We start from the raw sequence: 57,671 nt of genomic DNA on the forward strand, positions 1-57,671 counted from the left end.
CAATGGACACTCAAAAAAATGGCTCCGGTACAATACCGGAACCATCTTTTAAGTGCTTGATTTTTAAAGGTCTTTTTATTAAACTGTCCATTTTATAGGGTACAGTTCAATTTGAAAGAGCCTTTTTATTTATATATGATGACAAGCAACATGATGTCCTTCCTCAACCTCTCGAAATTCTGGTACAGCTTGCTTACAAATATTTGTTGCAAATGGGCAGCGCGTATGGAAGCGGCAGCCAGATGGTGGATTAGCTGGACTTGGAACATCACCTTGCAAAATGATCCGTTCACGCTTCACAGTTGGATCGGGAATTGGTACCGCAGATAATAGCGCTTTTGTATACGGGTGAAGTGGATTCGTAAACAATTGATCACGAGGAGCGGTTTCGACAATTGTCCCTAAATACATAATCCCTATTTTCGTACATAAATGCTCAACAACGCTTAAATCATGCGAAATGAATAAATAGGAAAGACCTTTTTTCTCACGCAACTCACTAAACAAATTAATAATTTGTGCTTGAATCGATACATCTAACGCTGCAACGGGTTCATCGGCAACAATAAATTCTGGATCTAATGCCATCGCCCTTGCAATTACAATACGCTGGCGTTGTCCTCCGGAAAATTCATGTGGATAACGATCAATATGATAGGGGGCTAATCCACACAATGCTAATACTTCCAACACTTTTTCCCGAACATTTTCTTTTGTTATTAAACCATGGGCTAACATTGGTTCACCAAGCGCTTCACCAATTCGCATCCTTGGATTTAATGAACTAAATGGATCTTGGAATACAAGTTGCATATTGGGGCGATATTTTCGCAGTTCTTCTTTCGATAACGAGTGAATATCTTCCCCTTTAAATTTCACTTCACCCTCTGTTTTTTGAACGAGACGAAGAATGGTTTTCCCAATCGTCGTTTTACCACTTCCAGATTCACCAACTAGACCGAATACTTCACCTTTATTGATTGCAAAGCTAACCCCATCTACCGCCTTTACATGTCCAATTGTCCTCCTAAATACACCGCCTTTAACCGGAAAATACGTTTTTAAATTCTTTACTTCTAATAATGGTTCACTCATTTCTCAGCACGCTCCTCATATAACCAGCATGCTACTTTATGATTATCTTCATGTTCCTTAAGGTCTGGCGCTGCATTTCTGCATATATCCATACAATGCTCACAGCGACCACTAAAGTAGCAAAACTCCCCTAAACCAACTAAGTTTGGAACTTGCCCAGGAATGGAATACAGTTTATTTGTTCGTTTCCCCATTACTGGTTTTGACTTTAGCAAACCTTTTGTATATGGATGCTTCGGATTTTGGAATAGCTCTAATACCTTCGCTTCTTCAATGACTTTTCCACCATACATCACAACAACATAATCCGCCATTTCTGCTACAACACCTAAATCATGTGTAATGAATAAAATAGATGTTTTGAATTCTTCTTTGACTTGTCTTAATAAATCTAATATTTGCGCTTGAATCGTAACATCAAGAGCTGTTGTTGGCTCATCAGCAATTAACAATTTAGGATTACAACTAAGGGCAACCGCAATCATAATTCGCTGTAACATTCCGCCGCTTAATTCATGTGGATAGGAATGAACAATCTCATCTGCACGTGCAATCCCAACCTTCCGAATGAGTTCAATTGCCTTTTTATATGCTTCGTTTTTACTAAGAAGTTCATGTTCTCGTAATGTCTCAACAATTTGTTCCCCAACAGTAAATACGGGGTTAAGAGATGTCATTGGCTCTTGAAAAATCATCGTGATGTCATTTCCTCTTAAACTACGAAGCTCCTTCTCTTTCATTCCTAACAGACTTTTCCCTTCGTAAAGAATATCACCACCAACAATACGACCGGATTCATCAATAAGCCCCATAATAGATAAAGCTGTTACACTTTTCCCGCATCCTGATTCACCGACCACACAAACAATTTCTCCCTCTCGAACAGAAAAGCTCACATGATTAACAGCTTTCACAATCCCCTCTTCCGTTTGAAAGTGTGTTTGTAAATCTTTTAATTCTACTATCGCTCTGCTCATTCATCTCACCTACCGCTTCATCTTTGGATCTAATGCATCACGAAGTGCATCACCAAGTAAGTTAATTGATACAACTGTTATAAAAATAGCAAACCCTGGTGGAATCCATAACCACGGACGCTTTTGGAAATCAATTAGCGAGTTTGCTGCATTAATCATATTTCCCCATGAAGGTGTAGGTGGAACAACTCCAAGACCTAGATAACTGAGTGCTGACTCTCCTAAAATAGACCCTGCAACACCTAAGGTAGATACAACGATCAATAACGGTAATACATTCGGAATTAAGTGATACACAATCTTACGATAATCTTTCAAACCTAACACATCAGCTGCTTGCATAAAGGCTTGTTCCCGAAGCGACAAAATTTGCCCTCTAACAAGACGAGCGAGTCCTGGCCAACCCACCAAACTTAAAATAATCATAATGACATAAAGACGGTAGTTTGATGGGATCTTCCACTCTGATAAAATAGCTCCCATTATAATGAGTAAAGGTAATCCTGGCATTGACATTAAAATATCGGCAAGGCGCATAATAACGTTGTCAACAATACCTCGATAAAAGCCAGAAATGGCACCTAATAAAGCACCTAAAATTACTGATAGAACCATTGATGCCAAACCAATTGTTAGTGATATACGACCTGCTTGCATAAGCCTTGTTAATACATCTCTTCCAAGTTGATCTGTACCAAGCCAATGTAACAAGCTAGGTGGTTTATTTATTAAAGTAACTTGTATTTTTCCAGATGCATATGGCGAAAAGAATGGCCCAACAAAACAAAATAAAAACATAAAAATTAATGCATAAAACCCTACTAACGCCATTTTATTTTTCTTAATTTTCCTATAAGCCTGTCGCCATGGCGACGATTCATTTCTTCTTTTCTTTTTTTTATTTATCTCTGTAGTTGTTGTAACAACTTCCATCTCTCTCCCCCCTTTACTGCAACCGAATACGCGGATCCACAACAGCATATACAATATCCGCTAAGAAATTTGAAACAATCGTTAAAACAGAAAGAAACATTGTAAAGCCCATTAATACTGTATAATCTCGAAAATTTAATGCCTCTAATTGAATGCTTCCGATTCCAGGCCAATTAAAAATTTGTTCAATAATAATTGCACCAGAGAATAACCCTGGTAGTTCAAATGCAAGCAATGTAATAGCTGGTAAAATTGCATTTTTTAGTGCATGTTTATAAATAACAGCCTTCCCCTTGAGCCCTTTTGCTCGTGCTGTGCGAATATAATCTTGTCTTACAACCTCAAGCATACTTGTTCTAAAATAACGAGTTAACGACCCTACACCAAGAAGTGTCAAAATAAATACTGGCAGGATCATATGCCTAGCAACTTCTACAACATGAGCAAAACCGGTTGAATTACTACCAACATCAATCATTCCACCTATCGGCAACAAATGAAAATCTACAGCAAAGACTTTAATCAGAAATAGACCAATAAAGAATGACGGAAATGACATTGCAGCAAAAACTCCGACTGTCACAAACTTATCGAATAAGGAGTGCTGTTTTGTTGCTGAAAATACTCCAACAATAAGCGCAATTAACCAAATAAAAAATAAAGCTACAATCGCTACCATAAACGAATTCCAAATAAATTTATTTAATAGCGATGTTACAGATTCTTGATATTGCAAAGAAAAGCCAAAGTTCCCTTGTAATGCATTACCTAACCAATGAACGTAACGCTCCATAATTGGTTTGTTTAACCCATATAGTTCCCTAAGCTCTGCAGCTCTTTCTGGCGTAATCTTCGGATTCGAATCAATATAATCCCCTGGTAAAAGTGCGAATAAGAAGAAGATAATAATAGATGTACCAAACAGTGTAGGGATCATTTGTAACAACCTACGAATGATATATGTTTTCACCCTTCGTCTCCCCAATCTTATGTACTTAAAATAGAAGAACATTTTTTCATTCAGCATTTCGAATAAAAAAATGTCTTCTATTTATACGGACTTATCTTTATTTTTCAATTGATAATACAGGTAAATTCGTACTAATGCCGTCATATTTTTCAGGATCAATTCCTTTTATATTTGCGTTGTAAGCTGTAATAATTTTACGGTAGTTTAATAGAATAACAGGTGGATCATCACTTAATTCTTTATATAGTTCTTTATAAATCGGTTTTCTTTTTTCGATATCAATTATTTCAAGCCCCTTTTTAATTAACTCATCAACTTTTTCATTTTTATATCCTAGCTTGTTTCCATCCCCTTCAGATGAATAACCACTAACCGGTTCGCTTGGATCTATTGTAATTGGAGTTGCAACAGCAGCTAAATCATAATCACCTTTGTTCACTTTTGAAAGCATCGTATTAAAATCCATAAACTCTGGATTAAACTCAATTCCTATTTCTTTATAATTCTCTTTCGCAATCGGGATGAATAGATCGCCCTCTTTTGCTGAACTTCCACCATAATATGTTACTTTTAATTTTTGACCGTCTTTTTCCCGGATTCCATCCGAACCGACTTTCCATCCCGCCTCATCTAATAATTTCTTCGCCTTTTCTTTGTCATATTCATATTTATCAATCCCATCTTCTGTATAAGCCCACGAAGTTGGATGAATTGGTACGTTTGCTACCGTACCGTAACCTTTCAAGGCTGTATCCACATACTTTTTACGATCTAATCCATAGATAAGTGCCTGTCGAACTTTTTTATCTTTTAAATATGGCTTTTTACTATTTATTTTTATATAAGAGAATGAAGATGCTGTCTCAATTTCAATATTGGCAAATCCTAAGCTTTTTACTTGTTCTAAAATTTCATCACCTGTTCCAACACCTGTATAGTCTATCTCACCTGTTTGGAATAGTTGAAATTTCGTATCTGCTGACGTAATTTTATAAATAAAGTTTTTAATTTTCGGTTCTCCTGCATAATAATGTTCATTCGCTACGAAACGAACTTCTTGCCCAGGAATATATTTTTCAAATTTATAAGGACCCGCAGCAAGCGGTTTACCATACAGCTCTTTTAAATAATCTAAACTTGTATTTTGTTTATAGTCCTTACCGTAATATGCCTTCGATAATACTGGTCCACCTAAAGCGAGTAAAGCTTGAGAATTTACTTTCTCTGTTGTAATTTTAACTGTTTGTGGGTCAATAATTTGAATGCCTTCAATAGCATTTGCCTTCCCTTCTCTGTAATCTTTTCCACCTTTAATCGCATATTGCAAAATAGAATCGCTACCTTCATATGCTTGATCATGTAAAAGTGTTAATGTGAATGCCACATCATCTGCTGTTAACGGTGAACCATCACTAAACTTTGCATCTTTACGCAAGTGGAATGTGTATGTTAATTGATCGGAAGAAACATCCCATTTTTCCGCTAAATCGGGAACTGGTTTCCCTTGCTTATCTGTTGTAACAAGGGAAGCAAAAATAACAGATGTTACGTTGCCATCCCAACCGTTATCTTGAAAATATGGTAAGAAAACACCCCCTGGTTTAGAAATACCAGCAATCAGCGTATCCTTTCTGTTTTTTGCTTTGTCTGGAACTTTCGTCTTATCTGTAGCTGCGATTTTTTCAACTTTGAGATTCTTCAAGTCCTGCTGCTTAGCAGGTTCTGTTGAAACCTCTTCTTCTCCTCCCCCACAAGCGGATAATACAAGTGAACTACTTAGTAAAATCGAAAATACACTAGCCCATCTTTTTGACTTTTTCTCCATTGTCCCCACCTTAACTTTCCTAAATATTTCTTAAATTGCCCTTAAATAAATCATAAAACCTATCGGAAAAATTGGTTTTATATTCAAAAAATAAATGTTCGTGAGGGGGTAAATAATTTTATTCATACATTTCCGATAGGATTTATTGTTATTAGATTACATCTCCAGTTATTTTTTGTCAATTCATTCTATTTAAATATTTTTAATTTTTTTACTAATTCATCTAAAAAAATGAATCATATATATAAAATCATAAAAATCATTCTATTCTTTCTTTCCTATGCATAAACTACTAACAAATGACCAAAAAGGGGGCGAAAATATGGACAAACTACTCCAATATGTCTTGCACTATGTGGCATTGACAATCATGATCGTGGGGGCATTGCTTTTATTCCCGTTCTTCCCAAAGTTCGTCCTCTTTTTAGCATTCTTCTTCATACTTGGAATGGCTATTATCATCTCCTTAGGAGAGGACGATACACAGAAAGAAAGCAGAGCTCAGCGCTTAAAGCTGTAAACTCTGCTTTTTTTCATTCATAACGTATTCTTGTTAAACCAATGATAAAAAATACACCTGCAAACAACAGTAATATACCAATATACCCCGTTATATCAAGGAAAGTTCCACCTCTTACAATTAATTCGGTAAATCCGCGCATTGCCCAAGTTTGAGGAACAAAATTGGCAATTTGCTGCATCCATTCTGGTTCAATTTCAATCGGCCAATATAGACCGCTTATCATACATGTTGAAATCACAACAATATTCCCTAGCGCTGACTGTTGCTCAGCTGTCTTTACAATACTCGCTACTAGCAGCGCCAACCCAATGACCGCTAACAGTAATCCCGATACAAGCATAATAATTCCTAGCATATCTCCCCATTGAACATCAAACAAACGATTCGTTAATACCATCAAGACCCCAAATTGAACCCATCCGATTAAGAAGAATGAAAGTATATATCCGCCTAATATTTGAGCTTTTGACGTAGGAGTTTCAAGCAGGCGAGACCATACTCCTATTTGCCTTGATTTCAAAATCGTCCCTGTTGCACTTAGCATAACAATCATAACAAATAAAATAGAAAACCCTGCTGCACGCCCTGCCATGTGATTCAAATTTTTCTCTCCTGCTATAGAATCTTTTTCAATTGAGACAGGTTCTACTTTTGAATGAATACTTTCATATACATCCTTCCAAGAAGCTCCCCCTGTTTGTTCGAGTTTTTTTGCTGCTGCTACCTCAATTTTCATTTTTTTAATCGTACTTTGCAGAACTTGCTCTACAGAAGAACTTCCTGTAAAATCAGCGCTTGATTGAAATTTAATTTTCCCCGTCTCTCCAGCTATCACATTCTCTTGAAATCCCTTTGGAATGATAACAATACCCGAAGACTTCTTATTTTCAACTCTCTGCTTTGCTTCTTTATCAGTTCCTTTTTCAATCGTAATGAAATGATTCCCTCTTAGTTCTTGATAATACGAATGAGATAACTTTGACTGATCATAATCTACTAAACTAATCTTTACTTTTTCATCGCCACTTCCACCTAACAAACCTCCGAATATAAGTGTAAAAATGATTGGCATTCCAAACATGAGTATATAGCTTTGCGGTTTCGTGAAAACTTGTTTTAACTCTAACGAACAAAGCGCCCAAATTTTTTTCATTTCTTCTCCTCCTATCTCATGCGTAGACGAACAGTTCCAATAATTACTGAAACAAATCCTGCACTAGCCAAACTTAAGATAACTGGAAGTAATGTACTCCAAGATGTACCCGACATAATGTTTAAAAAACTTGTCAGCGCCCATTTATTTGGAGCAATATGAGCAATGGTTTGAAGGCTATCTGGAAACGCATAAAGCGGTAGCATAGATCCGCCTAATAGAGCGAGTAATTGAACTCCAATCCCCCCCATTAAATCTGCCGTCTTCTCTTCATGAATCCATGCTGCAATAAGCATCGATAATCCAGAAACACAAATGGCATAGGCAATTCCTACTGTTATCACCTGAAATATATTCTCGCCCCAATTTACATGAAATACATAATGAGTAGCGAATACAAATACTCCAAATTGAATAAAAGAAAATAACAATGTTCCAAAGAATTTTCCTAATAAAATAGAAAATGAACTTGTTGGAGTACTGAATAACCTTGCCAACGTTTCTGTTCTTCGCTCCGTTATAATAGATTTCGCTCCAACTGTTATATTAAATAATAAAAACATGACTACCATAGCTGCTGCATAATATTGCATGGCAGTGACTGTCTTTTTACCGATGGTTCCTTTTTCAACTTCATCTCTATGGGAAGTAGCCACTGTTTGTAAATTCGCACTCACTTCTTTTGCAATTTGTTCTATATTTTTAGGTTGCGACTTTGCTAACTCTGTAATAACAACCTGAGTAGAAACTGCGATGGTTTGTGCCTGTTCTGTAAAAGAACGAATCATCGATTCAGCAATTTTCGCTTGTATATCTTTTGCTGGATTCGTCATTAGTTTTGCTTCTTTTAAAGTTCCTTCTTCTATCTTTTCACTCCAGCCACTTGGTATGATTACCCCAACATCAATTTTTTGTTTTTTTAATAAATCCTCTAGCTCACTTTGTGACGTTACCATTTCTACTTTTATATCCTTCTCTATCTCTTTTGATTGCAATATGTCTTTTCGAAGCATCTCACCAAAGTCATCCGGACCTTCTTGATAATAGCCGATTACTGTTTTAGGTAGTCCTCCGTTATCTAATATGTTGCTTAGTGCCGATCCTAAAATAGCTGTGAGCAGCAATGGCATTAGCAACATCATCATAAATCCACGCCGATCGATGAAACGAATCTTTAAATCTTTCCATGCTACAATGAAGCTTTTCATAACCTTCCCCCCCTAATCGCGAAGTGACCGTCCTGTTAATTGTAAGAAAAGGGCCTCTAAATTTGGTTCTTGCAATTCAAGTTTTAAAATTTGCGCTTGATTTTCTACCACTACCGAAACAACAGTACCAACAGCTGCTCCATTCTGCAGTCCAATATCAAAAGTATTTGTCTCCTCATGGATAACAACCCGTTCTACAGTAGGAATTGCCTTTAATTTTCCCAATAACTCCTGAGTGAAATGATTCAACTGCACTTTCACCATAAAGCCATCTGTCAAACGATTACATAACTCTGTTTTTGTTCCGACTGCAATCACTTTTCCATGATCAACAATGGCAACCCGTTCACATAAATGCTCTACTTCTTCCATGTAGTGACTTGTATAAATAACAGTCATACCTTTTTCATTTAATTTCTTTACTGTTTCTAAAATATGATTTCGCGATTGTGGATCGATTCCTACTGTCGGTTCATCCATAATTAACAACTCTGGCTCATGCATGAGTGCTGCTCCAATATTAATTCGGCGCTTCATTCCTCCTGAAAATGTTTCAACTTTATCTTTCGCTCGATCTTGTAATCCTACATATGCAAGCACTTCATCTGATCGTTTCTTAGCAACAGCTCCACTTAATCCATACATCTTCCCCCAGAAAATTAAATTTTCTTTCGCAGAAAGCGTAGGATATAAAGCAATATCTTGTGGAACAATTCCGATTTTCTTTTTTATATCTAATGAATACTCTTTTACAGACTTTCCTCCAACTTTAATATCACCACTATCATAAGGAATAAGCCCACAAATCATCGCTATCGTCGTTGACTTTCCAGCTCCATTTGGACCAAGTAACCCAAATATTTCTCCTTTGTGTACTTCAAAAGATACATTCTGTACAACCTCTCTCTTTCCGAAAGATTTCACAATATGTTCCACAGCTAACATGACGGTTCATCCTCCTTACATTCATCTACAGTTTCATTGTAAAAGAATGCTCCCTCTCTTCCATCCTCCCTCAGATAGAAATGTAAAATAAAAAAGCAGCATCATTGGCTGCTTTTTTCGATTTCTCTATGCTAAAAGTCATGGGTATGTAGTAATACCATATCTCACTGCATATATAGCTGCTTGCGTCCGATCTCTAAGCTCTAGCTTACTAATTAAGCTGGAAACATGATTTTTTACAGTTCCCTCTGTAATAAACAGCTTTTCAGCAATCTCTTTGTTATTTAGTCCAAGGCCGATTTCCCTTAATACATCTATTTCACGTTCTGTTAATTGTTCTATTTGCTTTGGAGCACTTTTTTCTGATGTGTCTACAATTTTTGTTCTTTTTAATTCCTTTACAATTTGTGCTGTTATATCTTGCGGAAGAACAGCACCTCCGCCATGGACTGTTAATATCGCTTGAACAATCGCATCTGTCTCCATATCCTTCAATAAATAACCGCTTGCGCCTTGCTCTAGCGCCTCAAAAATAAGTTCACTATCATTAAATGTCGTTAACATGAGCACTTTGATTTCCGGAAATTTCCCCCTTACTATTTTCGTTCCTTCAACCCCATTTACTCGAGGCATTCGAATATCCATCAAAATAATTTCAGGTTGCAGTTTTTCTATTTGCGCAACAACTTCATCCCCATCACTTGCTGTCCCTACCACCTCAAGCTCTGGACGCAAATTTAATAACATTGCTAAACCGTCACGAATCAGCGACTGATCGTCCACAATCATAATACGAATCATTTTGTTCCTCCTATTACCCATGTTTTTTCTTTTAACGGGAACTCAGCTTTTAACCGAAATCCCTTCTCTATCTCACTTTCAAACCGAATTACTCCTCCATGTTCCTCTACACGTTCTTTCATATTCATTAATCCAAAGCCAGGGCTTACTTCATTCACGCCAATGCCATTATCAGAAATCGATAACATTACTTTTTCATGATTACAAAGTAATTCAACTTCACATACACTAGCTTTTCCGTGACGTTTCGCATTTGTTAATGACTCTTGCATAATACGTAATAAAGTTGGCTGTAATGATAACGGAATAACAATCGGATCTCCTTTTAAGTGAAAGGTTACTTGCACCGTCGCCGCTTTTGAAAACTCACTTAACATCTCTCGCATATTCTCCACTATATTTCCTAAATTCTTTTCTTCCTTCAGTGCACGTACTGAAGCTCTTACCTCTTGAAGAGATTTCTTAGCTAATTCATAACATGTATGCAAAACATCTTCTGTCACATTTGATTTTTGTTTCCATAAAGCTTCGGCAAGTTGCAGTTGTACAAGTAAAGCTGTCATATTATGACCAACTGTATCATGAATTTCTCTAGCAATATCGTTTCGTTCCCGAACGGCAGTTAATTCTTCTACTTCCTTAGCATAAAGCTGTAGTTGTTCATGCGCTTCTTTTAAAGCTGTATGGGATGATATTAATTTTTCATACTGTTCATCAACCGTTTGATGTGCTACTGTCAGCTTTCTTATTAAACTCCCTGCTAAAGCACTAAAGAGCACAAACATAAAGTTAATGGCGTTTGTATCAAACTCTACCTTCCCTGTATATTGATATGTATATAACAAAATAGAAAACCAACATATAAAGAAAAAACTCACAAAAAAATATACAACTACTTTCCGCCATGTATGAATAAATATTCCTACCGCTTCAATCCCAAATATAATCAAGTATAAAGATGTTTCAGGAAATAAAAATCCAAGCAGTGCTGTAACGATTCCATTGATTAGAAATATATAAAAATTACGTTTTTCCCCTTCATGTGGCTGAAAGAGTAATACATGATTCAAAATATAAATAAAACATGCGATACCAATAAATGCTTGTAAACCCATCGTTTCACGTGAAACATTGTTGATATATACTACACAGATCATAATAATCGTAATGATGCGCGCATACTTTAACATAAAATTCTCCTCGCATTTTAAAATATGAAGTCCATCTATAACAAGAAAATTATACCATTTCATTACAGACGAATAGCTAAAAAATAAGTCACCTCTCTTATATTTATCATAAGGTATCTTATTCTCCTCAATTTAATGTTTGAATAATCATTTTTCTGAAAATAATGAAGATAGACTAAACATTTCAAAACAACACATCTAATCTTACAAAACTGTTATGTTCACGTAATGGAAAGCGATAGTGCGAAATGATTCCTCCCTATACAATAAAGATAGAAACGAAAGATAACAAAGGGGGGAAATAATCATGATGAAAGAAATCGTAAAAGCAATCCTTGAGGTGTTAGTAAACGGACAAGCAGTTGTAAAAAAATTGAATCAATTATAAAAGGAGGAGCAAAAATGATGAACATGGTCAAAATGATTCTTCATGCTTTAATTGATGCAAAAGCTGTTAGCCAAGAATTAAATCAGCAATAAAAGGAGAAAAGGAATATGCAGAAGGCCATCGTTATAAACATTTCCTTATGCGCAAAAGGCAATCCAAAGAAAAAACTATCAAGAAAATAAAAGACAAGATATCTATACGTACATTGGATATCTTGTCTTTTATTTTTTCTTTTCATAAAGCGTTTCTACTAAGGTAGAAGAGATAAAACAGCAATTGAAACACCACTTTAAACGAAAAGAATACGATTGGATGACCCGAAAAACAAATATAAATAAAGAGAGTAGCGGCCACATACCCTACTCTTTTACGATTCCTTTATTTCGGTAATATACCTCTTGCAACCCTTCATTATATTTCATATTTTGATCCGTCCACTCAGTCCCTAGGTTTCCTGGCCATCCAGATGTATTCGCGATATATTTTAATAAAGCAAAATCAGTTAGCCCTTTTTGTACTCCTCTTTTATAACCTTTCAGTAGATGAGGCATCGCAATTTGAGCATTTGTACGAGGATCCTTTAGTTGTTCATCTGTTACATGCTCTGGAGCCAGTCCACCACCGCGATGCAATTGAAACAACCCAAATGAAGTGCCATTATCTCCAACACTTCTTGGATTCAAACGACTTTCATGTTCAGCAATTGTAAGAGGAATCCATTCTGGGAGGTTTACCTTCTTTGCTTCTTCTATAATAATTTGTTTCATTTGCTTTGCTTCCTCTGAATCGACATAACTTGTCTGTTTTGTCCATCTTTCCATTCCTTCAGATTCACCTTGAAAATATAAATACATTCCAAGAACAACTAGAAATCCTACAAAGAATTTTTTCACTACTTTTACCTCTTTCTTTGCTGAAATTTTCTCTTTTTCATCCTTCTACCTATATGATTCTAGCAATCTGCTACAACTTTTATCATAGCAAACGAGCATATACCGCAGCAGCGTGCTTTAGACTGATTTAAAAAAGTTCATTCGCATTTGGCGTTTTTTATTCTATCTTACTTGAGTAAAACTGAACTGTATTCCAATATATTTGCTTCGCCACTTCGTCTATCGGGACATTTTTTATTACACTAATTTCCTTTAATACGTCTTTAATCATATTCGGATGTGTCATTTGTTCCGCTTGAAATTTCCAAGGTCCATCTGTCTCTACCATCATATATTTTAACGGATAAAACGAGACAATATTTCTAATTTTTTCCTTATATAAAACATCTGGTGTAATAGAAATATAGTAACCATTTCGAATCATTCTCTCCATCGTTTCTTTACTTCCCTTAAACCAATGAAAATGAGCGTGTGAAATCCCATGCTTTTCAAGTAGATCACAAACAATATCTGCATCTTCATAAACTGCATGTAATATAATTGGCAAATGATATTCCTTAGCCAAAATCATAAATCGCTCTAATACCTCTATATACGTTTCTAATGCAAGGTTCGGCTGCTCTTGTCTTAAATAATATGGCAAACCAACCTCACCGATAGCAACAATCTGTTCTCTCCGCTCTTCAATAAGTTTATAAATTTGTTCACATTCTTCTTTCTGAATCGGTTGTTCTGGATGGAAACCAATCGCTGGATATACAAAGGGGTACTGTTTTGCTAAAGATAATATTTCATAACAAGAATGATAGTTCATTGATACTCCAATTAATCCATCAATCTCAGCACTTTTTTTCACATCGCTTAATATATTCATTTGCTCTTTACTTTCATATTGATCCAAGTGTATATGACTATCTATCCATTTCACTCCTATCACCTCTTACACTCATTCTAATACGTGATGTTAGAGAAAGAAAAAAACAAGAAAGACATTCTTTCTTGTTTTACATATATTGATTTATACCTAAACATATTATCTTCATTTTCTCTTCTATCATTTTTATTTCATATCTATATTATTTAACAATTAAATTTGTTATTATATCAAACAATCCAATACATACTATAGCAACCATAAAGTAGCTACAGCACTCTTTCAGTGGAACCTTCACTACTTCTTCTTTACACATCCCAGTCGTCTCCCTTCTGAATCATCTCCCTAATCTATTTCTATTATGCAAAAAATATAAAAAACAAGCTATTGAATTAACTTACATATACCTTACAATATTGTAAGGTTCAAAAAAAATAGCTCCATCCCTATTAGGATAAGAGCTATTTAAAGGTTAGTTGGTTTTTCAATATTCTTCATTACTTCAGACAGAAAGTAATATTGCAATACTTTCTATTCTTATTGTAATAAGGTTTTTCACATACAACTATCGAATTACCTTACATACACCTTACAATATTGTCATCAATGATTATTGTTACTATTTTTCTTTGTAAAGGTAATCACGTTATATGTCCCGCTTATTTTCTCATAGAATAATCGCTTATCACGTTTAAACATGTGAAGGAAAACGTGTAAGAAAAGCAAACCATTAAATATGAAGAAAAGCATTGCTATAATGAGATAAATGATTGGCTTATTTTCATTCGATACCGCAACTGCAAATAACAGATAATTGATCCCGCCAATTCCGAAATATAAAAGACCATAGCGTTTCAATAACTCTAGCCATGTAATTCTCTCGCCCTTTCCCTTCACACGCATGTGCAATAACCATTTCCCAAATGTTTTCCCATTCGTGAAATATTGGATGATGATAAAATAACAAAATACAACAAAAAAGCCATTTAATAATTCATCTAATCCCGAAGTAGAATGGAAGATAGATGTAAATTGAACTTGTTCTCCAATTAATAGCCCTGATACCATTCCAAGAATAAGCCAATCTACCCAAAGAGCTAATACACGTCGCGTCATCCGAACAGGCTTATTTTGCAAGTCAATTTTTTCATCTAAGCGGTGCATATCTGGTAAGAAGTATACAAATAGTGGTGCAATCCAAAAACCAATCACTCCGCTCGTTGTATTTAAGATGAGATCATCTACATCAAATAAGCGATATGGACAATTATACATACCATAAAATCCTGTGATTTGCGTAATTTCAAAAAATAGAGAAGTTAAAAAAACAATACACAACGTTTGCATAAAATTCCGTCGGAAATAATAACGCAAATACACTCCTAATGGTAATAATAAAATGGCGTTAAATGCCGCTTGTAAGAAACTGCGCTCTTTTAATGCAGCGAGATACGTAGCTGGTTGATTCCAAATCACGTTTGTTTCCTTTAGAAAATCGCTCACAAATGTAAATGGTACTAAATTATAATGTTGCGTTCCTGGGCGCTGCATACTACATATATCAAATGTACTTGGAAACGGTAAAATGACTAAATAATATGCCGCCATACAATATAATAGTAAGGAATATAAAATAAACATGCGAAAGTAATGAATATAACCGTGTTTCCGATACTGCCAAATCAAAAAAGGAATTAATAATAGAAAACCTGCAATCGGAAATGTGATAAATGCTGTTTGAATAGGTAATAAATATGCTCCCAATCTTCCACCTCCTAAAAGTGCAACGTTGCTATTATAGTAAAGTTCCTATTTCATTGCTAGCATATTATTATTTTGATATATTATATTTTCTGGAAGCTAACTAGATTCTTTTCCGCTATTTTAGAACAGGAAATTAAAGTGTCCTGGTACATCATTATTCTAAACTAAAAACAACCTATCCAACTTCGGACAGGCTGTCTTTAGTTCACCGCCAACAACTTCGTTCTAGCTTGCACAGGGATATCTTGTGGTTCAATTTCTATAATTGACTCACCATAACTTCCTTTTGCAAAAATCTTCAACGGTTCATTTCGTTTTAACATACGGTTAACCTTTTTCGTAATCGTTTTCTTTCTTCCCTTTTCATCGTAAGCAACAAATTCATATTCATACCATCCATCACCGATATGTTGACCAATATCATTCACAACAGTATAGTATTCTTTCGTCTTATAAAATGGATTATATTTATCAATTACTGGTCCCAGTCTTGTTGGTGATAATAGTATTAACAAAGCCGCCATTGCAATGATAGTAATAATAATTTTTTTCTTTAACACTTCCCACCGCAAGGTAGACTCCTCCTCTACACAATATGCGCAGTTTTTCTATACATTTATTTTAAAAAGATAGACTAGATTCTGCCATTGAATCTCATTACATTTCTCTTACATTTTTGTAAGAATCCCATTCGGATTTTATATGATTTTTAACAATTTGTGAACCTGTAAAAACTGTATTAAATATCGCATCCTCTATTTTCCAGAAAATCTATACTATAGGTATAAAGATTTATTAAATATTTCACATTTAAGAAGGGAAATGAATATGAAAAAGCGTTTAATGGTGATCGACAAAAATGACTATATAATAAGCATTTCAACCTTTGGCAAAAGTCCATCACTTGCAAAGAAAATAAAACAAAAATTATTAGCTCACTTGCCTCAAATATTAAAATAATAAAAAGATGAACGAATCGACTCGTTCATCTTTTTAACTTGCTTTAAAGCCACCGCCAAGTACATCCCGTACATCATGAATCACGACAAATGCTTCTTCATCTACATCACGAATCACTTGTTTTAACTTAACAAGCTCTTGTTTATTAATTACAACATACAATACTTCTTTATTTTTCCCTGTATATCCGCCTCGTCCTTCTAGAACGGTCACACCACGTGTCATATGTTTTGTAATTGTCTCACGTATTAAATTTGGCTGATCCGATATAATCGTCACTGCCGTTTTCGTATTAATTCCTTCTACAATGAAGTCAATTACCTTCGCTCCGATGAAGACTGCGACAAGTGTATACATCGCCTTTTCTTGACCGATGATAAAGACAGACCCAGCAATCACAACAATATCAATAATAAGAACACCTTTTCCAACACTCCATCCTAAATATTGATTTGCCAATTGCGCTAAAATTGCTGATCCCCCTGATGTACCTCCTGCCCGGAACATACATCCTAATCCAACTCCAACAAACACCCCAGCAAATAAAGCGGCTAGTAATGTATCGCTATTTACTCGATGTCCAATATGTTCGGTAACATATAAAAATAAAGATGTCTCTACAATTCCAATAATTGTATAAATCATCGTTTTTTTATCAAAAAACTTATATCCAATCGCTAATAAAATTGCATTTAAAGCAAAGTTCACAACCCCTGGTGACCATCCAAATAAATAATACGTAACAACCGTTAACCCGATAATTCCACCCTCTGACAAACGGTTTGGAATTGCAAAATAGTTAATACCGATTGCAAATAATAATGAACCAATTGTAATGAGTGCAATTTCTTTTATTCGTTGAGTAACCATAGTTCGTACCTCCCCCCATTTGACATTGTATCACCATCTCCTAGAGGTATAGAAGTGGTTTTTATCACACATTTTGTTATACGCTATTTACAAAATTATGTTTAAACAAACACTTGGTTAATTATTCAAATTCTCTCTCACAATCCACATTAATCACTATACTTCCCCTTACTAAATATGCTTTCCCATAAAGGTTTCTTCTGTATCAGTACATATAAGCTGTATGTACATATATGTCTCTCATATACAAATAAAAATTTTTCCATTTCCTATAAAAATAACCGCCTCCATCAAAGGCATTGAAAAGGGGATTGCTCCCCTAAAAAACAACGTGCATTTTAGAAAATAAAAAGGAGTCCGTCACCTATATAGTAGATGATGGACTTCTTTTTATGATGAAGTGGACTTTTTAAGTGTCCTCTCTATATCCGATTGTTTTTTTCTATTTCTTTATTAAAGTGTCCTTTAATTCTTCAAATTTCGTATTTAATTGATCTGTCATCTTTTGCATAATTGCTTTCCGATCCATCGTTTCTTCCGCCTCTACTTGAATTGGATCTCCAAAGATAAGTTGTGCTCTCTTACCTTTTATCAATTCTTTTACACTTGTCGGGCCAATATATGCTGCCGGTACTAACGGCACACGAGAACGCATCGCAATTGTTACAGCACCAGCTTTTAAAGAGACATCTTCTGTAGATCTTGTTCCACTTGGAAAAATCCCAACGACTTTTCCTTCTTTTAATAAGCGCGATGGGATTTTCAGTGTACTTGGCCCTGGGTTTGCTCGATCCACAGGAAAAGCATTTACATTCTTAAAAAACCAGTTCAAAAACTTTTTTTCAAACAACTCCTTTTTGGCCATGTAATGGATTTCCGTCGGATACATTCCTGTTGCTAACATTAACACATCCATAAAACTTGTATGCGTACATGCTACCACATACGGTCCTTCTTTCGGTAATTTCTCTTTCCCTTGTACTTCTACTTTTCCAACAGTCTTAAATATATATTTCAACAAACATGTAATTGGTTTATACATTTCGTTCGTTCCTTTCTTACCTTCCAAATTGAACTTCACTTTTAAAACCATTATAACACTAACTTTTAATAGTTGGTAATAAAATTAGGTAATAATTTTAAAATAGCGGATCTATATGAAACAAGGAAGGAAAGAGACATGTATGTATCCCCCTGCAATATCTTTCCTAACATATATAGAAAAAAGCTGTGCACCCTATAGGCACGCAACTTTTTTAGTTTGTTTCATATATAATTTGACCTGTTTTCCTTACATCGTAACCACCGATTGCTAGCAATTCATTTTGAAATTCTATAGATTGCAAAATATCTTTTACCGCTTCAATCAATTGTTCATTCTCCTTGTTTTTCAAAATGACTAAGTCATATTGTTCTTTCATAAGTGGAATAAAGTCTACATTTACAATTTGCGCTACTTTTTCTGCCCCTACACCAACATTAGCTTTCCCGCTAGCAATTTGCGAAGCAACACCGAGATGGTTTGATTCTTCCCATTCATATCCTTGAACATGTTCCTTGCTTAAGTTTTGAATGCGAAGTTGCTCATCTACTAATACACGAATTCCTGATCCTTTTTCGCGGTTTACAAATTGTATAGACGGTTTAACTAAGTCACTCCAATTCTGTATTTCATTTGGATTTCCTTTTTGAACATAAAACCCAACATTTCTTGCTAATAAATTGATGACAACACAAGGCTGTCCAACTAAAATTCGTTTTACATATGGAATATTATATTCTTTTGTATCTCCATCAAATAAGTGTAGACTAACAACGCTTCGTTCCCCATGATACATTTTGATTAAACTTGCTAAACTACCTTGATACGCTCGAAGTATATTAGAATTTGGCATTCGATTTTCTATATGCTTTGCTAGCATATCTAACGTTAGTTCTTGTCCGCTAATTACACAGTGCTCTGCACTTTTGTTCTCTACTTTTACAAAGGATGTTTGTAACGTTCCTGTCTTCATCTGTCTAATATATTGTTCTAAATCCCCCGCATCAATACGCATTTGTCTGCCGACTCTATAAGAAGGAAGCTCTCCTTTTTTTATTAAGTCGTATACAGTTAACTTTGATACCTTTAATTGTTTCGCTACTTCTTCCGTTGTGTAGGAATGATGGTCCATAGGCGATTCCTCACTTTCTTACTCTATTGTAACAAAGAAGTGAAATTTTCTCCTATTTTTTCAAACAGTGACTTATTTCACATTATATTTAATTATAACTATTTATAATTAAATATAATTAGTTATAATTGATATGGTAAGAAGGAAAGGGGATTATACGTTATGGACAAATTTGTATTGCGGTATATTGGGGTACTTACACTTTCATTTTTCCTTATTTTCAGTAGCGCTTGTGCAAACGGAGACAAGAAAGAGAAAACAAATGCAAAAGAAGAACAAACAATTGAACTGACAATATCAGCAGCCGCTAGTCTACAAGATGCTTTTAAAGAAATTGAAAAACAATATAAGCAAAAAGAACCTAACATAAAGCTATCATTTAACTTTGGTGGTTCCGGTGCACTTCAGCAACAAATTGAACAAGGTGCTCCTGCTGATTTATTTTTTTCTGCGGCAGAAGATAAATTTCAAACGCTTGTAAAGAAAGGATTTATCAATAAAAAAGAAGGAAAAGAGCTTCTAGGAAATGAGCTTGTATTAGTCGTCCCAAAAGAAAGTTCTATTCAAACATTCCAAGAATTGAAAGAAGAGAAAGTGAAAAAACTAGCAATTGGCACACCTGAATCTGTACCGGCCGGAAAGTATGCAAAAGCTCTTCTTACACACGAAAACTTATGGAATGATCTTCAAAACAAAATTGTACCTACAAAAGACGTTCGTCAAGTATTAACATATGTAGAGACTGGAAATGTAGATGCTGGTATTGTATATAAAACAGATGCTCTCATTTCAGATAAAGTAAAAATAGCTGCTGCAGCACCAGCTAACTCTCATGAACCGATTCATTATCCTGTTGGAATAATAAAAGAATCTAAGCATAAAAAAGAGGCGACTTTATTCTATGAATATTTACAATCCAAAGATGCACAAACAATCTTTAAAAAGTATGGATTTACAACCCTATCTGAACTACTATGACATTTGATACACTTTGGCCACCTGTTTTTCTTTCTTTACGAGTGGCTGCACTCGCTACCATTATTTCTATGATTTCCGGGACAATTATTGGTCGGATATTAGCACGCTCCTCTTCGCGTTATAAAGTGTTATTAGAAACCATTTTTCTATTGCCGATGGTGCTTCCACCAACTGTAATTGGGTTCTTTCTCATTATTATTTTTGGAAATCATAGCCCGATTGGCAAATGGATTGAAACGTTATTTCAACAATCAATTATGTTTACATCATGGGCAGCAGTCATTGCCTCAACAGTTGTTTCATTTCCGCTTATGTACCAATCGGCAAAAACAGGTTTCTCTATTGCAAACAAACAAATTGAAGACGGTGCCCGTGACCTCGGGGCAAGTGAATATCAAGTCTTTTTACACGTCACACTACCACTTGCATTTCCTGCATTACTTAGCGGAATGATTTTAAGTTTCGTACGAGCATTAGGAGAATTTGGTGCAACACTCATGTTTGCAGGAAACATCCCTGGTAAAACACAAACGATTCCAACAGCCATTTATATGGCAATTGATGCAAGTAATATGTCCCTTGCTTGGACACTTGTTGTCATAACAGTTAGTATGTCACTCATTTTCTTATTGTGCATGCAATTCATTAATAAACGAATTACTTTTTAAAGCAGCTTTCGACAAAAAGCTGCCTTTTTATTTCCCGAAAAATAAATGATTTTGTAAAACGATGAAACGCGTATCTTACAAAAATGTAATCTTCCTGTAAGATAATTCGATAGTTACTCCCAACTACATCTCATATAATGAATACATAAGATACCCCCTCAAGAAGTGGCTTGTCCCCCACATCTTGTTTATAAAAAAGAGCTGACAATTTTATTTCCCTATTCCCCTCAAAAGATCCCAATTCGGGATCTTTTTTTACCGCGAAATAATAACAGAATTTTTCTATTTATAAAAATATACATTTTATTCGAATTCACTTTCTAAAATGAGGACTTTCCTGTTATTATATGGAGGTGTTTGAAGAAACGAAGAAATGAAAACGCATTTATAATGTAAATTCTTCATTATGTTTTAATGATCAGTAATCTTCTACTCTATTAATGGAGAATTACCAATTTTTAGAGTGGCTTTCAACTATATTGATTAAAAACGAAGGGAGTCTTGTGATGGACATTTTATTAGCTCTTCTTCCTGCAATTGCATGGGGGAATATCTTATTAGTAAGTGTAAAGGCTGGCGGCGGCGCCTATAGTCAAACGCTTGGTATGACAATGGGTGCTCTATTCTTTGCAATTGTTATGTATGTATTTACTCAGCCAGCTTTAACGATGACAATCTTAATCGTTGGTTTTATCTCTGGTGTATTCTGGGCTTTAGGACAAGCAAATCAATTAAAAACTGTTGAAAGACTAGGTGTTTCGACAACAGTAACCATTTCAACTGGGATGCAACTTGTTGCAACTTCTATCTTTGGAGTAATCGCTTTTCATGAGTGGACTACTACTACTACGATTATTATGGGAACGATTGCAATCCTTTTAATTGTAGTTGGCGTTGTCTTCACTTCATTAGATGATAAAGAAAATGCACAGCCGCCAGGACAATTAAAAAAAGGACTTTTCACTTTAATTATTTCTACTTTCGGCTATCTTGTATATGTAATTATTATTCGCTGGTATAACATTGATGGTTGGTCAGCTATTTTACCACAAGCGGTTGGTATGTTTGTTGGAGCAATTATACTGACATCTAAACATAAACCATTTAATAAATATGCAATTCGCAATACAATATCTGGTGTACTTTGGGGGACAGGAAACTTATTCTTACTTCTTTCATTACCAAAAGTTGGAGTCGCAACAAGTTTTCCATTATCACAAACAGGTATTGTAATCTCTACATTTGGTGCAATTGTCTTCTTAGGTGAGAAGAAAACAAAACGTCAAATGATATTTATCGCATTAGGCAGTGTTTTCATTATTGGTGGCGCTGTTTTACTCGGTATGACAAAAGCATAAACTCACAATTGATGATCGCACCCTAAAAGTATAGTAAACTTTTAGGGTGTTTTGTCATCTATTTTCCCACATAAACCATGGCTAAAAAATCTAAAAATGCTCTTTCCCTCTCAAAACTTTTCTATCATTTTTATATCCATCTAATAGACCTTTTCTTTTTACACGATCTCTTATCAATGTTATTGTTTTTATAACTTACTTTATAAGAAAGGATTAGAGGATATGCCAAAGAAACAGCGAATTTTATTTATTGGTGCTGGACGTATGGCAGAAGCAATTTTTTCTGGTTTACTTAAGACGAACAAGCAACACATCGAAGAAATTATTGTATCTAACCGAAGCAATACAAAAAAACTCCAGCAATTACAAGAACAATATCCTATTTCAACAACAACTGATTGGAAAGAATGCGTCAAGTCTGTGGACACGATTATTCTGGCAATGCCACCAGCTGCACATGAACAACTATTGACAGAACTAGCGCCTCTTCTTACACATCAACTTGTCGTGACAATCGCTGCTGGAATTGGACCATCTTACTTAGAAAAAAGATTACCTCAAGGCATACCAGTTGCTTGGATTATGCCAAATACGGCTGCTAGCATTGGACAGTCTATCAGCTTGTATACGACGGGACACTTCGTAAATGAAAATCATGAAAAAACATTACAACTTCTTTTAAATGGAATTGGTACATCACAGTTTTGCACAGAAGAAGAAATTCATCAGCTAACCGCTGTTACTGGTAGCGCACCAGCATTTCTTTACCACTTTGCAGAAAGTCTAATTGCAGCTACGAAAAGTTATGGTATTGATGAAACAACAGCACATCACCTTGTTATTCAAATGATTGCCGGCTCAGCTACGATGCTTGAGCAAGCACAAAATCCAGTACTTCTTCGGGAACAAGTAACCACACCTGGTGGTTCAACTGCGGAAGGCTTAAAAGTGCTCTATGAACATCATTTTTCCGAAATCATTCAGCAAGCAATTGAAGCTACAAATAAAAAAGCAAGGGGGAACTAATATGAAAATTACAAGTTTACAAGATTACACTACATTACATAACGGGGTAAAAATGCCTTGGTTTGGTTTAGGAGTATTTAAAGTGGAAGATGGCACAGAAGTAATTGATTCCGTGAAAGCTGCCATCAAAAACGGGTACCGTAGCATTGATACAGCTGCTATTTATAAAAACGAAGAAGGTGTGGGACAAGCAATTCGTGAGTCCGGCGTTCCGCGTGAAGAGCTATTTATTACATCAAAAGTATGGAATAGCGATCAAGGATATGAATCGACATTACAAGCGTTCGAAACTTCCTTACAAAAATTAGGTTTAGAGTATTTAGACTTATATTTAGTTCACTGGCCTGTACAAGGAAAATATACCGAAACGTGGAAAGCATTAGAAAAACTTTATAAAGATGGCCGCGTTCGTGCGATTGGTGTAAGTAATTTTCACATCCATCACTTACAAGATATATTCGAAGTTGCAGAAATGAAACCGATGGTGAACCAAGTTGAATATCACCCTCGCTTAACGCAAGAAGAATTACATGCTTTTTGTAAAGAAAACCACATCCAGCTAGAAGCATGGTCACCGTTAATGCAAGGACAACTTCTTGACCATCCAACATTGCAAGAGATTGCAAAAAAATACAATAAATCAACAGCACAAATTATTTTACGTTGGGATCTCCAAAATGAAGTGGTAACTATCCCAAAATCAATTAAAGAACACCGCATTATCGAAAACGCAAATATTTTTGATTTCGAATTAAGCTCTGAAGATATGAAAGCAATTCAATCTTTAAATGAAAATCATCGCGTTGGTCCAGATCCTGATCATTTTGATTTTTAACTTCCCTCCGAAAGAAGTCTCCCACTTCTAAACGTGAAGGATTACGCTTATTAGCGTTAGTATAGCAAAAAGAACTCTTGGAACGAGAGGGATAGCTCGGTCAGTTTTCGTTAGCTACTAAAAGAAACGATAAGTCGAGAAGCCCCCACTTCAAAAATCGTTAGGTTTTAAGTGGGGGGTAGTTCACTAGGAATTTATATCTACTGAAGAAACGAAAAATTGTCCATGAAGAATAGAAAGGTATCCGTTCGTCGGATACCTTTTTTTATTACGCTTCTTTTCCTACAGCCCTTCCTCTCTTCAATACAAATGATATCCCTACTACACTTAGTGCTACAATTTGTGTAATCACAATTATAAATAATAGAGCAATAATATTCTCTTTTAAATTCCCACCACCAAATATTATTGTAAAATAACCATTCGCAGCGTAAGTTGCGGGAAATAATTCTCCGATTGTTTGATATGTTTTGGATAACATAGCCTGCGGGACCATTACGCCTGAACTTACAAGTTGCAATGAAAGCGATATAATATTGAAAATCATACCTGCATTTCCGAATAGAGTAAGAAACATTTGCGTTAATGATAGGAAAGCAAAAAAGACAATAGTTTGGAATAGCCATACATTCCCGATTGTTTCTTGAATTCCAATGTGAAAGCCCTTCATTAAGCCAATCGTAATACACGCAAGTAGAACGGATACTACACCGTTAATCACTTGTCTTGAAAGAAAACTACTCCAATCTCTCCCTACTTGTTTTGTCACTTTCGATAATTCCATACTCATAATCATCGCTCCAACGAATGAAGCTAACACAATCATAAGCGGCACCATGTTTACGGAAAATCCTTTTGCATCATTTACTTTATGCACTGTAAGTCCAACTGATTCTTTTGTTAGCCCCTTTAACATTTCAATGCTTTCTGGCCCTACAGCTTGTAACTTTCCTGCAATGGCTTGTTGTTTATTATTTGCAATTTCTTTATTTACATTGCTATGAACTTGTTTTGCTATGCTTTCCATCATCTGTTTTGCCATCATCGAGCTTGCTTGGTTAATATGAACGTTTAAATCTGTTTTACCTCTTTCGCTTATATCCTTTGAAAAGGAAGCTGGAATTTCAATAATCATATCGTATGCATGTTGATCCATTTCTTCTTTTGCTTTTTCCATAGACTTCTCTTTTGTTACTTGAAAAGGTAAGCTTTTCTGTAAGCCGTCTCCTATTTTACTTCCCATACTCATATCTTGATTTACAATCGCAACTTTCAGTTTATCTGCCCTTTCATTGACTCCCTCATAAGCCGTTAGCCAAACACAAAAGAAAATAAGCTGAAATGCTAAGGCTACTACAATCCCTATATACGTACCTGGTATTCTTAAAAATTGTTTCATCGTATTCATTTTCCTAACTCCTTTCAGCAAGCAAGTACATACTTGCATTTTATTTGAAATAAATACTAGGGTCTTAATGCCCTAGCATATAAAGTTATATTATTTTCAATAAAATCTTCATCGTTCATCTCCATCAAGCGATTTTCAAAACGCATTTTAGAGAGAAAATACCCAAAGTTAATCCATATAAAATTCATGACTTGTGCTTCAATATTCGTATCAATGATTTTTCCCTTTTTCTGCATTTCTGTAAAATAAATCATTAATTCTTCCTTTAAACCCTTTGGTATTTTAGCGATTTCATCATCTAACTCCGGAAACGCACCTGTTTCACGAATACCGATCGCAATAATATCTTTCACTTCATGCAAAAATTGATGATAATGCCTTGCTAAATTTTTTAAGTCTGTCTCTAATTCCCATACAATTCTTGTTTGTAAAAAATGTTTTAAATGCGGCACATATGAAAATTCAGCAACGGCTGCTTCAATGACCCCTTTCTTACTTTTAAAATTACGAAAGATTGTTACTTCATTGACACCAGCACGCATTGCGATTTCTTTCGTTGTCGCTGCTTTATATCCTCTTTCTTTCACTAATTCAATTGCTGCTTGAATAATTTTTTCTGCTGTCTTTGAGCGCGCCATACAATCCTCTCTTCCTTATGCAAGTGATCACTTACATTCAGAATATACTTTTTTCTAATTATTGTCAATCCATTCCCTGTAAATTAATTAGTAAGAGCGATATTCGTATAGGCAGCCAATAAACTGATATACAGTTAATACGAAACTAAACAGAATCATAACGAACATACTCATATGTAACGTTGGTTGAAGTATAGCATTTGCTATCCATATGCTAATACTAAAAAAGAAAAATTGTACAATAATCCCTATCGGCCTCAACCATATTCTCGTTCTTTTCTTTGTCACCTTTACAATAAATCCGAATATTAAAACTAAAGTTAATATAATAAATGCTAGCCATCTTCCGTACCTCACATCATAAGGTGTCACTTGATTAGGGAAAATGAAGTGCACCATGCGGAATAATAAAAGACTTATACCGAGACAAACAATAAGTGACAGGAACGATTCTATCGTGGCTTTGAAGATGGCATATGAAAGTGCATATTTCTTCCTTGTTATATCCATCATTTCACATATAACCATAGCGATGAAAAGCACGAAAAACCATATAAAAAAATAAATAGGTGTTTCTCCTTTGAACAATTCCGCTATTGAATAGAATAACAGCTTCCACATATATTTATTGTCACCCTGCTATTCTTCTATCTCTTCAAATTGCAAATTCATTGGTTCGCTGGAGAGGATTTCATAGAAACTTTCTGTCAGATCTGTCGATGGTACCTTTTCATCTACTTCATCTAACCGAAAACTATCTGCCCATATACAGCCTTCCCCTGACAACAAAATACCAAATGCAATCCCAATCGCTTCTTCTTTTACATCTAGTACAACTGAATAGGGTTGCCAATTTGTAGTATATTTTATAGGACGATTTTGCATATTGTCCATAGCTAATGGTTCTGTATCCTTCCCATCTATACGCATCCATAGCCCTGCCCAATCTTTTACATTTTCACTTTTAATAAATGCTGTTAACCGCAAGCGCTTTCCTTTATATTTATCAGCTTTAAATATTTGCATTAACGTCGTAAACCCACCATGGGTCACACTTTCTTTTGCTTGAATATAAGCTGATACTTTTCCTTGGTGAACTGTTTTATAATCTAAGCCCATTTCATATTCTGTAGGGTGACTTCCGCTTAATACCCATCCTTTTGGTAAACCTTTTTGCATTGAAATTCCCTCTCTTTCTATATAAAATGATTGGAAATAGTTACGGTATTTTTTCGGTGGCAAATGATACATTCTTTTAAACGCTCTAGTAAATGCCTCTTGTGAAGAAAAACCATATTGCAGTGCAATATCAAGAATCGGTCTATTTGTCGTTACTAAAGCTTGCGCAGCATATGTAAGTCTTCTTTTTCGAATATAATCTGTTACACTCATTCCCAAATTACTTTGAAAAATACGATGAAAGTGGTACATAGATATCGCACTATAAGAAGATACTTTTTCAGTTGTCAATTCTTCTTCTAAATGGTTTTCTATATACGTAATTGCTTTTTTGATTAAACTACTATATTCATCATACATATCTGCACCTCCTTACACTTCCAATTTACCACATACATCCAAATCATTTTTTGATTTAATTTGCGAAGTCTTCTACCTATTACATAGAAAATATCTTTCTAATTGATACATAATTTAAAGGCGTTTAGGGAAAAATTGTATAGAAGGAAGCTATACTAAGGAGGATGATATCATGAGAATTTTACTTTCAGCTTTATTAGCTCTTATGTTAATACCTACATTAACAGGGTGTAACGCACCAGCAAAAGAAGATACAACTTCTAACAAGAAAACAACGGAAGAAGCAAAAAATGAAACATCTGCTGATTTAAAGCTTAACTTTAATGAATTCGATCTAGATGTTGACTACCAAGATACAAAAAAAGATTATGAAGCTGACTATAAACATAAATCTGCTGATCAAAAAATGGAAGCAAAAATTGAAGACCATAAAGCTAATGTAAACTTAACTAGCGATGAAGCAATTGCAAAGTTAAGCCCACTTCTTAAAAAGCTAACATTTGATAAAAACACACCAGATCAAGAAGTAATCGACCAAGTAGTCGACGTCTTCCAACTCGATAAAGATTATCAAAAATTCGAATTAGAAGTTGTCTTCTCTGATGGAACGAAGAAAGAATATAAGAAGGAAGCAAAATAAAGAAGTAGGCGTTTGCCTACTTCTTTATTTTTGCATAACGTAAATCTTTACCTTCAACATCATACTGAATCCCAGACACTGATTCTTTTTGTAAATAGGATGCTGATGGGAATAAGATTGGGATTAATGGTGTTTCAGCAAACATAATATCTTCTGCTTTATGCAATAAATCAAAGCGCTTTTCTTCATCTCTTTCAACTTCCGCTTCTTTTACTAAAGCATCAAATTCTTTATTATGCCATTTTGCATAGTTATTCGGTCCATCACCTGCGTATAATTCAAGTTTTTTCGCTGGATCTACAGCTCCGCCCCATCCCATATAAGCTAATTGAAAGTCACTTTGTTTATACGTATCAATGTAACTTTTCCACTCTTTATTTTCTATTTTCACATCTACACCAAGATTTTTCTTGAACATTTCTTGCATTGCTTCTGCTACTTTTTTATGCTGTGTATCTGTTGTATACTTCAATGTTACTTGAGGAAGTTCTGACCATCCTTGTTCTTTCATGCCTTCTTCTAATAATTTTTTTGCTTCTGCTGGGTCAAATTTTAAGTAATCCCCTTTTTCTTTACGGAAATCACGGCCGCTTTGTGTCTTCGCTCCTTCTGGAACAAAAGCATATGCTTCTTGTGCATTCCCTTTATACAATTTTTCAACAATAAATTTACGATCAAGCGCTAACGCAAATGCTTTTCGTACTTTTGCATTAGTAAACGGTTCTTTTTCAACATTAAATGAATAAATGTAAGATGAAAATCCTGCAATACGTTTATATTCTTTATTTTTCTTTTCTTTTTCAATCATCTCTTGTGGCAAGCCGCTTAATAAGTCTAGTTCTTTTGATTTATACAATTGATATGCCGTATTAGTATCTGGAATAATACGAAACTCCAATTCTTTTAATGTTACTTTTTTATCATAAAACTCTTTGTTCTTCTCTAAAATAATTGCTTGGTTATGCTTCCATTCTTTTAATTTGAATGGTCCGTTTGTAAGTAATTCTTTTGGACTTGTTTTTAACTTATTTTTATCATCGATAGATTTTTTTGAAAGTGGAATAAATAAGGAACTTGCTAATTTTTGTTTGATAGATGCAACTGGATGTTCAAGCGCTACTTTTAAAGTTTGCGAATCTACCGCTTGAATACCTACTTGTCCTTCTTCCCCTTTTCCAGTATTGTACGCTTCTGCACCCTTAATAAAATACATTTCTGTTGCATTCATAGATCCTGTTTTAGGATTTAATATACGTTTCCATGCGAATTCAAAATCATTAGCCGTAATAGGTGAACCATCTGACCATTTTATATTTTTCTTTAAATGAATTGTGTATTCTGTTCCATCTGCATTTACTTCTTCTTTCTCTGCCAAATCATTTTGATATTTTCCATTCTCATCCTTTGTATATAGGGCGCTAAATAAATGTTCAATTACATAACCTGACGTACTATCTGTCGCAATTGCTGAATCAAGTGTATATGGGTCACTACTAATATTTGTTACGAATCGATCCCCTTTATCTGCACTTGCCTTTGACGCTTCTTTCTTACCGCAGCCGACAGCAGCAATCGCTACAACTGTCATAATGGCAAAAAGTAAAAACTTCTTCATTTTACATTCTCCTTTAGCCTGAAATTTTTGGTGTCGATTTTAACAATGTTTTTGTATAAGAATGTTGTGGATTACGGAATACTTCATCCGTATTTCCAAATTCAACAAGTTCTCCCTTGTACAAAACAGCTACCTTTTCACATAAATAATGAACCATCGGTAAATCGTGTGCGATAAATAAATATGTATAGCCTTGTTCTCTTTGAATTTGCTGCAAGAGATGAACAATTTGAATTTGTAAGGAAACATCCAATGCTGAAATCGGTTCATCTAGTATTAACACTTCAGGCTCACATATAAGCGCCCTAGCAATGGCAATCCGTTGACGTTGCCCACCGCTAAATTCATGCGGATAGCGATCAATATATCCTCTATCTAAACCGACGCGTTCTAACGCATCACCAGCAACTTTATCTTTATCCTTCTCCTTCTTATCGCCTAACCCAAATGAGATGTACCCTTCTGTAACACTATCTCGCACCTTCCACCGCGGATTTAAAGCTGCAGTGGAATCTTGAAAAATAAATTGTACTTTTTGTAAAAAATCTCGCTTTTCTTTCCGATTCAGCGCATGGACAATTTGACCGTTATACGCAATCTCTCCTGATGAAGGTTTTTCAATACCAGCTATTAACTTCCCAAGCGTTGTTTTCCCTGAACCACTTTCTCCAATAATTCCAAGTGTAGTTCCCTTTGGGATAGATAGTGATATATCTTTAAGCGCAGTAAGTTCCTTCTCCTTACTCCCATATGTTTTCATCACCTGTTTTACTGTAATTAACTCTGTCGTCATGAAGCGCTCACCTTCTCTTTCGCTTTCTCTTTGCGCTGCTCAATAATATGTTTCCAGCAAGATGAACTATGTTCCGGCGAAAATACTGTTTTCTCTGGGAAGCGATGAATACATTCTTTCATCGCAACTGGGCATCGGTTCACAAACGGACATCCAAAGCTATTTAATATTTCAAGCGAAGGTGTTGTTCCATCAATCGCCCGCAATACCTTTTCTGAATCGTCCATATTCGGAATAGCTTGTAATAAACTTTTCGTATACGGATGCTTCGGTGACTTAATAACTTCTTGAATCGTCCCTTTTTCTACAACACGGCCGCCATACATCACAACAACTCGATCTGCTACTTCACGCACAAGCGCAAGATCATGTGTAATTAATAGAATACTTGTATGTTGTTTTTCTTTTCTCTCTTTTAATAACCCCATAATTTGTTTTTGAATTGTTACATCCAGCGCTGTTGTCGGCTCATCTGCAATTACGAGCTTTGGGTGACAAGCAAACGCAATTGCTAAACAAATGCGCTGCCTCATACCGCCACTTAGTTGATACGGATATTGCTCAAAACGCTTTTCTGCTTCATGTATGCCTAAATCATTTAATAACTGAATCGCTATTGCTTTTGCTTCTTGTTTTGATTTCTTTTCATGCTGCAAGATCACTTCTGTAATCTGTTTTCCTACTTTCATTGTTGGATTTAATGAAGAAAGTGGGTCTTGAAATATAAAAGAAATATCTTTTCCTCGTATGTGATTCCATTCAGCTTCTTGCAAGTTTGTTAATTCGCTATTTTGAAAAGAGATTTTCCCTTCCTCAGGGCGAATTGACTCTTGATTTAAGCCAATAATCGATTGTGCTGTTACACTTTTTCCCGAACCACTTTCTCCTACAAGTGCAACAATTTCACCTTCATGAATGGAAAAAGAAACATGTTTTACAATCGGTTGTTTACGATCCTCTTTTTCAACGGCTAACGTTACGTTTTCTAAAGATAAGAGCTGCCCCATGTTTTTTCCCCTTTCGATTTTGTTTCACAATTTTTGGATCAATCGCATCCTGCAAACCATCTCCAATCACATTAAAAGCGAACATAATTAACGCAATTAGTAACGCTGGGAAAAAGAGTTGCCACCATTCCCCACTTAACAATGTTCCTAGTGCATCGTTTGTCATCGTTCCCCAACTTGCTGCTGGCGATTGTACACCCAATCCGATAAAACTTAAAAATGATTCTGAGAAAATAGCAGATGGAATCGTAAAAGATAAATTCACAATAATAATTCCAGTTAAATTCGGGATTAGGTGTTTATAAATAATTTTCATATGAGATGTTCCTAATCTCTCAGCGGCAATGACAAATTCTCTCTGTTTTAATGAAAGCACTTGCGCTCGTACAAGACGTGCCATTCCAATCCAACCCGTTAATGCAAGAGCAAGAATAATTGTAAAAAGCCCTGGTTTCATAACAATCAATAGTAAAATAACAATTAATAAATACGGTATACCATACATCACTTCGATTCCTCTTACAATCCACTCATCAATTAACGTACCGAGACGATTACGTCCTCTCACATAACCACTAAAACCACCAATCAGTACACCTAAACCGATATCAAGTGCTGCTGCGATCAATCCGACTGCTAATGAAATTTTTCCACCAGCCCATGTTCGTGCCCAAATATCTCTTCCTAAATCATCTGTACCGAACCAATGTTCACTACTTGGTTGTAGATTTGTTGCTTCTTTTATTTGTTCATTTGCACTATATGGCGTTAAACTTTCTCCGATAAGAGAGAAAATAACGATTATAAGCAAAGTGACTATCCCTATCATTGCTATTGGGTTTGATATGAGTTTTTGAAATACTTCCTTTTTCCGACTAATCGTTTGCTGTTCTTTATTAGCAGTTAATGCTTTCTTATCTTCCGCCGTCAATAGCTGATCATCGATTTCGTAAGCCCCCATTTTAATTTCCCTCCTCACGTAATAGAACGAATGCGCGGATCAATCATACGATGAATGATATCCGTAACGAAAATACATGTAATGAGCAGTGCACTATAGAAAATAGTTGTTCCCATGATAACTGGATAATCTCGGTTAAAAATACTATCTACAAAATATTTTCCTAACCCTGGAATAGAAAATATTTTCTCAATCACGAATGTTCCTGTTAACAAGCCAGCCATAAGTGGTCCGACAAAAGTAAGAACTGGAACAATAGCATTTCGAAGCGCATGTCTTATAATAATTGTTCGAATCGGTATTCCTTTTGCACGTGCTAGTTTAATATACTCACTTTGTAAAACTTCAATCATATTCGAACGAACAAATCTTGTAATAACAGCAATCGGTCCAAGCGCTAACGCAAAGGAAGGTAATATAGTATGAGCAAATGTTCCCCAAGAGGCAACCGGAAGCAACTCAAATTGAATTGCAAACAACTGAATAAATAACGGCGCTAAGATGAAACTTGGGATTGAGATACCTAAAATCGCCAGTAGACTCACACTATAGTCAATTATTTTCCCATGATATAAGGCCGCAAAAGTTCCAGCTGCAATTCCAACTAACAACGAAATAACAAATGCTTGTAATCCAATAACAGCAGATGGACCAAAGCCAGTTGTTATGATTTCTGCTACTCCTTGACCCGTGGACTGAACAGATTCTCCAAAGTCAAAATGAATAACCCCTTCCAAGTAAGCTACATATTGATTCCATAAAGGTTCATCGAGGTGATATTTAGCCCTCATATTTTGGACAACTTCCTCAGGAAAAATCTTTGCATCTGATGAAAACGGATCACCAGGTATAATATGCATAATTAAAAAAGTAGCTGTAATAATAATCCATAGTGTAAACACCATAACTGATAGTTTTTTTACAACATACACCAATATAACCCCCTAAACACATAAATTTACTTTGTTTTATTCGCAAATTTTTGCCAATTCCTCTCCTTATCCCGCAATATAAAAAGCCTTGATCTTAAAAAATAAGATCAAGGCTTTTTAATCTATTCTATGCCTATCACTTATCTTTCAAGCTTTGGTTGCTTGCTGGAATTAGCACGGTATTCTTCTTTCAGAACCCGCTGCTGAGGTTTCATAGGGCCAGTCCCTCTACCTCTCTGGATAAGTAAATTACTATATTATTCTGTAGTTCGAATTGTATATTTTGAATTATAATTCTGAAAAAACAAAAAGTCAATCCAAATGGATATTTTTAGAAAAATCAGTTTTTGCATTTTTACTTAATAGGAATATCTATCTTTCCATTCTATCGACGTTTCGACAAGAAATAATCTGCCATATACAAAACTAACCTTGCAATATGCAAGGTTAGTTTTGTGCTTCTTTTTGAAAACGTTTATAGTATGTAGAAGCTGTTGAAAAATGAACTTCTATATCACGAATTAATGATGAGTCTTCTTCTTTTGCTAATTGATCTAGCTTTTTCATCGCTTGTTCTGTTTCGTTTAAGAACCCTACATATAACTTATGCTCTTGTTCTTTTGACTTTGGTACGCGAATTTCTGTACGAATATGCTCAATGTCTTCTAACATGCTCTTTGTTACTTTCTGAACATCTTCTTTAAATTGCTTGTTGGATATCGATTTCCCGCCTTTTTCCTTCGCTTGTCCCCATAATTGCAAAGATTGATTTAATTCCTTATTCATTTTCTCATCATACTTTTCATGTACACCTTGATATACCTTCATAGCTTCTTTTTCATCTGCTGATTGTTGCACATTTTCTTTTGTTTCCTTTGTATGTTGATTTCCACCGCACCCTGCTAAAAGCAGCATGCTCCCAAGCAAGGCTGCGCCCCATAATTTTTTCATCTTTTACTCTCCTTTTATCTACCTGACAATCTTTCTATAGAAACTTACGTCATATCTCCACTTGTTATTATAACGAGAACACTTCACACTTTGCACTTTTGACCGTCATTTTCTATGCACATACCATCATTTTTGTCACAGTATCGTCACTTTATGCAGCCAATCTCACCATAGTTATCATGCGAAAAGAGGTGATTCAATTTATGTTTGAATCACCTCTTTTTTATGCGTCTATATCTTGTTTTTCCTGCAACACAAGTTTTCTTTCACTAGGCTTTGCCATGAGTAAATAGCATAAAACGGCGCCTACTTCACATAACGCAATAACAACACCCATAGGAAACGCTGTATTACTTCCCCCGATACCTACTAAAGGTGCAACAAGTGCCCCGGAGATAAATTGTAGTAGACCCAGTAATGCAGAAGCTGTTCCAGCCGCTTGTTTTTGATTTCTCATCGCAAGCGAAAAACCTGTTGTTGATACAACACCGACACTCGACACAACAAGAAATAAAGAACATAATACACCGATTAATCCGATTCCAAATATAATCGTAAGTAGTAAGGAAATGCCTCCAACAGCCGCAATTCCAATACCTACTACAAATAGTGTTTTTTCACTTAACTTTCCTGCCAAGCGGCCCGTAATTTGACTAGCAATAATAATACCGATTCCGTTAATCGCAAAAAATAAGCTAAATGCTTGTGGCGATGCTCCATATATATTTTGCAGCACAAACGGCGATCCAGAAATATAGGCAAACATCGCCGCTGAAACAAATCCCTGTGATACGGCATACCCCATAAATAAGCGGTCTTTCAATAACTTCCCATATATCGATAGCGTCCCTGCTAATCCGCCTGTTACTCTTTCTTCTAATGGCAGTGTCTCATGTAGTACAAAAACAGCTGATATTAACATACAAATACTGATTGCACCAAGAACAATAAACACACCATGCCACGAAGTAAATTGCAACAATTGTCCACCAATAATAGGTGCCAAAATCGGTGCTACTCCATTTACTAACATAAGCAATGAAAAGAACTTTGTCATCTCAGGACCTGCATACATATCACGTACCATCGCACGCGATATGACAATACCCGCTGAACCTGACGCTCCTTGTAGAAATCGTAACAAAACTAGAGTCCAAATAGATGGAGCAACCGCACAAAGTAAAGAAGATACAACATAAATAATAAGGGCAATAATTAAAGGTTTACGCCGTCCATAAATATCACTAATGGAGCCAACAAATAATTGTCCTACTGAAAGCCCCAGTAAACATGCTGTTAGTGTAAGCTGAGCCAAGGATGCACTCGTTTGCAAATCCCCCATTAATTTTGGCAATGAAGGCAAGTACATATCAATAGATAATGGGCCAATTGCTGTGAGTGTCCCTAAAACAATAATCATCCAAAACCTGTTTGTTTTTACAGGCTTATATACACCATGATTCATTTCATTCACTTGTAACATTCATCCTTTCTACTATAAATATAAGATAAAATTGATATATTTCAAACAAACGTAACAATTATAGTTACATCAATAAAGATACGTCAAGTATATGCTACTTTCCTTTTTATAACATAAAAAAAGCGATAGAAAATCTATCGCTCTACTTTTTTAAATTTTCATTTGTGAATTTAGATACTGAAGACATCGTTTCCCCTGTGTCCAAATACGTCATTTTAATGGAATCTCCTACTTCAGTAAACATCGCATACGGGAAGTCTTTTGCAGAAACCATAAATACTTTGTTCTCATTTTCTAATAAGATAAAGACAAGCGTATTTTCTCCTGATTTCTCCTTATAAACACGCTGCACAATCCCTTCTTTTTGAGCTTCTTTCCCGCTAGAAGTCGGACGGAATGAACCTCCACTTCCAGTTAGCACACTCTTATATTTCTCTAGTGCTTCTTTTTGAGTGGAACCTGTCGCAAATATTTTTGCATTGGAAGCATAAATCACTGTATGTGCTCGCACTAAACTGCCATCATCAATAACAGGCACGATCCAAGAAGGCTTCCCATACACGTTATAAATAACCGGCATCGTTCCGTGCCATTTCTCTCTCTTAAAAGAATTATCTACTACCTCTGTCGCAGCTGAGCCATCCATAATTCCTTTTACTTCTTTTCCATTATAGTAATACAGCTTCCCTGTACGTGCATCTACTAAAGAATAACCTAAAGCAGAATCGACCCCTTCTTTTGGAGAAGTAAAATCAGTAAAGTAATATAATGTTCCGTCCTTCCCAAAGATTGGTGTTACTCCTTCTTTTGTTCCCCATTCAGTTGGAATCTTCACATCACTTTGAGAAAATTTCGTATTCCAAAAACCATGCACAAACTTACCGAAGTACGTATTTAATATGGATGCCGTTTCATGATTTAACACACCATCAATAAATTTAGGTGCTTTTCCTTTATCATATCGTTTTACATCACCTGTTTGTGCATCCACAACGACAACGCCTTTTACTTCAAATCCAGAACGCCCAGAAATAAATTCACCGTATGTCATTGTATAATATGGCTTCCCTTTATCATCTATTTCAAACTTCGGTTTTCCTTTAAAAATGAGATTTGGCTCTGCCTTTCGAACAACACGTTCTAAATGATTACCAAAAAACATACTTGGTACATATTTCATTTTATAACCAAGATGTAATTTCGCCTCCGCATCAGGATTTGTACCTGACATCGTCACGTAACCAGGAATCGTTCCTGCCTTACGTGCCTTAAAAAATCCTGAAACCTCAATTGGAGCCACATACAAAGCTTTCCCATCTACCATTTGTGGAGTAAGTTCTCCTAATTCAAAGTAGGCTACTTTTGGAATATCACCAAATACCTTCTTCATCTTATTTTCCGCTGTTTTCGGTGGAACGGTAAACGGCTGATCATTTTCCGTGAAAGGCTCTGAAATATCTTTTTCTACCTTTATAACAGAATCATATTTATTTTGTGAGATTACGATATCATGTACATAAGTAAAATAACCGTAAGCTAAAAGTAAAACTAGCATTACACTTGCTTTCACCTTAACTTCTAATCTCCCTCTTCTACCTTGCAACACGAGAACCATTCCAATGAGTACTGCAATAACAACCGTGTAATGCGTAAGAATCGAGTCTACACGGTCATCGATTAGCCAAAAATATTCATAGATTGCAATGCCAATCCAAAGAAAAACGGGAATGGCTAAAACAGGTGCAGCCTTCTTTTTTATAACTGTCTCAGAATCTTTTTTATCCACGGTACGAAGTGCTTTTCTCCCTCTTGTCCATGGAATTAAAAATAATGTAAGAATCGCTAAAACTAAAAATTTAATCAAAGGCAATGTCCCCTTTTCTTTTGTTATTCCTTTCAGTATAACAAATTAAGGAAATGTGAAAATCAAAACTTTAGATATATACAAAAAAAGACTGCCTATCAATGAATTTGATAGGCAGCTTCTTTTCATTTCTTATTTATAAAATTTTACGCGATTTTCTAATGGTTGGAATTCTTTTTCTCCAGCTGGTGCTACTGGTTTACCAAATGGCATTTGTGCAATGAGTTTCCAGCTTCCTGGAACATTCCATTCTTTTTTCACTTCATCATCAATTAATGGATTATAGTGCTGTAATGTTGCACCAAATCCTTCGATTTCTAATGCTGTCCAAATTGCAAATTGTAACATACCTGATGATTGCTCAGACCATTTTGGGAAATTGTCTTTATATAATGCAAATTGTTCTTGAAGCCCTTCCACTACTTTGCTGTCTTCAAAGAATAAAACAGTTCCATAACCGCTTTTAAATGCGTTCATTTTTTCTTCAGTTGCTCCAAAATTGTTTTCAGGAACAATTTTTCGCAATGTTTCTTTTGTCAGATCCCATAATTTATCATGCTGTTCTCCTAGTAAAACAACAACACGTGCACTTTGAGAGTTAAAAGCTGAAGGTGTATGCTTTACAGCGTGCTGAATTACCTCTTGAATTTTTTCGTCAGAAACTACTTGTTCTTTACTAATTGCATAAACAGATCTTCTGTCTTCAATTGCTGTATAAAAATCTTTTGCCATCTTAAATCCCTCCAATTTTTATCTTAAAGCTAAAAAATATGTAGATTAATACTAAAAATAAATTACTTATTAATAGTAAGTTTATAACTTAATTATATACACAAACAAAAATGAAATCAAGTTATAAAATTCATTCTTTTTGTCTATTTATTGAAATAACAATGCCCGCAGAGCAAAGAGCTTATCTCTACGGACTTGTTATTTTACTTTTTTATAGATCAACCACGTCCAGCTTGGAATGATGGATATAGAGTCATTCCGCCATCAGCAAATAATGTAATCCCTGTTACATAGCTAGCTTGCTCAGAAGCTAACCACGCTGCAACCGCAGCAATTTCTTCTGATTCTCCAATATGTCCCATCGGAACCATACTTTCAACATCTGCACGTTTTTCTGGATCTGCAAATTTTTCAGCATTAATTGGCGTATTGATTGCACCTGGACCAATAGCGTTTACACGAATTCCTTTTGGTGCATATTCTAAAGCTAGCGTTTCTGTCATTAACTTAACGCCACCTTTACTTGCTGCATAGTGTACAAATAATGGCCATGGAATTTGTTCATGAACACTAGACATGTTAATAACGCTACCCTTAATATCGTGCTCAACAAAATATTTAATTGCTTCTCGGCTTCCTAAGAAAGCACCTGTTAAATTCGTGTCAATTACTCTCTGCCAATCGCTTAGCGGCATTTCATGGGAAGCCACTGGATTTTCAATACCAGCATTATTGATCATGATATTTAATGTTCCAAACTCTTTCACTGCTGCTTGAACCAGATGAATCATATCTGATTCCACTCTGACATCCCCTTGTACAGCAATAGCTTCTCCGCCTGCTTTTTTAACTGCCTCTACTACTTCATTTGCTTCTGCTTCATTTGAATAATAGTTAACGACAACTTTTGCTTTTTCCTCTCCAAAACGAATTGCCATCGCTCTTCCTAATCCTGTTGATGCACCTGTAATAACAACTACTTTTCCTTTTAAATCTGTATACATAATATATTCCTCCTTTTTATCCTTTCGCGATTCCTAACATAATTCCAGCTGCGACAATGAAAATAATTCCAATGATAATCGCAATGAATTGCTGTTTTGTTTTCTTCTCACCTAAAATGAAAATTCCACCTAAAGTTGAGATCACAATCCCCATTTGAGAAAGGGAAAAACTTGTCGCTACCCCTACCCGCGGCTGCGAAATAAATAAAAACATATTTCCAGCTGCCCAAATTAAACCGGGTATAATATTGCGAACTGCATATTTATTAAATGGCTTATGTTTGAATGTTAATACAATTCCGCCTAATACCATTCCTATTGCTTGCGGCAATAACGCGGACCATCCATCTACATTAAGTAAACGTATGATAACGACATACACTAAATAGCCAAATGTAGAAACTAGTAAAATCAAAATACCTTTTTTAAAATTCCCTGCTTGTTCTGCATTCTTTTCTTCTTTACTTGGTAACGATGTGAGAACGATTCCAACAATGATAGAAATAAGTGCAAGAACACCTAATATAACAGACATTGTTGTTGACCATTCATGGAATACAATCACTCCGAATAAAGTAGCTGACACTAATTGCAATCCTGTTGAAATAGGCATTGTTTTAGAAACTCCCATTAAATCAACACTTTTCAATTGATTCGCTTGTCCTAATGCCCAAAATAAACCTGATACAATTCCTACTCCAATCACCAAAGGTGTTAACGTAGGCTGAACAAAAATATAAATACCTATGGAGAAAATCAGTGCGCCAAGAGTCGTTCCAAGTATTTGACTATACGGCCCACCACCAAGTTTGACGTTAAATAGCACAATACTTCCCCAAAACAGCGCTGGTAAAATTGCTAACAAAATATCCATTGTTCCAAACCTTTCTAGATGAAATTTCATCTTTGTTTTCTATACCTCATAAAAGAGGAGAGTTTAATTTTTCTATATAAAGAAAAATGCTAAAAACTTTTTTATTTCAATACTTTTTATCTCTTTATCTTGTTATTTGTGTCTCTTTGCAATTAGAAAGAGCGAGGAAATTTTTTTCTTCACTGACTCCAAATAAGACAACGATGATCTGTTTCATTCCTCCCTTAAACAGAAAACATTTGTTTAAAAAAACTTCCTTAACATAATTTAAAAACAAATGTTTATCTAATAACTTTTTTATAGTTTAGTTACTTTATGTAACCAATAATAACTTTGCACGAATCCTTTGTCAACAAATATTTGGTGGTAATAAAACCCAAACCACATATAAAGTGTGCACATTCAAATCAAATGCCTATTTTCCTTTCAGTCCTTTCTACTATATTGCTAAAACATATACTTTTTCTTCAAATAAAAAAACGCCCTCTAAATGTCCATATTAAAAATACAAATTTGGGCGTTGTTTTTGTTTCTATTATCTTTTTCTTATTTTCCAGCACCGTTACGATTCATTTCACTTGATGCTTTGCTGTAGTTTCCCTTTGTTAACATCTGTCATTATTGATATAATTTCAGAAGCATATATAAATTTTGGTTACCATGAATACATAAGAAACTTACTATCATAAACTACGTGTAAGGTGGTGTGAGAAATGAAGGAACAACCTGATGTGGGGTCTAAATTAAAAAATAGTTTCGAACTAATCGGAAAAAGATGGACGGGATTAATTATTTATGTGCTAATGAGTGGTCCGAAACGCTTTAGTGACATTCATGCAACAATTCCAGATTTAAGTAAGCGCATGCTAACAGAAAGAATGAAGGAACTTGAGGATAATGGCATCGTCATTCGCCGCGCAACAGAGGAACGTCCTGTACGAATAGAATATCTATTAACAAAAAAGGGAATTGAACTAGGGAAAATTCTTGGTCCGATTAATCAATGGGCTGAAAGCTGGATGCAAGAGTAAGGAATATATGTACAAAATCATATAACTTTTTCAATGGATTCAATCATTGGACAATACTTATAAAAGAACTTACACTGTTGAATATAAAAATTGACCCCGTTTTAGAAAGGAAGGAATAAATGGCAAATCTTCTTTATATTACAGCACATCCGTTTGATGAAACTCGGTCATACAGTATGGAAGTCGGGAAAGTATTCCTTGAATCATATAAAGAACTACATCCCAATGATGAAATTGTTCATCTTGATTTATACAAGGCGGATATTCCTTACCTTGATACTGATGTATTCAATGGTTGGGAAAAGCTCCGATTAGGCATACCACTTCATGAATTATCACCAATTGAAATATCAAAAGTTGGACGTCTAGCTGAACTAGGCGGACAATTTATTTTGGCGGACAAGTATGTATTTGTCACACCGATGTGGAATTTCTCTATTCCAGCTATTTTGAAGACATATCTTGACGCTGTAGCTGTATCTGGAAAAACGTTTAAATATACAAAACAAGGTGCAACCGGACTATTAACAGGAAAAAAAGCACTACACATTCAAGCACGCGGTGATATTTATTCAGAAGAACCAGAAGCACATAAAGAAATGGGACACCGTTATTTACAAGTGATGATGGATTTTTTTGGAACATCTTCCTTTGAAGGAATATTTATCGAGGGACATAATAAATATCCAGAAAAAGCAGAAGAAATTAAAGAAAATGCTATGAAAAGAGCGAAAGAAGTCGCACGCTATTTTTAACTTTGTTTAAGAGGAGAACGTCTAAAATAGATGTTCCCCTCTTAAGTAGAGTTTCATCTTTTGTCACCACAGAACCTGCCGCAACAATGGAATGCACCAATATCATTTTAACGAAATGGTATCTATAAACATATCTGATTTAAGAAAGCGGTCCATTAAAAATCATTCCGCCCCCTTTTATTTTAATGATTTTAAGGCGATTCGTATTTTTAACGAATATTGTTTTATATTGCTTTTGGCCATCCTTATCAAGAATGTGAAGAACACGTTTCCCCTCGTTATCCGTTACCGTTTGAAAGTTATAATCTTCGCTGCCAATTTGTTCAACAATCTTATTATACTCAGGTAATGAAGCCCACTTCTCATGATTTTCATTTTCTGTCGGATTGTTTTCGGATTGTTCTTTCGACTCTTCCTCCTTTACTTGCTCTGTCGTTTTTTCATCCTTTGTTTGTTCTATATCTTTCTTCTCTTGTTGTGAGGACTCCTCTTTTTTCACTGTAACATCATGATTGTCTTTAGCTGGTTCAGCGCGGTTGCAAGCTGTTAACACTGTTAATATAGCAATTAATGCAAAAATGATCTTATACACTATTTTTCAGCTCCTTTTTTATTTCATTGTAACAACAAATGCTTCTTACGATCCAGAAACTCATTCACGAAACATTTCTCTCAACTAAACATGTAATTATATATCATATATCCTAGCAATAATACGACAATGAGTATACCCATCCCCTTCCAACCTATGCCACCTACTAAATCTACTAAATTACCACTTTCAGTTCTCTTTACTCCATCATTTAAAGAGCCTGTAGGGTTATGTTTTAATTCTTGTTGCCTTAAGTGTTCTCTTTTTTCCTTTGCATCCATGTCATCCCTCACGGTTCATTCCCTCCTTTGCTTCATTATATATATTTAAGATTTATTTTATATTCCCTTCATACCCTCAAATATTGAAGACACACATTAGATTAATGATATATTTAGTTAAAAACGAACAATCAGAAAGAAGAGCTTGTATGTTTAGTTAGGTAAGAACTAAAAGACTATTTTTATGAGAATTTGAAAAAATGATTGGAATGAAATTCATAAGTATGCTCCTCAGCCAATGGTATGTCAATATCAACTTTTGGGACTGAATAAAAAAATAACTTTATTGTTCCTCTTATGTTGGTGTTACACCTTTAATCCCAATTATCGGCTGTACATTTACAAGAATTTCTCTGTTTGATTAACATATACTTCAAAAGAAGGTAGATTTATGCTTTGAATATCCTGCAAAAATGAACTACTAACATACAAGACGTTTCGACAAAAACAAAAAATGAAGCCTACATTCCAAAGAAAGGCTCGCGTTCAAAAAATAAGTTTATGGAAGAATGAACAAAACATTAAAAATACATGTGACATTTAGTAATCACGAGAATATATATAGGAGGTTTTTTATGAGGTATAATAAAAAATCGAATCCACCAGATCCTTGTAAAAAATTTTGGCCGCCTTATGTTTCTTCTGTTTCTTCTTGTGATCCCAGCAATTGTTGTACACCTGTCTTCTTGTCGATTTCTCAACAACAAGACTTATTACAAGTAGTACGCTTGTTAAATGACGCTATTCTTTCCTTTTTTACAACCCCAAATCCGACAACAGCACAAGCACTTCAATCCGTTTTACAGTCCTTATACGATTTATTAACAAAGGTACAACCAAATACACCGCAAAAGAAATTTATTCTACAAATCATTCAACAACTAATCCGTTCCTTACTCACTGCCTCTCTCTCCCAAATCTCAGCATTATTCAAATTTCTATTTCAAAACTTATCTTTACTTGTTGGTTGTTCAAATATATCGAATACTTTATTGCATCAAATATTTGAATTGATTTTACAAGGAGTCTTAAACAGTTCACTCATAAATAGTGCGGGGCCAACCGGACCGACTGGGCCAACTGGGCCGGCTGGACTAACAGGATTGACCGGACTAACAGGATTGACCGGACTAACAGGAACAACGGGACCAACCGGAGCTACAGGACCAACCGGAGCTACAGGACCAACCGGAACTACAGGACCAACCGGAATGACGGGACCAACCGGAGCTACAGGACCAACCGGAACTACAGGACCAACCGGAATGACGGGACCAACCGGAATGACGGGGCCAACCGGAACTACGGGACCAACCGGAACTACGGGACCAACCGGAGCTACGGGACCAACCGGAGCTACGGGACCAACCGGAATGACGGGGCCAACCGGAGCTACGGGACCAACCGGAATGACGGGGCCAACCGGAGCTACAGGGCCGACTGGACCAACATGTAATTTCCTTGTTTATGTTACCAATGCAGGAGCTATGGGCGATCCAGCAAATGATACCGTATCTGTCATTAATTCAGCAACAAATACGGTAATCGCTACGATTCCTGTAGAAGATGCACCTCTTGAAGTAGCGGTTTCACCAGATGGAACAAGAGCTTATGTCCCAAATATCTTTTCTAATACAGTCTCCGTTATTGATACTGCTACGAATGCGGTGATTGCTACGATTCCTGTTGAAGAAGAGCCACTTGGTGTAGCAATTTCTCCAAACGGAGCAACCGCTTATATTTCAAATCATGGCTTCGATACCGTTTCCGTTATTGATACTGCTACCAATACAGTGATTGATACAATTATCGTCGGAAATGCTCCACAAGGAATTGCTTTTTCTCCAGATGGATCTCTTGCTTACGTGGCAAATGAATTAGATGATACAGTCTCGGTTATTGATACTGCTACCAATACGGTGATTAATACAATTGCCGTTGAAGATCGTCCTCGATCTATCATCTTTACACCAGATGGGACTCGTGCTTATGTTACAAATCAAGGTAATGATATGACCTTAACTGATACAGTATCCGTTATTGATACTGCCACGAATACGGTTATCAATACGATTGACGTCGGGAACTCTCCTGTCGGTGCAGACATTACACCAGATGGTTCTTTTGTTTACATTGTAAACAAAGAAAGTAACAATGTATCCGTAATAAATACGTCATTGAATACAGTAATTGCTACTATCCCTGTTGGGCTATCACCTGACCAAGTAGCTATTTTGCCAGATGGATCTCTTGCCTATGTTACAAATACAGTCTCGGTTATTGATACTGCCACCAATATGGTTATTAATACCATTCTGGCAGGTGACGCTCCAACTGGTATTGCAACTGGAACAGTTTGCGAATAGAGCTAACAATTCAGAAGTCATTATAAAATAACTAAAAAAGGTTCAAACAAACGGTTACTGAGAAGTTTTATTTCATTATAAAAAAGAGCGTGTTTTGAAAAAAGATTAATCAAAACACGCTCTTCCTATTTTTAGTTGTTTCATTCTTTAATAAAACAGTTTTAGGAATAACTTACCAAAACCGATTTTCCAACCTAAAGTGACTGAAATTGTCTCAAATTGGATTAAAGCAAAAACAACTAAACAAACATTTTTTAATTGATTCATCATTTTTCGGCTATTTAAATAAAACTGCTTAGCATTCGATTCATTCAGTCTTTGTGGATAGTTATGAACTTCTGGAAACATTTCTACAGTTTGCATTAAAAGCAGGGTAAATGCCCCGATTCCTGGTAAAATCAAAAGTTCCCCCTTAGTACCCCAACGATCTACAACTCCAGCTGCACTATAATGCCCCGGTACTTCCTCGGGTAATCTTCCCCAAATAATGATCAAAAAAATGATTGATCCTAAAAAAATGAATATCCAATGATATCCCAAATCCATTCACTTTTTGTTCTTTGAATTTTTATTTTAGGTCGTCTCCATGAATTCCCTATATTTCCCTTCCCCCTTCTATGATATTCATAGTAATACACATCCTATATTACATTTTAGTTTTCTACCTAAATCATCTCAAATTTACAATATGTTTGCAATTCATCATGTTAGAATATGTCCCGATTGTTGAACAATTCTGCTTTTAACTAATACTCTAGTCAAACATGCTACAAATAATCTAGGCTATTCAAAATCAAGATAAGACCAACTATACACATAATCCAAGAAAGAGCCGCCCCTGTATGATTAGCGATTTTCACTCGAAGCTTCTCGAGAAATGTTTGCATCCACCTTCCAAACAGGAGATAGAAGAGAAACAGCACGAGGGAAGGCAACACCATAATAAAATTGTATCCAGCTAAAATAGACGACCATTCCACCCACGATAGATTAGAAGTAGTCATTATGCCAATTGCTGCAAAATAAGGAAATGCACTACCTACTTCAATGAATGAAGTAGTGAATCCTAGAGCAACCATTGAAAGAATACTTTTTGATTTTGGTGCAGGTAGGTCTGAACTTTTCTTTGTTGGAACATAAAAACTCGCTATGAACAATATCACCCCAATAATAAAGAACGCCCAGCTTACGATTCGATTTTGAAATACGCCAGAAATTATCTCAAGCAAGAAATCTAATCCTAACATGAGTGAAACTCCAACAGCAAAATAAAATCCTGCTACCGTCAGTAAATAAACCAATAAATATTTAGTAAGTTTCTCTTTATCTGTTAAAAGTAAATATACCGTTACCCCTAATGTAGCAGGGCTTAACGTGTCTAATAAGGCCAATCCCCCTATTAGGAGAAGTAGTTCTGTACTCATCCTTCTTCCCCCTTATTCCGGTTGGAAATTATTCTTTTCAGCCATAAAAATGGCATATGCTTGATCCATAAACTCAAGTACATCATGGTCAATTGGATATAATCTCAATTTCTCTGATTGTTTTGGTGACATCCTTATTTCCCAAAGTTTATCTAAAAATTCATCTTCACCTTCAAATTCCTCTAAGCGCTTTTCATCCATTCTTCTAATAATATTCTGGACTTTGGTTGCTTTTGGACCATCCTTCATATAACGCTTTAGCTGACCTATCAGAGCAATCCATTCTAGTGAATCAGCATTCTCACTTGCCATATTGGGAACCTTTTCCCATAGTTTCATTTCTCTATCTTTAAATACAGATTCAAGATAATATTGCTGTATTTCTTTATCTTTACTAGATAATTGCATAACCTTCTGAATCGCGATCCAGTTTTCTTCTCCTTCTATCGCGATTCCATGTATCATTTCTCGTAAGGATAACTCTATTTTCTTTAAATTTTCCTGCTCTTTTATTACAAAAGATAATTGTCTCCTTAAACTATCTGACCAATCCCATGCACTGGAAGCAAGCATATTCTTAATCTCATGTAACGAAAATCCAACCTTTTTTAAAAATTGAACCTGCTGTAGTTTTTTTATTTCTTCATTCGTATATAAACGATGGCCACCCTCTGTTTTGGACGCAGGTTTTAATAATCCGATTTGATCATAATAACGCAGTGTTCTTACTGTAACACCTGTCAGCTCCCCAACCTTATTAATGTGTATCAACGGATAAACCTACCTTTCTGTACGTTATCGTTAACAATTATTTCATTCATTCCACATTTATTCTTCTTTACCAAAAAAGTTTTTAATTAAATATCCTGCTCCTAAGCCAATCAGTACACCAGGAAATGCATGATCCAGTGTCAGTCCGATACCTGCACCTATAATGACACATCCATAAATAATAATATCTCCCTGTTTCATCTAAAAACCTCCTATTCTCCTAATCCCTTTTATCTAAGTATCTCTAAATATATAAATACAAATTAAAAAACGATATAAAGCTCTTCTTTTTAGGTGGAGAGAGCATTCGTTCATGCATAGAAGCGATTAGACTTTTTTCCTGTGCCCCATACCAAGTGAAAACAAAGAGAAAAAACAAGTGCAGTTATCTTTTGTTATCCATAGCTGCAACTTATATGTCAATAAACAAAATAGATATATATGGTAGTTATTAAACAGTATATAAAATGACGCAACGTAAACTTCAAGTTTTTTCATGTTTTTTAAATTTTTATTATGTGAGTTGTTACGAGCAAGGCTCCTATCCCTGAACCTCAATCTTATTTCATCCACTTTTCAACTTCAGATGTTCTTTTTCTTTTAGACACAAAAACACCCCTTTAGATAATCATATCTAAAGGGGTGAAGCATCGCATCTTTTTTATAAACATCATGACTTTATTTCAAATCCACAACCATGTATAGTGATAATAAAGTTATTGAATTTTGATTAAAAAAGATAAGAGCCTTACTACATTCTATATGCAGCAAGGCTCTTTAAAGTTGTTTCAAATTATATCCATCTGCTTATGTAATGCTTAAAAAATGAATAATAAAGTTGTTTACTTCTTATTGAACTAACGCCCCCGTTAGTTTAAGTGTAACTCTTCACAATCATTTGATATTATATAGGTAAATAGAAAGATAAATTAGAGTTTAGTTTATAGTTATAAAAATAAGTTATTTTTCCCCTTATAATTCTTCAAAAAGGAGAGTATATGAAAAAAACTATTGTTTTTGTATTAACGATATTTATATTATTCTCAGGATTCGTAACACAAGGTTATGCGTTGTCAGATTCGAAATCTGTGGCAATACAAGCATTGCTAGATGATGCCTGTCGTACGTCAGGTGTGCCTGGAATGTCAATCTCAATACTTGCTGATGGTGAAGTGTTCTACTTTTCTTCTGGGTATGCAGATCTTGAAAAGGGCCAGTCTGCAAGTGAAAATACACTCTATGAGTTGGCCTCGGTGAGTAAAGCTTTTACTGGTATGGGGATTTTGCTATTGGAAGAGCAAGGGCTGCTATCAATGACTGACCCTATCCAAAAATATTTACCTTGGTTTACGTTAAAGTATCAAGGTAAACCTGTTGATATGCAAAACCTTACACTAAATAACTTTCTTCACCATACCAGCGGCCTAACAAATATTAGACATATTCAAAATATTCCACAAGGTAATACGCCTGATATGTTGCAAAAGACTGTGGAAACGCTGGTAGATGCAGAATTGGCGTTCTCTCCCGGTGAACAATATAACTATGGAACCGTTAATTATGACGTATTGGGTTTGGTTATTGAGATTGTATCACGACAAAGCTATGAAGACTTTATGAAGGAACAGGTATTTCTACCCTTAGGTCTTCACCAGACGTATGTTTATAAAGAAGATGCTCAAGCCACTGGACAGTTAGCACAGGGTTACCGTTCTTCCTTTTTTATAACAACTCCATTTAACGCTCCGGATTATGCTGGGAATAAACCTGCCGGCTATATCATTTCTAATACAAAAGATATGGCGCGTTGGATGGGCATACAGATGGGTATCGTGCAGGACATACCCGAAATATTTCACAGGGCCATCGAAAAATCACATAGGGGTGATATGTCTGTTTCGGCTGTCAATGATATGTATTATGCGGCAGGTTGGTCGGTAAACGCCGAACAAACGTTTATAGAACACACTGGGGGTAATCCAAATTTTAGTACCGAAGTAGCCATACTGCCAAATGAAAGAACAGCCATCTGCTTACTGAGCAACGGCGCAAATACCAATATAAACCTGGTACTAAAAGTTAAAAATATATTAAACGGCAATCTAACTCAGTCATATGAGATAAGCGGCACACAACTGTTGGATATCATTTTGTCGTCTACCACAATTATTCTTTGCCTATTAGCCGTTCTGTTATTTTTCTTAGGATTAAGAAAAAAGAAAACGAATGAGCAGCAGCCAATGACAAAAAAGAGAACAATCGTAACAATTATTTTCCTAATCGCTACGATTGCCCAGTGTATAATGTTTTTTGCCTTCGATTGGTCAACGATACTTATTTGGCAAACATATAGTGTTCTTACAGCTTTAATTTCGTCAACATTATTAACAGCAAGCATTACTTGGTTTGTATATACTCACCGATTAGATGCCTCGGTCCGAAAATAAGTATAATGTTAAGTAAATAAATCTTAATTTATCGATATCCTTAATTTAAAAAACAGAAGACACCTCGGTGTCTTCTTTAATGTCATCGACACTTCTCCTAGTTAAACCCACTTGCTATTTCTTCCACTAACCTGCCTCGTTAGTAGAAGAAGGATTTTTAAACAACTATATTATTTTTTAAATGACTTTATTGTAAATTAAACAACTTTATTATCTCTGTACAAAACCAATGTTGGTTTGGAATAAAGTTTAATCAAACTGAAGTTGTAGACCTTCATTTAACAGCAACTATAAAAACACCATTTTGAAAAAAGATTAATCAAAATGGTGTCACTCTTTTTAGCTAAGTATGAGATTTTTTTAATAAAGTTTAATCGCTTTCACCTTATTTTTCATATTATCATTCAACACATCTACTCAAAATCGGTAATTAGAGTTCCAACTATGTAATCCAAATACTGTAAGAAGCTTTTCACTTAAATTAAATAAAAATCACAATTTCCCTATCACTTCATGTTGTTTGAAATCTTGGAGTAGATTTAATAAAAAATCGTTCTAAACCATTTTTATATTAATTATAAAAACTACTAGTATATAATTTAATTAAATTCGCTATCAACACATATACTAATTGCCCCTTCAACATCTTTACACCATATAGGCTTAATCTTACCATTTTTCAATATCCATACAGTATAACCATGTTTTCCACGTTTAGTCCTTTCATCATCCCATTCGCCCTCAGTTACAAGACGAATTTTAACTGGTTTTCCCGTTCCAATTGAGTCAAGATAAAAAAGTTTATTAGCTGAATCTTGAGCAATCAAATGATCCCCTTTAGTATCTATAGCAATAATGGAATTTTCACTCCAAACTATAAAATCAGGATTAAAATTATTATTCCCCGCTAAATCAAGTAATGGTATTTCAAAATAACCTCTCGATGGGTTTCTAAGCCATTTTAATCCGTATTTATCTATAGCTTTAGCAAATGTTTTTTCTAAATTATTTAACCCACTATATCCTTCATGTACTGAGTTGTTATATCTAATCATTTCAGCTTGTTTCACTGGAATAGGAGATACTTCAAGTAGATTATAGTTATTTTGCATCACATTAGAATAATCAATATATGTTTTAACAACTTTATTTGCAGATTCCCTTAAATGCTCTGCTGCATTACTGCTATATTCTACTAACGCATCTAATTTTGGATCTTCAATATCACATAGATTAATAGCTTTACCATAAGTTTTTTGAGCTTCTCTTATAAATATCCATCTCGCGGATACACGGTTACTATGTTCAACTTCAACCCATTCTTCTTCATTATCATTTTCCGTACCAATTGATTGTAGGACCTGAATTCGTCCACCTTTTCCTATTGTATTAACAGTATCATACCTAAAATCTTGTATTCTATCAGTTATTTCTTTTATTGGCTTTTGAGCATTTTGTGAATTAATTGATATCTCCGGAACCTGTAGTTTCCACTTAGGTTGAAGAATTGGATTATCGTTACTAGTGCCTTTTTTATAGTAAGTAAGATTAATTTCAGGCGAATCTGCTGTGATTTTCCCTTTTACTTCTTGCAATACTTCTTCAAATGTATTTTTTTCATCTGTCCTTATGAAAAAATGAGCGGTATTTAACTCTTCAGATGCATAATGAGTTGCTCCAGGCTGCCTTAGGACCCTCCCTATTATTTGAGTAACTTGTATTTGTGATCCCATATCTTTATCTATATATGCAAAATAAACTGAAGGATCATCCCAGCCTTCCTGTAAGGTTTGATTAAATATAATATGGGTAAAATTACCAGATATAAAATCATCATAGTCCGAATCTCCACCGGAGAAAAGACGGAAATTTTCTGGTGGCGGAAATTTTTTATCAAACTTCAAATTACAATAAACAGCTATTTCGGAAGGATCAATCCCTTTAGTTTCAACAAGATATTTCCATATCACAATTGGTCTAGCTTTTCTATCATCAAAGGGTTGTTTAACCTCGTCTTTTTCTATACCCGATATAACATTGGTATTAGTGACGTAGATTGCTTTAGGTTTAAATTTCACATTAAGCTTTTGGCACTGTCGCTCAACCTTTATAATATTTGACACCATGTCATCTAGAGCTATTTCCATTGGTGTTAAATATCCTCCTAGTAGCAAATTTTGTTTTATTAATCCTGATCCAACAACACTTGAACTTTTTACACTAGTATAAAAATCTTCATCTTTCCAGCCCTTATCTACCTTTAGTCTATCAATGGTATTTGAAAGAGATTGAGGAACTTTCATTGTTGCACTCGCTGCAATTAAAGCATCTGGATTTAATTCCAACAAAAGATTAGTTTGTTGATCAGAAAGGTTATGCCCTTCATCATAAACTATTATCAATGGTCTTTTAATCCCTTTTGCATTCCGACGTTCTTTTAATAAATTCCATAAAGAGTCGTCTGCGCTATCCAATTGCACTCTGAAAATTTTTCTATCACCCTTTTCTTTATCCTTTTGATTAAATTTCCCTACTGTAGCCACTAAAAGGAGACCAGATTCTGGTGACTCTATATCTCCCTTACTAGTATCAAGAAGAGGCTTAACAGTGAATCCTCCAAGAAAATTTGAGTACTTACCCGATGATAAATTCGTATATGTTTGCCATACAACTACTTTTCCTTTTGATAACCACAATACGATTGGTTCCACAGGAAGTAGACATCTTATTTGTTCAATTGCATCTGCAAGAATTAATGTTTTTCCACTTCCAGTAATCGAAGATAGATTTTGATAAAAGGGCACTATTTTAGTTCTTGTAACTGTAAGAGGGTCTTTCATATAATCAGCAAAACGAGTTGCAATTTTAGTTGATGCCTCTATTTGAAACGGTAAAAGATTCAATTTTTACTACTCCCCTTCAATCTCATTATAAGGATCACTATTTTCATTTAATCCCAAATGAGCTAAAATTTTATCTGGTATTTTATAGAACCTAACACTGTTGGATTGAAAAACTTCGTATCTTGCATATACATGATAAGGTCCATTTAAATTCTCTTTTTTAGCTTCCTCAATAATAGTTCCATATGTCTCTAAATCCAATTGACCTACTTCATCATCGCCATTCCAAATAATAAAGTAACCCTCGTTTTCGTCATTTTTCCCCACCAAATAACGAAATTTAGTATTTTCTATTCTAATTAAATTAGAACTGGATCTTCTTTCATTTTCCCAATGCGATGTAATCACCAAATCGACTAATTCATCTTTTTTCATTGTAAGTACTGTATTAGCATCAATTTGTTTTGTTAAAGTTCTAAATTCAAAACCACTATTAATTGGTTTATACTTTTGTATAAGAACTCCATTCTGATCCGGACGCTCACCAGTTATAACTCTACGAATCCTCTCTTGGGTTAAACTTCTAGCATATTTGTCACCTTTTTCTGAGTTACCTTGCTCAATTAAAATAAACTTTCTTTTTGTACCCGCTTCTTGGTTTAATTCCAACACTGCATGTCCGGTCGTTCCAGATCCTGCATAAGGATCGAGTACCAATCCTTCGGAAGGACACCACAGCTGAATAATTTTTTTCATTAGCTTCAAAGGTTTTACAGTTTGAAATTTATGTCCTTTTCCTATTATTTCATCAAGCTCATTGATGCCAGTCTGACTATGTCCAGATTCTTCATGATTCCATGATTGAGCACCTAATTCGAAAGGGACTTCATAGCTATCATCCCCCCAATATGTTAAAGGCACTTTTCCTCTTTTAACATTTTTTAAGTATCTTTTTATTGCAGGTCTACCATGCCCTTTTTTTGGAAAATACAATATCGGCCATACCTCATTGTGCATTATATAATTCGCTGCTTCTCTTGATAATTGGATAGCTGGCGAATGAAACACATCTTCGTTTTCAACTACTGGATTATTTTCTAAATTTCTATCTAGAGGAATAGATGGGATAGGAGCATCTTTTATTACCAAAGCGTTAGCTCTTCCATCTCCAATGGATATTTCAATATACTCTGAACCCCATTGTTCTAACCATTCTTTCATGGTTTTCTTTGGAAAGGACCATGCTCTTGCTCCAGGATAATGTAAAGCACCTGTAAAAGGTGATTGAATTGCATAAGTATCCTTCTCTACTACCGTAGCCACAGTAGCATTATCATTTCGCCAAAGTCCTTCGGGATCGTTATCCGGGTTCTTTTACTTCGAATTAGTTGAATCCTCCCTAGGTAAAAGTCCTGTCTTAGCTAATGATTTATCCTTTGCATACACAAGTATATATTCCGCACCAGTAGACATATGTTTGCTATCACTTTTAGGAGCATAGGACTTTTGCCAGTTAATAATACCTATTCTATTCTCTTCACCAAATACTTCATTCATCATCATTCCTAAGTGAAATAGTTCATTATCATCAATACATATAGCCATTACACCCGTTGGTTTAAGCATCTTCCACATCATATGAAGACGTGGCATCATCGCCTTCATCCACTTTGTATGCTTAGAACCATCATCTTCTGCAACTATTGTCCCTAAATCTGGATCATTTGGGTCTGTGTCCCATTTATCATTATAACGGAAATATTGTCCAGTATTATATGGAGGATCTGTGAGAATCAAATCAACTTGCTCTCTGTATTTATATAATGTAACCATGCCTTGAAGATTTTCTCCCTCAAGAATTATATTTCTGGCCTGCTGCTCCTCAGTACCTACACATAACTTTCTATTCACACGAGTTACCCTTGGTCGTACCTTTTTATAAATTTCTTCGGCTGTCCGCTTCCCATAAAAGCTTAATGATACTCCTCCATCCACCATATTTTTAAGTATTTTCAATAAATCTTCTCTGTCTAAAAAATCTAAATTGTTATTATTTATGTCTATATTGTTGCTCAATTTTTTATTCCTCCTACTAAGTGTATTTGTTAACACCAATTATAGAACGTTAGTTCCATTCGGTCGACTATTTATGTCCACTATCCTTAGCTATTAAGTTGATACATACCTAGCACTTTTGTAAATTTTTATGGATATTCATGTAAAATCCGAGCAAAAAATACTAACTTTATTTTTACTATAATACATTATAAAATTATAGTGATTTTCTATTTTTTTCTATTTTTCATTCTGCTGGCTTTCGAAGTTTTTCTCCTTTGTTTCTTTCCTCTTTTATTAGAACAACCATTTACTTTCTTTTTTATTGTCTTGCTACCTTTTGATTCTATTTTTTTTATCATTCCATTTTTCTCAAAGTACATCTCATCAAAAATCCCTGCATAATTAGGATCTATTTGAATTAAATCTGCACTCTCATCAATCTTAGATCCACTAAAGAAATACCCAAAAATATCCAACTCGTCAGTCGCTAATATTTTTGAATGATAAGTTCTTCTGAAGTTTAAATAGTCGTCGAATACAGCTTCATCTAACCCCTTATAATTAATAAAGTCGATTATAAGCTCCAAATCAAATGTATTTATTGAAATTGGAAAGTGTTCGTCTATTTCTTTTTCCAATAGGTAAGATAAATTAGAAGCTATTACTCCGAAATTTTCAGCGGTTGCACAAATTATATAGATATTTTCTACTTTATCAGAGGTAATATTCACAACTTCATTACCATGTTCATCATATAAAATTGTATTAGGCTGAGATAATATCAAATTCTTCAAGTTTAACCCTTGTTCAAAAGCCTTTTGTATTCCCCCATCACTTTTAAAGTCTCTTGTAATTCTTGTAAATGCTCTATCAGGATCCCTAAAAGGTTCTTTAAACTTAGATGCTTTTACTTCAATAATATATATATTGTTTTCTTTAATAATTAGTAAATCATGTTCATTTTGAGCATCAGTAGTTTCAAAAACCGTTGAATAATATAATGCTCTGTCTCTAAATAACATTTTAAATAAATCTATTGTCTTATTCTCTGTTTTTTTATCTCTATTTCTATAAAAACTTCCTTTTAGTGTACTTGTTTCGATTATATTGGATAACAGATTATAAATAGCTTCTAAAATTTGTTTGTAAATTGGAACAAAGAAAAGTTCTTCACTTTTCTTCCAAATAGGCTTTTGTTCAAAAGGTCCTTTTTGAGTATAGTAGGTTACCTCTCTCTTTTCTCTTTCTAATGAAAATAACGATAAGAACTTTTCTACTTTTGAGCGATCATATAAACTACTTAAATCAGATTTTTTAACGATAAAAAGTTGTTCATTAAGACACTTTTCAAAATCATTTAAATCAACAGCATCCCCATACTTTTGACGGGAAATTCCTATCGCTTCATCAAATTCTAATCCTTTACTTTCCATTAGACTAAATGTAAATTCTCTAATTTCATTCATCTTATCAAAGAATTTTTTAGTTTTTTTGAAATCCTGTATTAACCTAGATTTAAGCAAATCATAGATAGCAATTAAATCCTCTACAGTTAATTGTATTTGACTTAAATAATAGTCATTATATTGACTAAACCAACTTACTATTCTATCTTTCAACTGTTCCTCGCTATTGAGAGAGTGTATATTAAAGTAATTCATAAAAACAGGCATACATAGTTCTCTTTTTTGAATCCATTCTTCTGAAATTTGTTCATTAGATTCTGGAAAGAAAATTAACCCATAAATATTTACTATTTCATTTAACTTTTCCTTAATTTCCTTATATATACTTGGAAAATCTTCTGATTCATAGGACAATACTTTTAATTGTGGGATAGAAAATAATAAATTACATAAATAAATATATTGTTTAAATGGAGATAATAAAGATGTAGTTTCAAAAACTGTTATATCATCTCCCGGAACGATCATTTGAAATTCTGTTGCTATCATACCTAATACATCTTCTGTATCTACCTTAGAAATTAAAGCATTTAATTCCAGCATTTTATTTTCTAATTGATTTGAAATATCCATTTTATTCACTCCGCTTAGTATTATCAGTTGGGATATGTGCAGCAGCATCTGTTATTACTTAAATATTCAAACTAAGCTGTACCCATATCTATATTTACACTTATAAATATCTAATATATTAAAATTTAACTATATAATTAATATTATATATCCTAAACTTCTTAAATTTAATTAATTTGCAATAAAATTTTAGTAGGACAATTATAACAACCTTT

55 protein-coding genes and 1 riboswitch (1 of these 56 running past the window's edge) are annotated in these 57,671 nt (G+C 34.9%); of the genes, 12 read left to right on the forward strand and 43 right to left on the reverse strand.

From position 1 onward, the window contains the following. Window positions 1-129: 129 nt before the first annotated feature. The 5 genes from MR058_RS18610 to MR058_RS18630 form a co-directional block, all read right to left on the reverse strand. Window positions 130-1,095, reverse strand: coding sequence for an ABC transporter ATP-binding protein (locus MR058_RS18610; protein WP_242145364.1), 966 nt, complete (start codon window positions 1,093-1,095; stop codon window positions 130-132). Beyond that, window positions 1,092-2,072, reverse strand: coding sequence for an ABC transporter ATP-binding protein (locus MR058_RS18615; protein ID WP_242145365.1), 981 nt, complete (start codon window positions 2,070-2,072; stop codon window positions 1,092-1,094). The genes MR058_RS18610 and MR058_RS18615 overlap by 4 nt, the downstream gene beginning before the upstream one ends. Window positions 2,073-2,081: 9 nt before the next feature. Then, on the reverse strand, window positions 2,082-3,005 hold the full coding sequence (opp4C, locus tag MR058_RS18620; RefSeq protein WP_242145366.1) for an oligopeptide ABC transporter permease: 924 nt from the start codon (window positions 3,003-3,005) through the stop codon (window positions 2,082-2,084). A 13-nt stretch (window positions 3,006-3,018) separates the two neighbouring features. Then, a complete protein-coding gene (locus tag MR058_RS18625; protein ID WP_242145367.1) occupies window positions 3,019-3,975 on the reverse strand; it encodes an ABC transporter permease in 957 nt (318 codons plus the stop codon). Between the two features lie 97 nt (window positions 3,976-4,072). Further along, entirely contained in the window at window positions 4,073-5,800 is a 1,728-nt protein-coding gene (locus tag MR058_RS18630) for an ABC transporter substrate-binding protein (RefSeq protein WP_242145368.1), read from the reverse strand. Window positions 5,801-6,122: 322 nt separating this feature from the next. Here MR058_RS18630 and MR058_RS18635 point away from each other — a divergent pair, with 322 nt between their 5' ends. Continuing rightward, complete coding sequence (locus MR058_RS18635; RefSeq protein WP_242145369.1) at window positions 6,123-6,320, forward strand: hypothetical protein; 198 nt, start codon at window positions 6,123-6,125, stop codon at window positions 6,318-6,320. Between the two features lie 13 nt (window positions 6,321-6,333). On the opposite strand, the gene MR058_RS18640 is transcribed toward MR058_RS18635, so the two are convergent. The 9 genes from MR058_RS18640 to MR058_RS18680 all read right to left on the reverse strand — a co-directional run bounded on the left by MR058_RS18640 (window position 6,334) and on the right by MR058_RS18680 (window position 16,111). Next, window positions 6,334-7,476, reverse strand: a complete 1,143-nt coding sequence (locus tag MR058_RS18640; protein ID WP_242145370.1) for an ABC transporter permease — start codon at window positions 7,474-7,476, stop codon at window positions 6,334-6,336. An 11-nt stretch (window positions 7,477-7,487) separates the two neighbouring features. Beyond that, window positions 7,488-8,684 carry an ABC transporter permease gene (locus tag MR058_RS18645; RefSeq protein WP_242145371.1) on the reverse strand — a complete coding sequence of 399 codons (1,197 nt, stop codon included), beginning with the start codon at window positions 8,682-8,684 and terminating at the stop codon, window positions 7,488-7,490. A gap of 12 nt (window positions 8,685-8,696) precedes the next feature. Beyond that, on the reverse strand, window positions 8,697-9,629 hold the full coding sequence (locus MR058_RS18650; protein ID WP_242145372.1) for an ABC transporter ATP-binding protein: 933 nt from the start codon (window positions 9,627-9,629) through the stop codon (window positions 8,697-8,699). A gap of 138 nt (window positions 9,630-9,767) precedes the next feature. Next, window positions 9,768-10,430: a response regulator gene (locus MR058_RS18655; RefSeq protein WP_242145373.1), complete on the reverse strand. Its 663-nt coding sequence runs from the start codon at window positions 10,428-10,430 to the stop codon at window positions 9,768-9,770. Then, a complete protein-coding gene (locus MR058_RS18660) occupies window positions 10,427-11,620 on the reverse strand; it encodes a sensor histidine kinase (protein ID WP_242145374.1) in 1,194 nt (397 codons plus the stop codon). The genes MR058_RS18655 and MR058_RS18660 overlap by 4 nt, the downstream gene beginning before the upstream one ends. Window positions 11,621-12,367: 747 nt before the next feature. After that, the gene (locus MR058_RS18665; protein WP_242145375.1) at window positions 12,368-12,901 is read right to left on the reverse strand and encodes a transglycosylase SLT domain-containing protein; all 534 of its coding nucleotides are present in this window, start codon (window positions 12,899-12,901) and stop codon (window positions 12,368-12,370) included. Window positions 12,902-13,058: 157 nt separating this feature from the next. After that, on the reverse strand, window positions 13,059-13,829 hold the full coding sequence (locus tag MR058_RS18670) for a TatD family hydrolase (RefSeq protein WP_242145376.1): 771 nt from the start codon (window positions 13,827-13,829) through the stop codon (window positions 13,059-13,061). A 549-nt stretch (window positions 13,830-14,378) separates the two neighbouring features. Next, a complete protein-coding gene (locus MR058_RS18675; protein ID WP_242145377.1) occupies window positions 14,379-15,539 on the reverse strand; it encodes a VanZ family protein in 1,161 nt (386 codons plus the stop codon). A gap of 200 nt (window positions 15,540-15,739) precedes the next feature. Beyond that, the gene (locus MR058_RS18680; RefSeq protein WP_277926632.1) at window positions 15,740-16,111 is read right to left on the reverse strand and encodes a YxeA family protein; all 372 of its coding nucleotides are present in this window, start codon (window positions 16,109-16,111) and stop codon (window positions 15,740-15,742) included. A gap of 256 nt (window positions 16,112-16,367) precedes the next feature. Here MR058_RS18680 and MR058_RS23350 point away from each other — a divergent pair, with 256 nt between their 5' ends. Further along, window positions 16,368-16,499 (forward strand): hypothetical protein, encoded by a 132-nt coding sequence (locus MR058_RS23350; RefSeq protein WP_277926631.1) that lies wholly within the window; start codon window positions 16,368-16,370, stop codon window positions 16,497-16,499. 33 nt (window positions 16,500-16,532) lie between these two features. Here MR058_RS23350 and MR058_RS18685 read toward each other — a convergent pair whose 3' ends face one another. The 3 genes from MR058_RS18685 to MR058_RS18695 all read right to left on the reverse strand — a co-directional run bounded on the left by MR058_RS18685 (window position 16,533) and on the right by MR058_RS18695 (window position 19,543). Next, on the reverse strand, window positions 16,533-17,369 hold the full coding sequence (locus tag MR058_RS18685; RefSeq protein WP_242145378.1) for a YitT family protein: 837 nt from the start codon (window positions 17,367-17,369) through the stop codon (window positions 16,533-16,535). 442 nt (window positions 17,370-17,811) lie between these two features. Continuing rightward, entirely contained in the window at window positions 17,812-18,411 is a 600-nt protein-coding gene (locus tag MR058_RS18690) for a lysophospholipid acyltransferase family protein (RefSeq protein WP_242145424.1), read from the reverse strand. Between the two features lie 214 nt (window positions 18,412-18,625). Then, the gene (locus MR058_RS18695) at window positions 18,626-19,543 is read right to left on the reverse strand and encodes a helix-turn-helix transcriptional regulator (RefSeq protein ID WP_242145379.1); all 918 of its coding nucleotides are present in this window, start codon (window positions 19,541-19,543) and stop codon (window positions 18,626-18,628) included. A 162-nt stretch (window positions 19,544-19,705) separates the two neighbouring features. Between MR058_RS18695 and modA the strand changes: the two genes are divergently transcribed. The 5 genes from modA to MR058_RS18720 all read left to right on the forward strand — a co-directional run bounded on the left by modA (window position 19,706) and on the right by MR058_RS18720 (window position 24,408). Beyond that, window positions 19,706-20,521: a molybdate ABC transporter substrate-binding protein gene (gene modA / locus MR058_RS18700; protein ID WP_242145380.1), complete on the forward strand. Its 816-nt coding sequence runs from the start codon at window positions 19,706-19,708 to the stop codon at window positions 20,519-20,521. Then, window positions 20,518-21,189: a molybdate ABC transporter permease subunit gene (gene modB / locus MR058_RS18705; protein ID WP_242145381.1), complete on the forward strand. Its 672-nt coding sequence runs from the start codon at window positions 20,518-20,520 to the stop codon at window positions 21,187-21,189. The genes modA and modB overlap by 4 nt, the downstream gene beginning before the upstream one ends. Window positions 21,190-21,695: 506 nt before the next feature. Further along, window positions 21,696-22,547: a GRP family sugar transporter gene (locus MR058_RS18710; RefSeq protein WP_242145382.1), complete on the forward strand. Its 852-nt coding sequence runs from the start codon at window positions 21,696-21,698 to the stop codon at window positions 22,545-22,547. A gap of 222 nt (window positions 22,548-22,769) precedes the next feature. Beyond that, complete coding sequence (gene proC / locus MR058_RS18715; protein ID WP_242145383.1) at window positions 22,770-23,573, forward strand: pyrroline-5-carboxylate reductase; 804 nt, start codon at window positions 22,770-22,772, stop codon at window positions 23,571-23,573. Between the two features lies 1 nt (window position 23,574). Beyond that, window positions 23,575-24,408: an aldo/keto reductase gene (locus MR058_RS18720; RefSeq protein ID WP_242145384.1), complete on the forward strand. Its 834-nt coding sequence runs from the start codon at window positions 23,575-23,577 to the stop codon at window positions 24,406-24,408. A 268-nt stretch (window positions 24,409-24,676) separates the two neighbouring features. On the opposite strand, the gene MR058_RS18725 is transcribed toward MR058_RS18720, so the two are convergent. The 4 genes from MR058_RS18725 to MR058_RS18740 all read right to left on the reverse strand — a co-directional run bounded on the left by MR058_RS18725 (window position 24,677) and on the right by MR058_RS18740 (window position 27,993). Beyond that, window positions 24,677-25,816: a YhgE/Pip domain-containing protein gene (locus tag MR058_RS18725; protein WP_242145385.1), complete on the reverse strand. Its 1,140-nt coding sequence runs from the start codon at window positions 25,814-25,816 to the stop codon at window positions 24,677-24,679. Window positions 25,817-25,872: 56 nt separating this feature from the next. Then, window positions 25,873-26,454, reverse strand: coding sequence for a TetR/AcrR family transcriptional regulator (locus MR058_RS18730; protein ID WP_242145386.1), 582 nt, complete (start codon window positions 26,452-26,454; stop codon window positions 25,873-25,875). Between the two features lie 87 nt (window positions 26,455-26,541). Continuing rightward, complete coding sequence (locus MR058_RS18735) at window positions 26,542-27,075, reverse strand: DUF5823 family protein (protein WP_242145387.1); 534 nt, start codon at window positions 27,073-27,075, stop codon at window positions 26,542-26,544. Between the two features lie 18 nt (window positions 27,076-27,093). Then, complete coding sequence (locus MR058_RS18740) at window positions 27,094-27,993, reverse strand: helix-turn-helix transcriptional regulator (protein WP_242145388.1); 900 nt, start codon at window positions 27,991-27,993, stop codon at window positions 27,094-27,096. Window positions 27,994-28,165: 172 nt separating this feature from the next. Between MR058_RS18740 and MR058_RS18745 the strand changes: the two genes are divergently transcribed. Continuing rightward, window positions 28,166-28,633, forward strand: a complete 468-nt coding sequence (locus tag MR058_RS18745) for a YusW family protein (protein WP_242145389.1) — start codon at window positions 28,166-28,168, stop codon at window positions 28,631-28,633. Between the two features lie 16 nt (window positions 28,634-28,649). On the opposite strand, the gene MR058_RS18750 is transcribed toward MR058_RS18745, so the two are convergent. The 11 genes from MR058_RS18750 to MR058_RS18800 all read right to left on the reverse strand — a co-directional run bounded on the left by MR058_RS18750 (window position 28,650) and on the right by MR058_RS18800 (window position 40,849). Beyond that, window positions 28,650-30,248, reverse strand: coding sequence for a peptide ABC transporter substrate-binding protein (locus MR058_RS18750; RefSeq protein ID WP_242145390.1), 1,599 nt, complete (start codon window positions 30,246-30,248; stop codon window positions 28,650-28,652). 13 nt (window positions 30,249-30,261) lie between these two features. Continuing rightward, window positions 30,262-31,041: an ABC transporter ATP-binding protein gene (locus MR058_RS18755; protein WP_242145391.1), complete on the reverse strand. Its 780-nt coding sequence runs from the start codon at window positions 31,039-31,041 to the stop codon at window positions 30,262-30,264. Then, window positions 31,038-32,048: an ABC transporter ATP-binding protein gene (locus MR058_RS18760; protein WP_242145392.1), complete on the reverse strand. Its 1,011-nt coding sequence runs from the start codon at window positions 32,046-32,048 to the stop codon at window positions 31,038-31,040. Before MR058_RS18760 ends, MR058_RS18755 begins: the two co-directional genes overlap by 4 nt. Continuing rightward, complete coding sequence (locus MR058_RS18765; protein ID WP_242145393.1) at window positions 32,005-33,009, reverse strand: ABC transporter permease; 1,005 nt, start codon at window positions 33,007-33,009, stop codon at window positions 32,005-32,007. The genes MR058_RS18760 and MR058_RS18765 overlap by 44 nt, the downstream gene beginning before the upstream one ends. 14 nt (window positions 33,010-33,023) lie before the next feature. After that, on the reverse strand, window positions 33,024-33,941 hold the full coding sequence (locus tag MR058_RS18770) for an ABC transporter permease (RefSeq protein ID WP_242145394.1): 918 nt from the start codon (window positions 33,939-33,941) through the stop codon (window positions 33,024-33,026). Window positions 33,942-34,078: 137 nt separating this feature from the next. Continuing rightward, window positions 34,079-34,188: riboswitch (SAM riboswitch) on the reverse strand. A gap of 200 nt (window positions 34,189-34,388) precedes the next feature. Further along, a complete protein-coding gene (locus MR058_RS18775; protein ID WP_242145395.1) occupies window positions 34,389-34,892 on the reverse strand; it encodes a hypothetical protein in 504 nt (167 codons plus the stop codon). 223 nt (window positions 34,893-35,115) lie between these two features. Further along, complete coding sequence (locus tag MR058_RS18780) at window positions 35,116-36,375, reverse strand: multidrug effflux MFS transporter (RefSeq protein ID WP_242145396.1); 1,260 nt, start codon at window positions 36,373-36,375, stop codon at window positions 35,116-35,118. Window positions 36,376-36,517: 142 nt separating this feature from the next. Then, window positions 36,518-38,236, reverse strand: a complete 1,719-nt coding sequence (locus tag MR058_RS18785; protein ID WP_242145425.1) for a DUF3981 domain-containing protein — start codon at window positions 38,234-38,236, stop codon at window positions 36,518-36,520. 135 nt (window positions 38,237-38,371) lie between these two features. After that, window positions 38,372-38,971, reverse strand: coding sequence for a nitroreductase family protein (locus MR058_RS18790; RefSeq protein ID WP_242145397.1), 600 nt, complete (start codon window positions 38,969-38,971; stop codon window positions 38,372-38,374). Window positions 38,972-39,189: 218 nt separating this feature from the next. Further along, window positions 39,190-39,975, reverse strand: a complete 786-nt coding sequence (gene gdh / locus MR058_RS18795; protein WP_242145398.1) for a glucose 1-dehydrogenase — start codon at window positions 39,973-39,975, stop codon at window positions 39,190-39,192. 16 nt (window positions 39,976-39,991) lie between these two features. Further along, complete coding sequence (locus MR058_RS18800) at window positions 39,992-40,849, reverse strand: RhaT/GlcU family sugar-proton symporter (protein ID WP_242145426.1); 858 nt, start codon at window positions 40,847-40,849, stop codon at window positions 39,992-39,994. Window positions 40,850-41,562: 713 nt separating this feature from the next. Between MR058_RS18800 and MR058_RS18805 the strand changes: the two genes are divergently transcribed. After that, window positions 41,563-41,880, forward strand: a complete 318-nt coding sequence (locus MR058_RS18805; RefSeq protein ID WP_242145399.1) for a winged helix-turn-helix transcriptional regulator — start codon at window positions 41,563-41,565, stop codon at window positions 41,878-41,880. A 119-nt stretch (window positions 41,881-41,999) separates the two neighbouring features. Continuing rightward, entirely contained in the window at window positions 42,000-42,635 is a 636-nt protein-coding gene (locus MR058_RS18810; RefSeq protein ID WP_242145400.1) for an FMN-dependent NADH-azoreductase, read from the forward strand. A 139-nt stretch (window positions 42,636-42,774) separates the two neighbouring features. On the opposite strand, the gene MR058_RS18815 is transcribed toward MR058_RS18810, so the two are convergent. Next, complete coding sequence (locus MR058_RS18815) at window positions 42,775-43,227, reverse strand: hypothetical protein (protein ID WP_242145401.1); 453 nt, start codon at window positions 43,225-43,227, stop codon at window positions 42,775-42,777. Window positions 43,228-43,307: 80 nt separating this feature from the next. Next, window positions 43,308-43,508, reverse strand: a complete 201-nt coding sequence (locus MR058_RS18820) for a DUF6366 family protein (protein WP_242145427.1) — start codon at window positions 43,506-43,508, stop codon at window positions 43,308-43,310. A gap of 575 nt (window positions 43,509-44,083) precedes the next feature. Here MR058_RS18820 and MR058_RS18825 point away from each other — a divergent pair. Continuing rightward, window positions 44,084-45,874 carry a beta-propeller fold lactonase family protein gene (locus MR058_RS18825; RefSeq protein ID WP_242145402.1) on the forward strand — a complete coding sequence of 597 codons (1,791 nt, stop codon included), beginning with the start codon at window positions 44,084-44,086 and terminating at the stop codon, window positions 45,872-45,874. A 147-nt stretch (window positions 45,875-46,021) separates the two neighbouring features. Here MR058_RS18825 and MR058_RS18830 read toward each other — a convergent pair whose 3' ends face one another. The 4 genes from MR058_RS18830 to MR058_RS18845 form a co-directional block, all read right to left on the reverse strand. Continuing rightward, entirely contained in the window at window positions 46,022-46,393 is a 372-nt protein-coding gene (locus MR058_RS18830; RefSeq protein WP_313949179.1) for a DUF1648 domain-containing protein, read from the reverse strand. A gap of 248 nt (window positions 46,394-46,641) precedes the next feature. Then, window positions 46,642-47,298 (reverse strand): GAP family protein, encoded by a 657-nt coding sequence (locus tag MR058_RS18835; RefSeq protein WP_242145404.1) that lies wholly within the window; start codon window positions 47,296-47,298, stop codon window positions 46,642-46,644. A 12-nt stretch (window positions 47,299-47,310) separates the two neighbouring features. After that, window positions 47,311-48,069, reverse strand: a complete 759-nt coding sequence (locus MR058_RS18840; protein ID WP_242145405.1) for a MerR family transcriptional regulator — start codon at window positions 48,067-48,069, stop codon at window positions 47,311-47,313. A gap of 57 nt (window positions 48,070-48,126) precedes the next feature. Beyond that, entirely contained in the window at window positions 48,127-48,270 is a 144-nt protein-coding gene (locus MR058_RS18845; RefSeq protein ID WP_242145406.1) for a hypothetical protein, read from the reverse strand. A 797-nt stretch (window positions 48,271-49,067) separates the two neighbouring features. On the opposite strand from MR058_RS18845, the gene MR058_RS18850 reads away from it, so the two are divergent. Further along, a complete protein-coding gene (locus MR058_RS18850) occupies window positions 49,068-50,516 on the forward strand; it encodes a serine hydrolase domain-containing protein (protein WP_242145407.1) in 1,449 nt (482 codons plus the stop codon). Window positions 50,517-51,115: 599 nt separating this feature from the next. Here MR058_RS18850 and MR058_RS18855 read toward each other — a convergent pair. From MR058_RS18855 to MR058_RS18875, 5 genes are all read right to left on the reverse strand, one after another. Then, window positions 51,116-53,419 carry a DEAD/DEAH box helicase family protein gene (locus tag MR058_RS18855; RefSeq protein WP_242145408.1) on the reverse strand — a complete coding sequence of 768 codons (2,304 nt, stop codon included), beginning with the start codon at window positions 53,417-53,419 and terminating at the stop codon, window positions 51,116-51,118. Window positions 53,420-53,425: 6 nt separating this feature from the next. Continuing rightward, window positions 53,426-54,682, reverse strand: coding sequence for a DNA methyltransferase (locus MR058_RS18860; protein ID WP_242145409.1), 1,257 nt, complete (start codon window positions 54,680-54,682; stop codon window positions 53,426-53,428). Between the two features lie 51 nt (window positions 54,683-54,733). Then, the gene (locus MR058_RS18865) at window positions 54,734-55,435 is read right to left on the reverse strand and encodes a DNA methyltransferase (RefSeq protein ID WP_242145410.1); all 702 of its coding nucleotides are present in this window, start codon (window positions 55,433-55,435) and stop codon (window positions 54,734-54,736) included. A gap of 209 nt (window positions 55,436-55,644) precedes the next feature. Then, window positions 55,645-57,456: a hypothetical protein gene (locus MR058_RS18870; RefSeq protein WP_242145411.1), complete on the reverse strand. Its 1,812-nt coding sequence runs from the start codon at window positions 57,454-57,456 to the stop codon at window positions 55,645-55,647. A gap of 201 nt (window positions 57,457-57,657) precedes the next feature. After that, on the reverse strand, window positions 57,658-57,671 hold the final stretch of the coding sequence (locus tag MR058_RS18875; RefSeq protein WP_242145412.1) for a Tn7-like element transposition protein TnsE. Its footprint extends 1,015 nt past the window's final position; 14 of the gene's 1,029 nt are visible here — the last part of the coding sequence; its start codon lies beyond the right edge, outside the window; its stop codon occupies window positions 57,658-57,660.

Origin of the sequence: Bacillus cereus group sp. BfR-BA-01430 (assembly GCF_022663115.1) — a bacterium.
Taxonomy (GTDB): Bacteria; Bacillota; Bacilli; order Bacillales; family Bacillaceae_G; genus Bacillus_A; species Bacillus_A cereus_BD.

Excerpts from the sequence above, each read along its gene's own strand:
- MR058_RS18610 (WP_242145364.1), bottom strand. The coding sequence starts at position 1,095 with ATGAGTGAACCATTATTAGAAGTAAAGAATTTAAAAACGTATTTTCCG.
- MR058_RS18615 (WP_242145365.1), bottom strand. The coding sequence starts at position 2,072 with ATGAGCAGAGCGATAGTAGAATTAAAAGATTTACAAACACACTTTCAA.
- opp4C (WP_242145366.1), bottom strand. The coding sequence starts at position 3,005 with ATGGAAGTTGTTACAACAACTACAGAGATAAATAAAAAAAAGAAAAGA.
- MR058_RS18630 (WP_242145368.1), bottom strand. The coding sequence starts at position 5,800 with ATGGAGAAAAAGTCAAAAAGATGGGCTAGTGTATTTTCGATTTTACTA.
- MR058_RS18635 (WP_242145369.1), top strand. The coding sequence starts at position 6,123 with ATGGACAAACTACTCCAATATGTCTTGCACTATGTGGCATTGACAATC.
- MR058_RS18640 (WP_242145370.1), bottom strand. The coding sequence starts at position 7,476 with ATGAAAAAAATTTGGGCGCTTTGTTCGTTAGAGTTAAAACAAGTTTTC.
- MR058_RS18645 (WP_242145371.1), bottom strand. The coding sequence starts at position 8,684 with ATGAAAAGCTTCATTGTAGCATGGAAAGATTTAAAGATTCGTTTCATC.
- MR058_RS18650 (WP_242145372.1), bottom strand. The coding sequence starts at position 9,629 with ATGTTAGCTGTGGAACATATTGTGAAATCTTTCGGAAAGAGAGAGGTT.
- MR058_RS18655 (WP_242145373.1), bottom strand. The coding sequence starts at position 10,430 with ATGATTCGTATTATGATTGTGGACGATCAGTCGCTGATTCGTGACGGT.
- MR058_RS18660 (WP_242145374.1), bottom strand. The coding sequence starts at position 11,620 with ATGTTAAAGTATGCGCGCATCATTACGATTATTATGATCTGTGTAGTA.
- MR058_RS23350 (WP_277926631.1), top strand. The coding sequence starts at position 16,368 with ATGAAAAAGCGTTTAATGGTGATCGACAAAAATGACTATATAATAAGC.
- MR058_RS18685 (WP_242145378.1), bottom strand. The coding sequence starts at position 17,369 with ATGGTTACTCAACGAATAAAAGAAATTGCACTCATTACAATTGGTTCA.
- MR058_RS18690 (WP_242145424.1), bottom strand. The coding sequence starts at position 18,411 with ATGTATAAACCAATTACATGTTTGTTGAAATATATATTTAAGACTGTT.
- MR058_RS18695 (WP_242145379.1), bottom strand. The coding sequence starts at position 19,543 with ATGGACCATCATTCCTACACAACGGAAGAAGTAGCGAAACAATTAAAG.
- modA (WP_242145380.1), top strand. The coding sequence starts at position 19,706 with ATGGACAAATTTGTATTGCGGTATATTGGGGTACTTACACTTTCATTT.
- modB (WP_242145381.1), top strand. The coding sequence starts at position 20,518 with ATGACATTTGATACACTTTGGCCACCTGTTTTTCTTTCTTTACGAGTG.
- MR058_RS18710 (WP_242145382.1), top strand. The coding sequence starts at position 21,696 with ATGGACATTTTATTAGCTCTTCTTCCTGCAATTGCATGGGGGAATATC.
- proC (WP_242145383.1), top strand. The coding sequence starts at position 22,770 with ATGCCAAAGAAACAGCGAATTTTATTTATTGGTGCTGGACGTATGGCA.
- MR058_RS18720 (WP_242145384.1), top strand. The coding sequence starts at position 23,575 with ATGAAAATTACAAGTTTACAAGATTACACTACATTACATAACGGGGTA.
- MR058_RS18725 (WP_242145385.1), bottom strand. The coding sequence starts at position 25,816 with ATGAATACGATGAAACAATTTTTAAGAATACCAGGTACGTATATAGGG.
- MR058_RS18730 (WP_242145386.1), bottom strand. The coding sequence starts at position 26,454 with ATGGCGCGCTCAAAGACAGCAGAAAAAATTATTCAAGCAGCAATTGAA.
- MR058_RS18735 (WP_242145387.1), bottom strand. The coding sequence starts at position 27,075 with ATGTGGAAGCTGTTATTCTATTCAATAGCGGAATTGTTCAAAGGAGAA.
- MR058_RS18740 (WP_242145388.1), bottom strand. The coding sequence starts at position 27,993 with ATGTATGATGAATATAGTAGTTTAATCAAAAAAGCAATTACGTATATA.
- MR058_RS18745 (WP_242145389.1), top strand. The coding sequence starts at position 28,166 with ATGAGAATTTTACTTTCAGCTTTATTAGCTCTTATGTTAATACCTACA.
- MR058_RS18750 (WP_242145390.1), bottom strand. The coding sequence starts at position 30,248 with ATGAAGAAGTTTTTACTTTTTGCCATTATGACAGTTGTAGCGATTGCT.
- MR058_RS18755 (WP_242145391.1), bottom strand. The coding sequence starts at position 31,041 with ATGACGACAGAGTTAATTACAGTAAAACAGGTGATGAAAACATATGGG.
- MR058_RS18760 (WP_242145392.1), bottom strand. The coding sequence starts at position 32,048 with ATGGGGCAGCTCTTATCTTTAGAAAACGTAACGTTAGCCGTTGAAAAA.
- MR058_RS18765 (WP_242145393.1), bottom strand. The coding sequence starts at position 33,009 with ATGGGGGCTTACGAAATCGATGATCAGCTATTGACGGCGGAAGATAAG.
- MR058_RS18775 (WP_242145395.1), bottom strand. The coding sequence starts at position 34,892 with ATGAAAAAATTATGGGGCGCAGCCTTGCTTGGGAGCATGCTGCTTTTA.
- MR058_RS18780 (WP_242145396.1), bottom strand. The coding sequence starts at position 36,375 with ATGTTACAAGTGAATGAAATGAATCATGGTGTATATAAGCCTGTAAAA.
- MR058_RS18790 (WP_242145397.1), bottom strand. The coding sequence starts at position 38,971 with ATGGCAAAAGATTTTTATACAGCAATTGAAGACAGAAGATCTGTTTAT.
- gdh (WP_242145398.1), bottom strand. The coding sequence starts at position 39,975 with ATGTATACAGATTTAAAAGGAAAAGTAGTTGTTATTACAGGTGCATCA.
- MR058_RS18800 (WP_242145426.1), bottom strand. The coding sequence starts at position 40,849 with ATGGATATTTTGTTAGCAATTTTACCAGCGCTGTTTTGGGGAAGTATT.
- MR058_RS18805 (WP_242145399.1), top strand. The coding sequence starts at position 41,563 with ATGAAGGAACAACCTGATGTGGGGTCTAAATTAAAAAATAGTTTCGAA.
- MR058_RS18810 (WP_242145400.1), top strand. The coding sequence starts at position 42,000 with ATGGCAAATCTTCTTTATATTACAGCACATCCGTTTGATGAAACTCGG.
- MR058_RS18820 (WP_242145427.1), bottom strand. The coding sequence starts at position 43,508 with ATGGATGCAAAGGAAAAAAGAGAACACTTAAGGCAACAAGAATTAAAA.
- MR058_RS18825 (WP_242145402.1), top strand. The coding sequence starts at position 44,084 with ATGAGGTATAATAAAAAATCGAATCCACCAGATCCTTGTAAAAAATTT.
- MR058_RS18835 (WP_242145404.1), bottom strand. The coding sequence starts at position 47,298 with ATGAGTACAGAACTACTTCTCCTAATAGGGGGATTGGCCTTATTAGAC.
- MR058_RS18845 (WP_242145406.1), bottom strand. The coding sequence starts at position 48,270 with ATGAAACAGGGAGATATTATTATTTATGGATGTGTCATTATAGGTGCA.
- MR058_RS18850 (WP_242145407.1), top strand. The coding sequence starts at position 49,068 with ATGAAAAAAACTATTGTTTTTGTATTAACGATATTTATATTATTCTCA.
- MR058_RS18870 (WP_242145411.1), bottom strand. The coding sequence starts at position 57,456 with ATGGATATTTCAAATCAATTAGAAAATAAAATGCTGGAATTAAATGCT.